Here is a 57226-nt window from a genome sequence, read left to right as displayed (position 1 = left end):
TAGCCCTGGCCCCAATACCGGGCGGCCAGCCGCCAGCCGATTTCGACACAGGGGGAAAAAGGCAGGGCGGCATCAGGCATGTGCAGGCCGACAAACCCCAGAAAGTCACCGCTTTGCTGACGCTCAAGCGCCCAGAACCCCCAGCCGTGCTCGTTGATCAGGGCCTCGCACTGGTCAGCCAGACGATCGCTCTGGCTCTGACTGAGGCGGTGAGGGAAATAGGCCATGACCTCCGGGTCCGCATTGAGGGCGGCAAACGGAGCCCGGTCCTCGGGGCGCCACTGCCGCAATTTCAGCCGGGCAGTTTCCAGCATCAGGGGGCGTCGGTTGTGGGGGGTGTCGGGCACGGCGTTTTCCTGGGTCGGGGCAGAGTCAGCCTCGATAGATACCGCAGTGCACGTTCACTGGCAAGCGTCCAGGCGCCGCTGACGGCACCAGTCGATGCCAAAGCTGAGCAGGCTGAACAGAAGAATGCCGGCGGCATCGGCAGCCAGGTCCATCGCATCCAGGGTGCGGTTGGGAAACAAGGCCTGGCTGAGCTCTTCGATGACGGCAAACAGGGCCACGGCCAGCGTGCCGGCGTAGACCCGGATGCGCGCAACGGTCAGCACCTTCAGCTCCAGCGTCAGATTCAGCAGCAGCGCCAGCAGGCCGTAGAGCAGAAAATGGCAGGCCTTGTCGCCGTAGGGCCACTGCTGGACCAGATAAAAGAACAGCGGGCTGTCGCCCCGGTCGGCCAGATAGATGATCCACAGGATAAAGATGAACAGCGCCGCCGTCAGGGCGCAAACCACTCGATACATCGCTTTCGTTCCGTCATGGGAGGTCGTTGAGTGCGGTCAGCCGGGCGCTGACCGGTGCAGGAACCAGTATGGCGACGGGACGTGTCCTTCCCTGTGAGCAACTGTGACGAATTGTGGGTGATCACGGGGTGTGGATAACGTTTGCACCTAAAGGATAACCAAAAATGCTTGCGCCGGGTCTCGCAGTTCTCCATAGCTAGATTGGTGAACGTCATAAGACGTTCTTATCCAAGCAAAAAGCTAAGGAGTTTATGAGATGTACTACAAACGACTGACGGATGAAGCCCAACTGACCGCGTTCAAGGAGGGCTTTGAGAAGGCCTCTGGCAACTCGGTGTCGATGGACTATCTCTACGGCGCCGGGGTGTTTGGTCTGTATCGCAAGGGCACGATGATCGGCGGTTTTGTGCTCAACAACGGTCCGCAGTTGCGTTACGCTGCCATGTTAGGGCCCCACTGTGCGCAACTGCCGTTCAGCCTGTCGGATGTGGTGGAGATCACCTGCTATTTCCTGACCGAGCGGACACCCTTCCATTGTTCCCTGGCGGGGCTGATCATTGCCCTTGAATGCTGGCGGTCCGGGCAGAGCTATATTCTGGCCGGAACCCGTATCGAAAAGGTCTTCCAGACCCACAGCCGGGTCATTCCCAACGTTTTCCATCAGGGCCTGGTGGATACCCCCAATGGCCGTCAACACTGGTGGTTCTACTGGGCGGAGCGCAAGCAGATGCCGATGACGGTGTTGCAGGAAATCGGTTTCCGTTACCTGCCACGTCGCAAGCGTGCACTGACGGCCTGATACGCCTGGCCCGACGTTAGCCGGGCACCGCTGATCGGTCCGCTGCGATTGTGGTGGCTGCGGTCAGCGGCTTGAGATCGTCGGGTGACCGGACAGGTGCGACCTCGAGGGTCACCCGAATCTGCGGCTGTAACAGGTGCTGGAATGGATCGGTATGGGTCAGCTGTGGATCCAGCCAGGTATCAAAATCCTCGGGCCGCAACATCAGCGGCACACTCTGCGGGTGAATATGAGCGAACCGGGGGTGAGCGGGTAAGGTGATGATGGTGAAGGACGCTACCCGCTGGCCATCAAACTCCCAGATTTCATAGAGGCCCGCAAACGCAATGGCTCCCTCACTGGCGCGGATGTTATAGCACTGCTTGTGGCCCACAGGCCCGGTCCATTCGTGAAAGCCGCTGGCCGGTACAATCGCGCGCTGGTTGGCGAAGCGTTCCTTCCAGAGTGGGCTGCTGCCCAGCCTGTCGGCACGGGCATTGAACGTACTGTACCTGGGGGATGGCCGGAAACCGGTGGTGCCAGGGTGGGGTTCGATCAGCAGCGACCACAGGGCGCTATCAAGGGTGCGTCCCATACCTGCGTCATAGACAATCGAACCCAGGCTCCCCGGCGCGACGTTAAGTCGGGTTTGCGGGTACAGATCGACACCAAGCACATCCATCAGGTGGCGTACATCGGCGTCGTCGATGATGTTATAGCGTCCACACACGTGCGGCCTCCGCCAGGTGGCTCTCCGGAATCCTGAACACTTGAACCATAATCCCGAAGACCGGAGTTCGCCAGTGGCTACTGACGACGCTGGTAAACCACGCCGGCCTGAATCACATACGCGAGCTCGGCCAGGGCTGAGACGTCGCTGGTCGGATCGCCTTCCACCAGCACTAGATCGGCGGCGCTGCCAGGCTGAATGCGGCCGGAATTGCTGTCGCCGAGCAGGGTGCCAGGCGCGGAGGTTGCCATGCGCAGGAGGTCCGGGGCAGCCAGACCGTAGGACTGCAGTAACTGCAATTCGCGAATAAGGGAGGCGCCGGGTGTGAGCCCGGGAATGCCGGTATCGGTGCCGGCAATCTGTGGAATACCTGCCTGATACAGCCGTTTCAGGTTCTCGGTCAGGTTGGCGTTGAAGCCGGACAGCCGGGCGAGATAGTCCTGGGAAAAGGTGGTGGACTGATAGTCCGCGCTGGCGCGGTGCCAGTCGTCGGCCCAAGCGGCCAGTAACCCGGGTGAGGCCAGCTGTCGCTCCAGGCCGGTGAGGGCGGGCTGTTTGTTCAGGCCCCGCTGGAACCACTCCCAGATCTGGGCGGTGGTGACCACGGCCACCCCTGAGGCTTTCAGCTCGGCCAGGTCACTGTCACTCAGCAGATCGACATACGGCGTGTGCATCAGCACATCGGCCCCGGCCCGTGCCGCCATCACCGCATCCTGCGCGCTGCCAATGTGAACGTACACCGGTTTGCCTGCGGCATGGGCGTGTTTGACAACAGCGGCCACATCCGCCTCTGTCAGTCTGGGCGAGTCCCAGGGTATGGCGCCGTCCAGCACCAGTTTGACGTGATGACCGGGGCCGTTCACCAGGGCCTCGATAGCCCCTGCACTGGTATCTGCGGACGCAATAGCCAGCACCTGTTCGTCGATCACCAGCCCGGTCATGGGCCAGGGTACAAATTCCTGGTACATGGGGATCGGATGGCCATCGAGAGCGGTGATCATGCGGGTGGACGGGTAGACCCTCGGGGAGGGTGCCAGTGCCTGATCCAGCGCCGCCAGCGCATTGGGTGAGCCTTCGACGACGGCGGTGATGCCGCTGTAGAGGAAGGCTTCGCGCTGGCTCGCTACCGAGACCATGGCAAGACCGTCCATCGCCCAGGGGGGACGGCCATCCGACGCCCCCAGATGAACGTGAAAGTCGGTGAGACCCGGAAGCAGGACCCGCTGTCTGCCTTCCAGGGTCGCCCCGTAATGGTCAGGTATGGAATCGCCAGTACCGTAGATAGCGGTAATGCGACCGTGGCGGATGTCGACCGCATCGACCGACTTGAGATCGCCACTGTCGGGGTCGTACAGACGAACGGAGGTGATTCGCAAGTTGGTGCCGTTGTGAGGCCAGGGCGTCAGCAGGCCCGCGGGCTCATTGATGGTCGCGCGGACCTGGAACAAACCAAAGGTGCCCGCGACGGCCAGAACGAACAGAATAACAACAATATAGCGTGCCGGTTTGATCATGAAATTTCCTTCCCTGGATCAGTTTTCGGTGCCGGAGTGAAAGGTGGTCAATTTGTCGGGATTGACCACGGAGTAAATGCTTAGCACGCGCTGGCCGTCGCTCTCAAGGGCGATCACCGCGCTGACTTTGTCCGAGATGGCGATGATGATCCCCTGCTGGCCGTTGACCATGCCCATGGATACCCGGGCCTGTCCCTGCCACTGACGGACCAGCCCCATCGCCAGGCGGGAAGCTGCACGGACACCGCAGACTACGCGGGTGGCGGCCACAGCCTTACCCCCGCCATCGGATATCCAGCGAATATCCTCTGCCAGCAGGGCGCTGAAGGCTTCGGAGTCCTGTTGCATCAAGGCCTCGGTGAAACGCGCGACCACTCGGTTATGATCCTGGGGGGCGACGGCAAAACGGGGTCGCCCGTCCCGCACCCGCTGGCGGGCACGACTGACGACCTGACGGTTGGCCGCCTCGCTCCTGCCCAGTATCCGGGTCATCTCGGCGTAGGAATAATCAAAGACTTCGCGCAGCAGGAACGCTGCCCGTTCTTCCGGTGACAGCCGCTCCAGTGTCAGCAGGAAGCCCATGGAAAGGTCTGCCGCCAGTGCCATCGTCTCCTCCGCTGTCCGGGACTCGGTGGCGGCTACGGGTTCCGGCAGCCAGGGGCCGTAGTACTCTTCCCGCCGGCTGCGGAGGTAGCGCAGCCGGTCGATGCCGAGGCGGGTGACTACCGTGACCAGCCAGGCCTCGGGATCGTCAAGGTTGTCGCTACGATCGCGGCTGTATTTCAGCCAGGCATCCTGCACCACATCTTCGGCATCCATTCGACAGCCAAGCATTCGATAGGCCAATCCAAACAGCCGCGGCCTGGCTTTGGTAAACAATTCCGCCTTGGTATTCACAACCACTCCCCGGGTCTTTTCTTGCTGGTGTTATCTGAAGGACGACCGGCACCGGATAACTGTGACAGATTTTCCTTGTTGGTCACCTTTTCGCTGTGTCCCAGATCCCACGGATAGGCTTCGATAACGGCCTGGAGCGGCAAGGGACCGTCAGGCTGGAAAGCCGTGCCCTGCGCAGAAGACGCTGGGCACGATAGGGCGCGGGTGCATGCCAGAATGTAGATGCCGAGGGCATGGGTGAGCCGTTATAGGGATGGGGTCACTTTGACGAGGCCACAAAGTGCGGGTTGAGCACGTCCTCTTTGCCGTAGCGCAAGGGCTTGCCGTCGAGGGTGTCGACCTTGCCGCCGGCGGCCAGCAGGATGGCATGGGCGGCGCCGGTGTCCCACTCGCAGGTCGGGCCCAGACGCGGGTAGATGTCGGCATGGCCCTCGGCGATGCGGCAGAACTTCAGCGAACTGCCGGCCTGAACCAGCTGGTGTTCCCCCAGGGTATCGATGAACTGGCGGGTTTCCGGGTTGAGATGGCTCTTGCTCGCCACCACCCGTTTTGAGTCTCTGGGCACTGCCACCCGGATGCGGTGAATATGGCCGGTGCGATCCCGTTTCCAGGCGCCTTCACCTTTGGCGCCCCAGAAGGCCTCTTTCAGCGCCGGTGCTGTGACAACGCCCAACACCGGTTCACCGTCCTCGATCAGTGCAATGTTGACGGTGAACTCTCCGCTGCGGCTGGTGAACTCCTTGGTGCCGTCAACGGGATCGACCAGCCAGAACCGGTGCCAGTGCTGACGCGTCGACCAGGGTTCGCTGGCTGCCTCCTCAGACAGGATGGGTATGTCACGGCTGATCCGGCGCAGACCATCGACGATGATCTGGTGGGAGGCGAGATCCGCAACCGTAACCGGCGAGTTGTCGGCCTTGTAGTCCACCTTGAAGTCGGTCAGGTAGATGTTGAATACCTTCTCGCTGGCGGCATCGGCGATGGCCAGGACTTCGGGAAGGAGATCGCGGTAATGCATGGGGCACATCCTATTCCGGAGGTTATGACACGTGATTCAGTGCTTTGAGTTTAGCGGATTTTCCGGGATTGTGAGCTCACCAGAACCTCTGGCTGGCAGAGCAGCCGCCCGGAAGGGCGGCCACCCGTTCCGGTGCCAGACGGCTCATGGTGTCGCGCCAGTACCTGGGTTACGGGGCGCTGCTATGGCGTCTGAGCGGATGTTCAGCCCGTGTACCAGAAAGCTGTCATCCGTTTGCGCCAGCGTGACCAGTACCAGGGCATCCCCTTCGCGAAAGTGCCCCAGCAGCGTGAATTGCAGCAGATCGTAGGCGCCGCCATCGACAGCCACCTGGGCGTCGGCGCCGATGTACTGCAGCTGCTCAAACGACTGCAGTTCGCCAAGCTGGCTGAGACGGCGGAAGACCCGCTGGCCTTCGTCGGAGCTGAAACTGGCCTTCAGCGACGGCGTCAGCAAGGGCTCCAGGGCATCGAAGTCCCACCCCACAATGACCGGCAAGTGGGCGTCAAAATAGGGTTGCGCGATGTCGGTATTGCGGGAGGCGTTGATGCCGTACCAGACGACCGTGCCAATAGCAGCAACGGTCAGGGCGAGGATCAGGTAACCGGCAGTCTTGAGCAGTTTGTTTGTCATGAGAATTCCGCGTGGTGGCCTCAGCAGAAGGCCTGGATGCCGGTCTGCCCGCGGCCAAGGATCAGGGCGTGGACATCATGGGTGCCTTCATAGGTATTGACGGCTTCGAGGTTCATGGCATGGCGGATGACATGATATTCGTCGCAAATGCCGTTGCCGCCGTGCATATCCCGGGCAACCCGTGCAATATCGAGGGCCTTGCCGCAGTTGTTGCGTTTGAGCAGCGAGACTGCATCCGGGGAGGCGTTACCCGCATCCATCAGCCGACCCAGTTGCAGTGTGGCCTGCAGCCCCAGGGTCACTTCTGTCTGCATGTCCACCAGCTTCTTCTGGATCAGCTGGTTGGCGGCCAGAGGGCGGTTGAATTGTTGCCGCTCCAGAGTGTAGCGCCGCGCCGCATGCCAGCAGAATTCGGCCGCGCCCAGAGCTCCCCAACAGATGCCGTAGCGGGCTTTGGTCAGGCAGTTGAGCGGACCCTTCAGACCCTCAACCTCAAGCCGGTTGGCGTCGGGTACGAACACCTCGTCCATGAAAATGGAGCCGGTCACCGACGCCCGCAGGGAAAACTTGCCGTCGATCTTCGGGGTGTCCAGGCCTTCGGCTTCGTCGCGTTCAATCACAAAGCCGCTGACAACGCCGTCCAGTTTGGCCCACACCACCAGTACGTCGGCGATGGGGGAATTGGTAATCCAGGTCTTGGCGCCACTGAGCCGGTAGCCGCCGTCCACCTTGCGGGCACGGGTTTCCATGCCGCCAGGGTCGGAGCCGTGGTTGGGTTCGGTGAGCCCGAAACAGCCGACCAGCTCGCCGGAGGCCAGCCCGGGCAGCAGTCGCTGTTTCAGTGCTTCCTTGCCATAGGCGTGGATCGGATGGATCACCAGTGAGGACTGAACGCTCAACGCCGAGCGATAGGCGGAATCCACCCGTTCCACTTCACGGGCAATCAGCCCGTAGCAGACGTGGCTCAGACCGGGGCCGCCGTATTGTTCGGGCAGGGTGGCCCCGAGCATACCCTGGCTGCCCATGGCGGTGAGAAGTTCCCGGTCAAACTGTTCATGCCGATTGGCTTCGACTATGCCGGGCATGAGGCGGTCGTCACAGAAGGCGCGAACGTTATCACGGACCTGACGCTCGGTCTGGTCCAGCTGGTTGTTCAGTTGTAGCAGATCATCCCAGAGGGCAGACGTCATCGTTGTTCTCCTGATTCAGATTGTTGGTTGCCTCGCTGCCGAGCAATATACGCACGGCAGTACAGGCGTCATCCAGCTCTTTTTCCAACGGTTCCCGGCCACAGATGATGTCGCTGTAGAGGCAGGATTCCGCCAGCCGCACCATGAAATAGGACAGGCTGCTGATCGCCATAGGCGGGTTGATGGTGCCACGCTTCCGCTGGTCTTCAAGCACCCGGGTGTTGGCTTCAACGGTACGGGTGTGAACGATGGAGTGGGCCGACGTCAGCATGCGCAGGGCATATTCTGAGTCCTGGTGGATAAAGCGCCGCAGGGGTTCCGAGTGCAACAGCACCGAGTTGATGTGGCGGTACACCCCGACCACAAAGTCGACCCCTTCGCCCGGGGTATTGGCCAGGGCCTCTTCGCGCAGGGTGTCGTACAGTGACCAGAGTACATCGCCCAGTAACTGGTCGCGGTTGCCGACCCAACGGAAAAGGGTCGCACGGCCAATCCTGAGTTCGCTGGCCAGCGACGCCAGATGGATGCGCTCGCCTTTGAGCCAGTGCCGGCGTGCCTGGCGCAGGACGTCGGCAGGTGTTGCCTTGGGGGAAAGGTTGTTGTCGGTCACTGCCACCTCGAAATGCCCGGGACGACCATTCTAAACCCAATGCCCGGGGTGTTCCACGCGGGGAACTGACTGTTCCTGAAAGGGAAGCACTGCTCAGGGGCGTTATCGATTTGTGAACTTTGCGTTATAGAGTGTTTTACCCGCCGTTAGCACCCCGTGAATGCCCCGGCGCATGCTGGTTGACGAAGCCTGCAAGGGGTTTGCGGGTCGTGTTTACGGAGAATTGACCATGAAAAAATATACTCAATACTGGATGGGTGCACTGGTGATGCCGCTGGCCATGAGCGTGGGCCTGGCTCAGGCTGGCGACATGGCCGACGATGGCAAGATGATGGATGAATCCGCCACGATGGCGGAATCGCAGGGCATGGCTGCTGAAGGCATGGGCGGGGATATGACGGGTGACATGGCCGACGACATGGGCCATGGTATGGAAGAGCCAATGAACGACACCATGGCTGAGCCGATGATGGCCGACGACAAGATGATGGACGCCAAGACCATGGATGAGTCCGGCGGCATGTAGTCACGCCGGTTGGGCGCTGGCGGAGAATGCCGTCTCCGGCCGCCCCGGCTACCGCCGGAGTGCCGGAGACGCTTTGGGATGTGGGAGCTGATGACAAGAACGGTACTGATCATTGAGGACAACCCCGGCATCGCCCAGTTGGTGCGGATGCACGTGGAGGATCTGGGGATGACCGCGATCCACTGCGACCGGGGCGACAGCGGCCTGGAACGTTATCGTCAGGGCGGCATCGACCTGGTGGTGCTTGATCTAATGCTGCCGGGACTGGACGGCCTGGCGGTCTGCCGGGAAATCCGCAGTGGCCCGGGCTATGTGCCGGTGCTGATGCTGACCGCCAAAACCACCGAGCTGGACCGGGTGCTGGGTCTGGAAATGGGCGCAGACGATTATCTCACCAAGCCGTTCAGCGTGGCTGAACTGACGGCGCGCATCAAGGCGCTGTTCCGGCGAGTTGATGCCATGGGCAGCGCCGGGCAGGACCCGGGAGACGACGCGGTGATTCACTGCAATGGCCTCACCATCGATCCTGGCCGGCGCAAGGTCAGTACTGGCGGCCAGGACGTGGACCTGACGGCACGGGAGTTCGACCTGCTGATGCATTTCGCCAGCCATCCCGGGCGGGTATTCAGCCGTACCCAGCTACTGGATGCCGTCTGGGGTTATAACCACGAAGGCTACGAACACACCGTCAATACCCACATTAACCGCCTGCGCAACAAGATCGAAAGCGATCCCGCCACACCACAGTACATCCAGACGGTCTGGGGTGTTGGATACCGGTTCGGGGACTGACCCATGGTGAAAACCCTCTACACCCGCCTCGCCCTTGGCCTGTTTTTGCTGTTGGTTGCCATTGGCTTGCTTTATTCCTTCATCAGCCTGTATTCGTTGCGGGAGTTCAACGCCTCGGTGAATCAGGAGCTGTATCGGGATCTGGCGGAGAAACTGGTGCAGGATCGCAACCTGGTGGATGAAGGCCGGTTGGATGAGGCTGCCCTGAAGCAGCTGTTCAATCTCTACATGACCATCAATCCGAGCATTGAAATCTACCTGCTGGATACCTCCGGCCGGATTCTGGCGTACTCCGCCGATCCGGATAAGATCAAGCGCAACTCGGTATCGCTGGAACCGATCCGCCGCCTGCTAGGAGATATGACGGCCTACCCGGTGCTGGGTGATGATCCCCGTAGCCATGAACGGCAGAAAATCTTCTCGGTGACCCCGGTTCCCTCGGCGCAGAGCCCGGAAGGGTACCTCTACGTGGTGCTGCGGGGGGAGGAATTCGACAATGCCGAGATGCTGGCGCGGGACGGCCGTTTTATTGAAATGAGTGCCTGGGCGGTGGCCTTCAGCCTGGTTGGCGGCATGCTGGCCGGGTTGTGGCTGTTCCGGCAGCTGACCCGGCGGCTGAGCCAGCTGACCGAGTTGGTGGAACAGTTTGAAACCACCGATATGGCGCACCATCCCCGCCAGACCTGGCAACAACAACGCCCGGTGGTACGGGACGAAATCGATTTCCTTGGCATGGCCTTCGACCGCATGGCTGAGCGCATCGCCAGTCAGATCGACCAGCTGCAGGAGAAAGACGCCCTGCGCCGGCGTCTGGTGGCCCAGGTTTCCCATGATCTGCGTACGCCGCTGGCATCGATGCAGGGCTATGTAGAAAGCCTGAAAATGAAGCGGGCCAGCCTCAGTGACGAGGAACAGCAACAGTTCCTCGATATTGCCCTGGCGGAATGCCGTCGGCTCAGCCAACTGGTGGATGAGTTGTTTGAGCTGGCAGCGCTGGAGGCTCAGGAGAAGAAACCCCGACCGGAGCCCTTCCCGCTGGCGGAACTGATCCATGACGTGGCGCAGAAACACACGCCCAAAGCGGCAGGCCGCGACATCACCCTGCGGGTGGAGGGCTCGCCGGCACTGCCGCCGGCTTATGGTGACCTGGGCATGACCGAGCGGGTGCTGGACAACCTGATCGGCAACGCCATTGCTTACAGCCCGGCGGGCGCTGACGTGGTGTTATCGATGACGCCGCAGGACGATGGCCTGCAGATCCGGGTTCAGGACACCGGGCCGGGCATTCCCGAGGCCGACCTGCCTCATATCTTCGATGCCTTTTACCGCGGTGCCTCGGGCAATGCCGGTGGTCATGCTGGTCTGGGCCTGGCCATTGCCAAACGCATCATGACCCTGCAAAACGGGCACATCCGTGTGGCCAACCGGGATCCGGCCGGCACCGAGTTTACCGTCTGGTTGCCAATTGCCAGTTGAGCGCATCCAGCGCCCGGCCATCGGCGTATTGTTATGGAATTGTGAGAAATTGCTCATCACCCTGTGAAATGACCGCGCCATGCTGGAGTCTGAAGACAACAGACCTGGCCCTGTCGGGGCCCAGAGGTAACAGCGGGGCTTTTGAGGCTTCAGCGAGTTAAGAGAGGTAAATGAAATGAGACGCTATGCAGTCAGTTCCGTATTCATGCTGAGTCTGGTCATCCTTGGTTGGGGGCTGGGCGGCGGCGAGTCCATGGCTGAACCTTCGCGCTATGCGCCGGATCAACCGAACCTGGAAGTGGCGACCTTTGCCGGCGGCTGTTTCTGGTGCGTGGAAGCCGGGTACGAGAAAATTCCGGGGGTGGTGGAAGCCGTCTCGGGCTACACTGGCGGCCACCTTGCCAACCCCACCTATCCGCAGGTGGGTACCGGCAATACCGGCCACACCGAGGCCGTTCAGGTCTACTACGACCCGACCATCATCACCTATGAGGGCCTGTTGCAGGGGCTCTGGCGGATGATGAATCCCACCGATGCCAACGGACAGTTCGTCGACCGCGGGCTGCAGTACCGCCCGGGAATTTTCTATCACAACGCGGAACAGCAGCGTCTGGCGGAGGCCGCCAAACAGGCGCTGCAGGCGTCCGGTCGCTACGACAAACCGGTGGTGATCGAGATTACCCCGTTTGAGGTCTTCTACGACGCCGAGGACTATCATCAGGATTACTACAAGAAGAACCCGATCCGCTACAACTTCTATACCTTCAACTCCGGCCGCTACCAGTTTGTTGACGAGGTGTGGGGAGAGGATCGCTACATCGATTTCAGTCAGTTCCAGCCGGCACCGGCGGCGGGCGCGATGGGCTTCGACCCGGCCGCTTTCGTCAAACCTGACGATGACGTACTGAAACAGCGCCTGACGCCGCTGCAGTATGACGTGACTCAGGACGATGGCACCGAACGTGCGTTCAGCAACACTTACTGGGATGAAAAGCGCGCCGGTCTGTATGTGGACGTGGTTTCTGGCGAACCGCTGTTCTCCTCCGACGACAAGTACAAGTCCGGTACCGGCTGGCCCAGCTTCACTCGCCCGATCAACCCGGATGCGGTGTTGGAGCGGGAGGATCGCAGCCTGTTCATGACCCGGGTCGAAATCCGCAGCAAGTATGCCGACTCTCACCTTGGCCATGTGTTCGAGGATGGTCCGGCGCCCACTGGCCTGCGTTACTGCATGAACTCTGCGGCCCTGCGCTTTATCCCCCGTGAGCGTATGGAAGCGGAAGGTTATGGTGCCTATCTGGATCGGGTGACCGCGAAGGCCACGGAAATGTAAGCCGAGACAAGGCGAAGACAGGGGCCCGCACCGTTGGCCGACGGTGCGGGCTTTTTTGTGTCCGGCGAGAGGGGCGGGGTAATCACCGCGTCGTTGCTGATGCTTCCGGGCAAGCCCGTTGGATTATAAAGTGCTGACATTTCGTAAGAAATGTGCGAAAAACCGTAAGAATTACCCGGTACCTTGGTGCCTGACGTCGGTTGGCAGAGGACCCCATTGCCAACCGATCAATTCTCTCTGGGGTTAAGGAAAAGCAAATACTATGAATTGGTATCTGGAAGTCATGAAGAAGTATGCGGTGTTTACGGGACGCGCGCAGCGTGCGGAATACTGGATGTTCTTCCTGTTCAACTTCATCATCGCCTTCGCCCTTGGCTTTATCGAGGGCCTAGTCGGCAGCCCGGGTATACTTGGCTTGCTTTATAGCCTGGCCGTGTTGATCCCCGGCATTGCGGTCTCTGTGCGACGGCTGCACGATACGGATCGTAGTGGCTGGTGGCTGCTGATCGGCTTTATCCCGCTGATTGGCGCGATTGTATTGCTGGTGTTTCTGGTCCAGGACAGCAAGCCAGGTGAGAACCAGTTCGGCGCTAACCCTAAAGGCGTCTGATCTGGCCATTCAGCAGCGGACTTGTATCCGCTGCTGAATGTTGCCATTGTTCAAATCAACCCCGTTCCGAGCGGTGTGGCAGGCCCATGAAATCCATACTGATGGTTGCGTTTATTGCCGGCCTGACGGTGACCTGCGGTGCACTGTACCTGGCCTGGCAGCACAATCCGCAATGCGAATACCACTGTGAGGGCGTGATTCACTGGAGCAATCTGCTGCCCCTCGGGCTGAGCTGGTTTGCGGTTACATTTGCCGGGCTGCTGGTGGTCGCGCTGCCTCTGTGGCTGGCGGGAAAGCGACGGCAATGACGGTCTAACCACCGGGGGAGCCTGCATATGCATAAGAGCCACGGCGATCTCACCATTTCGCTGCCACCCTGGCTGGCGGATTACCAGAAGGGCTACGCCAACTCGGTGTCGGTCCACGACCAGATGACATTTGTGATTGGAGCCTCCCGGCGTAATGTGATCGAACAGACCGGTGGGCCGTTTGCTGCAGGGGTATTCGAGGTCGCAACCGGCCGGTTGGTCGCGCTGGGCGTGAACCTGGTGGAGCAGCAGAGCCTGTCGGTGTTGCACGGAGAAATCCTCGCCCTCATGTTAGCCCAGCGGGCGTTGTCCAGTTACGACCTGAATGCGGCCCAAGGTGCGCCCTATGGGCTGGTGACATCGGCAGAACCCTGCGCCATGTGCCTGGCGGCCATTCCCTGGTCGGGGGTGTCACGGGTGGTGGCCGGCGCCACCGACGCAGATGTGCGGGCGATTGGGTTTGATGAGGGTCAGAAGCCTGCCGACTGGCGTGCGGTGCTGGAACGGGCGGGTATCCAGGCAGTGGCTGAAGTCTGCCGGCAGGAGGCGGCGTCTGTTCTGCAGGCGTATCAGGCCAGTGGTGGCGTGATCTATAACGGTGGTCACAGCCACAAATCCGCCAACGGCGTCTGCGGATCGAAGTGATGCTGCAGCTGCGCCTGCAACAGTTCTGCCGTGGCCAAGGCATCGGTCAGAGCATGATGAGGCGGGTAGTGAGGCAGGTGATAGCGGCTGCGGCTGTCATTGAGGCGGATCGATAGCGGCTTGTCACCGCGTAACTTACGCCACCAGTTTGGGTGTCGGTTAGGGTGAAGATGGGCCTCGATCGCCATGGTGTCGATCACCGGAAAGCGGATGCCTTCGTCCAGTCGGTACTTCAGCGCCACATCCAGAAATGGCCGTTCGATGGCCCGGTAGTGAACCACCACAACCTTTCCCGCCAGTGCGGTCAGCAATTCCTCAACAATCTCGCCAAGATCCGGCGCATCGCCGATGTCCGTGTGGGTAATGCCGTGAACGGCCACTGACTGTCCGTGTAAGGGCAAGACCGGCCGCACGACCCAGTGACGGGCGCTGGCCCCCTGAATGCGGTGATAGTCAAAGTGCACCAGACCAATGCTGACGATGGAGTGCCTGTTTGGGTCCAGCCCGGTGGTTTCAAAGTCCATCGCCACCATCGGGACTTCGGCAATCGGGGTGTTGCCGTTCGGACAGCCGGCCTCGAAGAACGCCTTCAGGCGCGGATCCCGGGCATTCGCTGCACATAGGGCCAGCTGTTCCGGCCAGTCGGCCGTGGCCTGGGTCATATCAGCTCCGCCGCTCATTAGACCGTGGGCGTCCCGATCCGGCCTGGTAGCGGAAGCGGAGGAATTTCTGGGCGCTGCTGACCACCTGGAAGGCGTCTTTGAGGTGGTTACGCTCGAAGGTCGACAGGTCTTCCGGCCTGACGTTATTGTCGGGCTCGCGGCCATCCTCGATGGCCAGGGCCTGGTGGCGGATGCGGACAATGGCAATGAATTCGAGGGCATCCCGGAGGTTCTCGACACCGCCCTCGGGCAACAACCGTGTTGCACCGATATCCCGCAGTCGCTCGAAGGAGTTCTGCGCGGTGGAGCCTACCGCCAGGGCATGAATACGGATCAGGTCCGACAGCGGTGCGGTGCCCCGTCGCTTGAGGTTGAAGGTGTTGTTCTGCTTGCCGTCCTGTTCCATGACGAAGGTGCGGAAGAAGCCCAGCGGCGGTGTCCGGTTGAGGGCATTGCGGGCAAGGAAGGCCAGGAAACGGGGGCTGTCGCCGGCCTTGCTGGCGATCAGGGATTTCAGCGCCTCGGCCATCCCGGTGTCACCATAAATACCATCCAGATCAAAGAAAATGTTGCTGTTGAGCAGGGCCTCGGCCTTGGGGTTTTCGATCCAGTCGCTGAAGTACGCCTTCCAAACCCGCAGCGGCTGCCGCCACTTTGGATTGGTGGCCATGATGTCACCGGTGCAGTAACTGTAGCCGCAGTCGGCAAGGCCATCACTGACAAACTTGGCGAGGGCGAGGAAATAGTCGTCGTGCTGCGCAGGGTCAAAACTGTCGTCGAGGATCATGGCGTTGTCCTGGTCGGTCACCACCAGTTGTTCATCCCGGGCCATGGAGCCCAGTGCCATGAAACAGTAAGGCACCGGGGGTGGCCCCAGCGTCTCTTCGCCAAGCTCGAGCAGGCGCTGGGTGAAGGAGCGACCGATGCCTGCCATGGCACTGCCGATAATGTGCGAGTTGGCGTCCTCGTTGACCATGCGGACAAAGCTGGCGTGGACGTCCTTGCTGACTTTTTTCAGACCCTTGACGGAGTTCTGGTGGTAGATGTTGCTGACCAGGTAGAGGCTGTTCTGGGATTCGTACTTGATCACATCGCTCAGGGATATCACTCCCCGGGGCTCCCCTTTGTCCACCACCGGTAAGTGATGGACGTTGTTGTGGAGCATGCTGAGCATGGCCTCAAAGATAAACTCGTCGGCTCGAATCGTGATCAGCTCGTTCGACATGATGTCCTGGATCGGGGTTTCCGAGGGCAGTGCGTCCACCAGCGCACGGGTGCGCAGGTCACGGTCCGTGACTATGCCCGCCATTACCGCTGGTGACTGGCTCTCGTCCATCAGCAGCAGGGATGACACCCCCTGTTCGGTCATGATCCGGGCGGCCTCCTGCAGGCGCACGGTGGTGGGTGCGGTCACCGCCGGCCGACCGATCAACCGGCTGACCTTGGCGGTCATCAGATCGTTGCCCTGTTCGCGGTTCGAAATGGCGGAACGCAGTCGGGTGCGGTCCTCGATCTCCACGTAATCGGCGAAGTTGTCGTCGCTTTCCCACAGGGTCTGGAATACCGCCGCGGGAATCAGATAGAGCAGACTGTCTTCCAGGGCATTGGCGGGAAAGCGTACGGTCTTGTTCATCATCAGCCCGAACTGGCCGAAGAACTCGCCTTCCTCGAGGCGATTGTAGAGTTCCCCGGAGCGGCGGTAGATCTCCACTGCGCCGCTGCGCAGGTAATACAGATACGTGCTGGGGTCGCCAAAGCGGCAGATGGCTGTGCCGGCGCGGACATAGGATACTTCGACGTTGCTGGCGATCAGCTCCAGCAGCGATTCCGGCAGTTCATCGAACGGTGGGTGCTGGCTCAGATGGTTGCGGATCTCGATCAGCTCGGCCTGCATGCCTTGCTCCGGTTAAATCGTGCATGGAAATGATTGAACGTACCGGCAATATAGCAGTTCAGGCGCAGGTCGAGGACTGCTCGGAGCTGATCCGGACCTGATTGCGCCCATTCTGCTTGGCCTGGTAGAGCGCCTGGTCGGCCTGTTTCAGCAGGTCGTCGAGATTTTCATGGGCGCCGGCGAGGTGCCCGCCAATACTGACCGAGACCGGCAGGCCCAGAGCCTTGCCCTGGCTCTCAATATTGACCCGGATACGCTGGGCGGTGTGCTCAAGGGTTTGCAGATCACAGGGTGAGAGAAGCACCACAAATTCATCGCCGCCCCAGCGTCCGGCTATGTCGTAGGGACGCAGGCAGGCCTTCAGCCAGTGTGCCACGTCGCAGAGGATGGCATCCCCGGTCTGGTGGCCGCGCTCGTCGTTAATGGCTTTGAACTGGTCAACATCAAGCCAGAGGATGCCAAAGCCACTGTTTTGCCGGCGGGCACGTTCCAGTTCGGTAGCCAGGGCCTCATCCAGCGCACGGCGGTTGCCCAGGCCTGTGAGGGCATCGACCCGGGCCAGGCGGTGCAACTCATCGGTACGTTGGGACACCTGCTCCTGAAGGTTCTCGGTAGACGACCTGAGGGTGCTGGCCATGTCTTCAAAATGGGCACTGAGCTGGCCGATTTCATTATCCGGTTTGGGCAGTTCGTGCAGGGCGAAATTGCCTTCCCGGATCTGATTGACCGCTTGCTCCAGCGCCACGACCGGTTTCAGGACCCAGCGCCTGACCAGACCGTGAAACAGCACCAGAGTCAGCAGCAGGGTGATCAGAAATACCGCCACCAGGGGCCAGAAGAAACTGGGCGGTATCAGGGTGTCCAGGTCGAGCAGGGTGATTTCAAACCAGCCGATGGCTGGCAGGTAGGCAACACCCGCAAGGTGACGGCGACCATCAATGGTCACGAAACTGCTGGCGATGGCGCCTTCTTCGCCGCCGCGGTTTTTCAGCATCTGCAGCATGCCGAGCATCTTCTGCTTGTCGTCTTCGGCCTCGAACAGCAGGTCGATCGTGTTCTTCTGACCTTCCGGCTTGATGATGCTGGCAAAATCGATGTAATTGCGGTCCCGATAGAGCTGGATGGCGCCATTGAAATCAACAAACAGGGTGGTGATGCCGTCCTTGCCGACATCGACGATATCACGAAGAAAAGCGTCCAGATCCAGGCCGGTGCCCACCATGCCAAGCACATCGCGGCCGTTGCCGCGAATCAGCACATCAATCCACAGTTTGGTAACCCCCAGCTCGGTATCCGGATTGACGTTGAGGTGGAAATCGCGGCCCTCTTCAATGAGCCGGAAAAACCAGGCGTCTTCGGCTTTGGCCGGGTCGAGCTGATAACGGAACTGGTCGCCGTCGAACTCGTTGTCGGCGTTGTTGAAGTAGTAATGGAGGTTCTTTCTCAGGGCGACAAAATAGTTGTTGTCGCGGAAATTGTTGCGGAAGCTTTCCATCTGGCGGATGGCGGTTGCCTGCAGGACCGGGTCATCCGGGTTGTCTGCCCATTGCTGGATCGCCAGCGAATCGGCCATCTGGCGGGCCAGCCCGATTTCCCGTTCCAGGGATTGCAGCAGGCGGGCACTGTCGTAACGGACCTGGATCTCGGCCACTTCCTGGCCCCAGCGCTCCATGATGTCCCGGGACAGTTCCCGGTACGCCAGCCAGGATGCCAGCGCCGCAATAAGGGTCAGCATGGATGCCAGCGTGAGAATCCGGGTGTTGAGGCTCAAAGTGAGAATCCGTTCACATTAGTTAGGTTTTGCATGATAGCCCAGCGTCACTGAAATTTACCAGATGTGGGCATACCTTGAGAAATTGTCGTCGGCAGGGCGTGATAGATCGAGGTAGGGAAGGAGCGGGTCATGGGGATAGTTCCCCATGACCCGGCTTGGTATGGATAAGGGAGTGAAAGTTACTGGGCCAGGGACTGGAAAATGGTGCCGCCACCGCAGGCATCACCGTTTTCATAGTCTTCAGTCACCACGTTGGCGATCCAGTTATCCAGCAACTCCAGTGCCTCAGCGTGCGCCAGGCTGCGCCCAATCGGCGGCATCATCCGTTGCGGGTCATTGTCGCTGCCCACCCGGCAGGACACGATCGAGGCATCGGGATCACCCGGCACGATCACGTGCTGGCGCCCGCAGGAGCCGCCGCCGGTCGCCGTTGGTTTCTTGCAGATGCCGTAGCTGGCGTTGACCGGACGGAAGTGATCCAGATAGAAGCCGGTGTTGGAGGCGGCACCACGGTCGTTATGACAGTGCTGACAGTTGACTTCGAGGTAGGCGCGTGTGCGTTGCTCGATATCCGCTGCTGAGCCGGCCTCCTCACCACCATCCCCGGGAACGTTCCAGTGGGGCAGACGCTCAACGTTGGTGGCAATACCCCGGCCGTCGATCGTGAGAGTCGGCATGCCGGTGATCAGCCCCTGGTCCTGCCAGTACTGCAGCTGGTTGAGCTGGGGGAAACCGCCTTGCCCCTGAGTACCCATGAAGCTGGACTCCGGCGAATAGGGCCGGTTGAGGTTGCGGGGTTTGGGGCCAATCGGAGCACTGCCGGAAGCAACATCGTCGTTGCTGTGGCAGGTGATGCACTGGTTGGCGTTAGGGATGGCGTAATGGTCTGTGGAGCCACTGAGCAGGCGGCCGGAGTTGCTGTCCTGGTAGTGCCAGCTTACGGCCCGGGTGCCACCGCCCATGGCCAGGTTGGCCACCAGATTGCCACTGGCATCGGTCTCCCAGATGTAGGTCAGTCCGTCCCAGAACGGCTTGCCGCTTTCGCCGACCCGGCGGATCAGCAGACGGGTTTCTACCAGTTCTTCGGTGCCCTGGCTTTCATCGGTAAAGGTGAAGGTTTTGGCAATCACGGTGCCGTTGGGGAAATGCAGCGCACCGTTGAGGTTGCCGCCATTCTGACCGTCGTAATAGATCGCGCGGGTGCCAGGGGGAATGAAGGCCACCCGATACTTGGTGGAGTAGTCCGAGAACAGCTTGCTGTTCAGCACAAACGGTACCCCGCCTTCGTTGGGGGTGCTGCGCGGATCCTGGGCATCGGCGAACAGGTTGTACTGGTCCAGACGCGGGCAGTTGACCTCAAGGGCACGACGGTTGACGCTGCCCGGGCTGACGTTGCGCTCGCACAGGCGGTTGATGTACTCCTCGGAGGGGGCCGGGTCGATGTCGCCACTAGGCTCATAGGGCGGAATCACCACCCGCGGCAGGGCGGCCAGGGTTTGACCAAAGCGCGCCTGGCAGTCATGAACCGACGCATCAGTGTCGGCCATGGCACCACTGGCACCTTCAAGAATTGACTGGATGCCCTCCGGGCTGAGGATGCTGGGATCCTGTTCGGCGGCGGCCAGCACCAGTTCCAGACCCTGGGTGCCGTGGAAGTTCATGTAAGGCTGGCTCTCTGCGCCCAGATCGTTGCTGTGGAAACAGGAGCCCCACTGGGGCAGCTTGCGCTCGGCCATGGCATTGAACTTGTAGGCGTTGTAATGACAGGCCGGGTTGGGGTGAGCATTGGTGTGGATCGGTTTGCCGTTCTCGTCCATCGGCACCGGCTCGCCATTGGCATCCAGTGGGTAACCGCAGTCGGCGTCGAGGTCATCCAGCAGACCGTCCCAGACAATGTGCGCACCTTTGCCGGGATTGCTGGCATTCTTGATGCCGATCAGCGTTGGCAGCACGGTTTCCACCTGGCCATCGAGGACCGCTTCAAGGTCTGGTGGCGGCAGGTCGTAGCCGGAATTGCGCATAATGTTGTTATGGATGTGAAGACCCTCGGTGTAAGGGTCGAGCTTCTTGTCAGAGGTCTTGTCCTTGCCGTCGATCAGCTCATAGCTGGTATAGATCACCGCTGCGGTACTGTGATCCTCGAAGACGTTGTTGAAGATCTCGATGTTGTCATAACCCAGGGTGATGAAACCGGTGCCGCGGGGCACCGCTGACACCAGCCCGCTGTGGGCAAAGTTGTAGGTGTTGTTGTTGCTGGCGATGTTATTGAGCATCACCGAGGTGTCACCGTACTGGGTAATGTTCTCCAGATCGTAGATCAGGAAGCCGCCGGTGTTGCACTCGGCCACGTTGTTGTCGTACTCACCACCCTGGACATTCTCGATCTCAAAGCCCATGACGTTGTAGACCGCGCGGCTGTTGCGGATGATGGCGGTGTTGGTCTGGCCAACGTAGATGCCGGCATCGGAGGCGCCTACGGATTCGGAGTTTTCCACCAGAATGTTTTCTGACTCGACCGGGTAGATGCCGTATCGGCCACTGGCGGAACTGGGCACGTAGTCCACGGCCGGGTCGCCCTCGTTAAAGGGGGGCGCGGTACAGGCGACATGCAGACGTTCACCGTAGTTGTCGGCGGTGATTGGGGTGCCGCCGCCGGACCAGATGGCGCGCACATCCCGCAAGGTCCCCCACTTCACACCCTTGAGCTTGAAGGCGTCGCCCGGGGAGTCGAGTATGGTCAGGCCCTCGACGGTAATGCCGCGGACATTAAGTGCTTCCAGGCCTGTGACGTTGACGCTATTGCGGAACGAGAGAACGGTCTCGTCCTTGCCGCATCCCTCGATGCGGATGTTCTCGGTGGCCTGGAGCAGCAGGCCCTGGTCAAGCTCGAAAAAGCCACAGCCAAAGGACATGACGTCGCCGGGGCGCATCTGGATCATTGCGGCGACCATGTCGTTGGTTGCGCCGGTACCCGGATTGATGGTGAAAATCCGGCCATCGGAAAAGCGGTCGACAGGGCCCTTGGCGGTCTGGTCACCCGCGACCGCCTGGTTGTTGTCACGGTCGCTTGCGGCCGGGGCATCACTGCCACCGCCAGAACAGCCCGACAGCAGGGCGGTGGTCAGAGCCACCGCCAGACCCGTCGAAGTGAGATTCTGTTTCATAGAGTGTCTCTCTTATTATTGTGTGGTGTTTGTTGAGTGAGTGGGCGCCAGCCCGGGTTGCCGGAGCCTGGCTGCAGGCTCCGGCGGGTTGGATGGTCAGCTGGCATCAGCGTGCGGCCCGTTCGGCCCGTTCCCACATACGCAAGTACGCTTCGGCAGAGGTGAACAGCTGATTCACCGCCTCGTTCACCTGTTCGCGGGAGCTCTCGCTGAAGCGCATCATGTCTTCGATCTGGTCCGGATACAGCCCGTAATGGGCGACGCCGCGGCCATCGTAGAGTGTGAATTCACGGTCGCCGGTACGTTGGGCCTCAAACACCACACGGCCATCCACTGAGGTGAACGGATACAGTTCATCCGCCTGCTCCGGGCTACCCGGGTTGCCGGCCAGGGCGGCAATGCCGTTGACATCCGAGGCCATGGCGGCGCCACCGAAGGGGCCTACCTTGAAGAGATCGTCGCGGGGCCGTCCGCCGTCTCTCAGCAGTTGCTGAACCCAGTGATCGCGGGTGCTGGCGAAGGAGCTGTTGATTCCGCCCTGGGCGGCGATCTGGTCACGCAAACGCTCGGTGCCACCCCAGCCACCATGGCTATTGATGACCGGGTAACCCTGGTCGGCGGTCAGCTGGAGGATGCGGGCGGCGGCCTTGCGGCTGATATGATCGGTTTCGATCATCATGCCCCGGCGCATCAGTTCCTGGATCAGGAATTCGCCGATATCACTCAGACCCCGCCGGTTGCACAGGTCGTCAGTGCCGGCCCTCGGGTCATAGTCGGCGAACTCTTCCGGGCTTTCCGGGAAACGGTCGCCCAGATAGTCGAGCTGGAACAGCAACTGTTCCATCAGCCCCAGAGGGCCCAGTGGCGCCGGATTCTGGTCGGGCTCCAGACCGGTGTATTCCTCGGCGCCTTCGGGGCACGTCTCGAACTCGACAGGGTGACCGGTTTCCGCCAGATTACCGGCATACAGTACCGGACCAATCCCCACGCCTTCGCTCAGGTCCGGGAGGTGGCCGCCGAAGGCGTTATCGAATTTGTGCACCGGGAACAGGTTGCGTACCCCCATGCCATAGAGGCGGTCCAGGCGCTCGGTGATCTGCTCCCGGGTACACTCGGCCACACCCTGGAATTCGCCGCAGTTGAATACCTTGGACGTTTCCACGCCAAGCACAACCGCCAGCTTGCCATCGGCAATGACCTCGCGGGCCTGAGCCGGGCTGGTCACCAGACGGAACCAACCCCGTCCCGGTCCGCCATGCTGGGCGTCGATGTAATCCTGCATCTCGTGCATACGCTGGGCTTGCAGTTCCAGTGCGGGCATGGTGTCGCAGTCGTTCTGTTTCTGCGGATTGAGCTGGCACAGCACTTCGTTGTGAACGAGGTGGTTAACCAGGATCTTCATGCCCGCGAGGTGGGCGCGTTCAATCCAGCGGTAGTAGCTCTGGTGGTGTTGCAGGGAATTATTGCGGGGCCAGTAATTGAAGGTCGGCCAGCCTTCAGTCTCATGGGGGCCGAGGGTGCTGGTGACATGTTCGACAATGCCGGTCATGCCCTCGGGTCCGTGGTTGACGGCACAATCATCGAGGGCGTGATCAACACCGAACTTATGGAACGGGTCGCCGTAATTGACGCGGCCGCCGATGAACTCATAGGCGGTAATGTGACTGTGGGCATCCACAAAACCATAGACATCGTTATTGTCGATGCCGGGAATGCCGCGGAAGCGGTCGACTTCTTTCAGATAGATCGCCGGGGCCTTGCCGGGCACAGAGGCGCTGAGTTCCGCTTCCGGATAGCTGGGGCAGTCACTGGCCGGAATCAGCTGGAATTCGCTGATGTTTCCAGCGAGGGAAGGCGATGCCAGGCCAAGCCCCTGGTCAGACGCGGTCAGCAGCAGGCCGGTCACCAGCGAAGACAGCCGGAAACGATCACCCTCGGCTGGCAGCAATTCCCAGACCGCCAGATCGCTGGCTTCTGTGACCAGTCCCAAGGCCGGGTTGACGTTGACATCGCCGAGGCGATCACCGGTCAATTCAAGGCTTTCACCAAGATCCCGCACCACATCGCCGAGCGGGGAGATCGGGTCGAGGGCAAAGTTGGCCATATCGCCGAGTCCCGCCACCAGGTAGCTGAGCTCACCGATGAAGTTACCGGTATCGTCGAGAAATTCCCCGGCGGGGTCACTGATGCCCAGTAAGGCTTTGTTGCCTTGCTCACCGGGGGCTCGCTGGTAATCTGAGAGCAGCAGGTAACGCCCAAGCGCGGTGGCCTGGAAGTAAAAACCGGCGGCCTGAGCCGGGTCGGTGGTGACGGTGTACTGATCGCTTGCCGGCGAGTTTCCGAGGAAGTAGTCACCCTGCTGGAGCTGATAGCAGCCGTTGGCAAACTGGTAACGATTAGGGGCTGCGGTGGCCTGGACGACGTCACCGGAGACAACACCTGTGGTGGTTTCCTGGGGGGTGCGCGCTGAAGGTGAATCGCCGGGACTGTCCGCGGTATTCGAATCGCCGCCGCCACAGCCACTGAGAACCACGGCACTGCTTAGCAGCCATGCCTTGAAACAGGGATGGAATGAGTGTGTCATTGCTGCCTCTTTTTGTTTTTGTCGGGCTTGGTAAGCCGAAGGCTTACCTTGTTAAAACGTGAGAACGTGTCACGAGGTTCCATTTTTTAATACGTGACATGTTGTAGCATATTGCTTTGATGTGAACTGCGTCACAAAAGGCCAATTTCTGAACCTTGGCCATGACTCATTGTTCGCGGTCTGATGTAGGGAGAACCGCTTTGAAAACAAGAACCTTGGTATTAGGGGGCATACGATCCGGCAAGACAGCGCTGGCGGAACGTCTGGCCGGTGCGGAGGGCAGCGGGGTGGTTTACGTGGCCACGGCCACCGCCGGAGATGCGGAAATGGCAGCCCGTATCCGCCGCCACCAGGGCTTGCGCCCCGCCGGTTGGGGGTTGCAGGAAGAGCCCCTGCAGCTGGCCGGGGTGTTAGCGGTGGAGGGGGGCAAGGAGGGACCGCCCTGCCTGCTGATCGATTGCATGAGCCTGTGGCTGAGCAATCTGCTGCATGCCGGTGATGATGTACTGACAGCACAGAAGTCGGCGTTTCTGGATGCTGTTGCCGGTTATACCGGGGCGTTGGTCATCGTCAGCAACGAAGTGGGCCTGGGGACGATTGGTATGGACCCACTCACCCGTCGCTTCTGCGATGAGCTGGGCTGGCTCAACCAGGCTCTGGCCCAGCGCTGTGACCGGGTGTTGATGAGTGTGGCGGGCCTGCCTCTGACCCTGAAGGACTGAGGCAGGCGCCAGAATCAGAGCTGTGCCCTGATCTTCTGGGCAATGGCTTCCAGTAACGCTGGATCTGCCATGTTGGTGGCATGGGGTGTCGCCCGCAGCTGGCCGATGGACGTTGGCACAACGTGAAAGTGCACGTGGGGAACGGTTTGCCCGGCTCCGGCGCCATTAAGTTGCATCACCAGGCTGCCGGGTGCGTCAAGAGCAGCTTCAACCGCCCTGGCAATCTTTTGGGTGGTCTGGATACAGGCCGCCGCGCCTTCTGGTGAGAGGTCGTGCAAGGTAGTGGCCGGTTCCTTGGAAATGATCAGGGCGTGGCCATCCGCTTGGGGCATGATGTCCATAAAGGACAGGGTATGTTCATCTTCATACAGCTTGATGCAGGGCAGTTCACCCCGCAGGATTCGGGCGAAGATGTTGTTGGTGTCGTAGGACATGGCTAGGCTTCCTTGGCTACGGTGACAGGCGTGCCCGGGAAGTCTATGGCCAATTCCGTGCTCAGGTCCAGCTCCGCTTCATGAGCACCGTGCACGCCCGCACGGTCAGAATTGCACGGCAGCGAGGCCCGCGTGATTCAGCGGGTGTTATCGACTGACACCGGTTTGGCATGGTGAAAGATAAGCTGGTTAGCGTTTTCACGGGTGCCTAAGGCCTCCAGAGCACCTACTTCGGCCCCCTCAGGATTCAGGTGGTTAGCCGTGACTGTGCAAGCTGGTCAGGATGCCAAAATCCGACTGATCGACCCGAATGCGGCTGCGACAGGCGAACGGCACCGCTACCCCGGCGAAGGATTTTTGCAGGGGAATGCCCATAACATCCGCCAGGATCATGCGGATCACCCCACCGTGACAGACCACCAGGGCCCGTTGCCCGGCCAGGGTATCACGCCAGTGCTGCCAGCCTTCGACCACCCGTTGGTTGAACTCGGTGATGGTTTCCGCTCCGGGTGGGGTATTGGCGACCGGATCTTCCCAGAATCGGGACAGCTTCTCGCCTTCTTCAGCGATCACTTCCGCGGTGGTCTTGCCTTCCCAGGCACCGAAGTTCACTTCCCGCAGGCGGTCTTCCACATGCAGCGGGAGGTGACGCTGGGTGGCGACCTCGGTGGCGAACTCGACACAGCGGAGTAACGGCGAGGTCACAATGACATCCCAGTGGTCTTCCCCCCTGATCGCCGCACGCATCTGCTGCCAGCCCAGGGTGCTCAAGGGATCGTCCTGGCTACCGCGGAACCTGGGCCCGCCTTCCGGTTCGCCATGACGGATCAGGTCGATGATGGTGGTCTGGTGGCTCATCTCACGCCTCCTTATTACTAACGCCAGCGTCGGCAAAACTGGCCATGCCGTTGTGCAAGGCGCAGGCGGAACGCAACAGCGGCAGCGCTATGGCGGCCCCGCTGCCTTCCCCCAGACGCATGCCCAGGTCCAGTAACGGATGTGCCTCCAGAGCATCGAGTACCCGACGGTGTCCGGGTTCGCCGGAACGGTGGGAGAAATGCAGCCATTCGCGTACGACTGGCTGCTGGCGGACCGCGACCAGTGCCGCCACGGACACGATGAAACCATCCACCAGAACCGGAATGCCGCGGGCCGCACAGCCGAGGATAGCGCCGGTGAGGGCTGCGATCTCCAGTCCGCCAAGTGATGCCAGTACGGTCAGCGGTTCACGATTATCGCCATGCCGGACCAGGGCACGACCAATGACGTCGGCCTTGTGGCTGACCCCGTGGGCATCAAGACCGGTGCCCGGGCCGGCCAGCTCAGCAGGTGACGCTGCCAGCAGAGCGCAGGCCAGGGCGGCGGCACTGGTGGTGTTGCCGATGCCCATATCGCCACCGATAAACAGCTGGGCGCCGGCGTTGGCTGCCTGGTCGGCGACATTGTCGCCCGCACGCAGAGCCTCACAGACCTGGTGTTTGGTCATGGCGGGCTCAACGGCCAGGTTGGCCGTGCCAGGAGCAATCTGCAGGTTGTTGACGCCGTGCAGGTCGGGCACTGGGGTCACAGTACCCAGATTGACCACTTCAAGGGTGGCATCGAGATGGCTGGCCATCACACTGATGGCAGCGCCACCGTGGGTGAAGTTGGTAATCATCTGCGCGGTGACCTGCTGGGGAAAGGCCGAGATGCCTTCGGCGCAGACACCGTGGTCGCCGGCAAAGACGCCAATGTGGACCTGATCGACCGCAGGCTGATCGGTTCCCTGCTGGGCCGCCAGGCTAACCGCAACCTCCTCCAGCCGGCCCAGTGAGCCGGGGGGCTTGGTCAGCACCGCCTGACGCTCAAGGGCGCGTTGGCGATAATGCTCACTTGGGCAGGGAGGGGTATGGGTCCAGCTGGCAGGCAATGTCATGGTCGTATTCCGGGCAGGCAAAAGTGCTCACGATGGTGGTGCCTGGTCAAAACCCTGTCAAGGTCGAGTAGACTGGGCGCCAAATTGACAAGGGTGGATCCCGGCTTGGAAGGATTAGGGTATGCAGTTTTGGCGGCAACGGTGGCCTGCGGGCTGGCTGTCGCGTTTGACCGCTGGTTTGGCGAACCCCGGCGCTGGCATCCGCTGGTGGGCTTCGGCACGCTGGCCGGCGTGGTGGAGCGCCGTCTGAATCAGCCGACAGGGTCGGGCATTGCCCGCGGCGGGCTGGCCTTGCTGTTGGTGACGGCGCTCCCGATGACCGTCGCGCTGATGCTGCAGTGGCTGTTGCCCGAGCCCTGGCTCACCCTGGCGGGTGCGCTGGTGCTATGGCTGGCGATGTCGTTGCGGGGGCTGGCGGAGCACGGTGAAGCGGTCGCCGAGCCGCTGGCGGTGGGAGCGCTGGAGCGGGCGCGGGAGCAGGTGGGGCGGATTGTCAGTCGCCAGGCCTCGGCGCTCGATGACGCGGGCGTGGCAGCCGCGGCCAGCGAGTCGATGTTGGAGAACGGCGCGGATGCGGTCTTTGCCAGCCTATTCTGGTTTCTGCTGGCCGGGATCCCCGGCGTGGTACTGCATCGGCTGGTCAATACGCTTGATGCCATGTGGGGCTATCGCAACGACCGTTTTCTGAGCTTTGGCCGGACTGCGGCACGGCTTGATGACCTGATGAACTGGGTGCCTGCACGACTGACCGCGCTGACTTACGCTCTGCTGGGAAACACCACCACCGCCTGGCGCTGCTGGCGGAGCCAGGCTCCGGGGTGGGACAGCCCAAACGCCGGTCCGGTGATGGCGGCCGGAGCCGGAGCCCTGGGTGTGACCCTGGGTGGCCCTGCGCCCTATGCCGGGACAGTGAAGGTGCGGCCGATTCTGGGGCAGGGGCCCAAGCCGGACGCGACCACGGTACGCCGGGCCATTGATCTGGTCACACAGGGCGTGTGGCTGTGGTTGCTGGTGCTGGTGCTTACATCGTTGCTGGCACTACTGGCGGAGTGGGCTGTGACCGGAGGGGTGGCATGAGCGGGCAGTTACCACCGTTTCATGGCGGCCGCCTGAACGAAGCGGTGCGTCGCTGGGGTATTCCCCGCGACCAGTGGCTCGATCTTTCCACTGGCATCAACCCTGATGGCTGGCCGGTGCCGCCGGTTCCCCCCGCTGTGTGGCAGCGGCTACCTGAAGATGACGATGGCCTGGAAGAGCGGATACGGCACTGGGCGGGGGCGCCGGACAAGGCCTGCTGTGTTGCTGTGCCCGGCAGTCAGTGTGCGATCCAGACCCTGCCCCGGCTGCGGGGGCGTTGCCGGGTGGGGGTGCCTCAGCCGGGCTATCAGGAACACGGCCATGGCTGGCGTTCAGAGGGGCACGACCTGGTGGCCGTCAGCGCTGGGATGATCGCTGCCGGCGATGACTGGCTCGATGACCTGGATGTGCTGGTGTGGATCCAGCCCAATAACCCCAGTGGTCAGATTGTCACGCCCGAGCGTCTGCTGGACTGGCACCAACGGCTGGCCAAGCGCGGTGGCTGGTTGGTGGTGGACGAGGCTTTTGCCGAAGGCGTCGCGAATGTCAGCGTCGTCGCCCACACCGGAACACCGGGGTTGGTGGTGCTGAAATCCTTGGGCAAGTTCTACGGCCTGGCCGGCCTGCGGGCGGGAGCGGTGCTGACCGATTCCGCCATCGCTGCGGCCCTGCGCAACGCCATCGGACCCTGGGCCATGAATGGCCCTGCACGTTACCTGATGGCCCGGGTGTTGGCGGATGATGCCTGGCGGGCATCTACGGTGACAAGGCTTGCCAGCCAAAGCGAACGCTTACATACCCTGTTGATCCAGGCAGGGCTCCCCCCCGCTGGTGGAACCCTGCTGTTCCGTTATGTGGTGACTGACAGAGCGCCGGCCATTGCCGACGCACTGGCTGCTGGCGGCATCCTGGTGCGCCGGTTCGAACAGCCTGCGGCGCTGCGGTTTGGTCTGCCGGGCACAGAGGATGACTGGCAACGGCTAGGCGAGGCCCTAAGATCGTTGACCAATTAATCATCAGTTGGTAGCCTTGCCGCGCGTTTTCAGGTGTTCCCGGGTAAAGCCGCCCGGGAATGAAACGAGAAGCCGGTGACAATCCGGCACTGCCCCCGCAACGGTGATTGAGTCAAGGCTGATCGAATGCGCCACTGTACCGACGGTATGGGAAGGCGATCAGTCCAGAGCCCCGACAGGGCCCAGCTCATAAGTCCGGAGACCGGCCTGTTAACACACCATACGTTGCGGTGGGCAATGGCGGTGGGTGAACCCTGTCGGCCGTTTCCTGCGCCACGTATCTTCAGCCCACCTTTCTTTGTTTTTCCATCGCAGCACCACCAGATTCACCGTGCGGGTGCGCACGGGGTACCAGCGAGCTGTAGATTATGGGTATTTCCAAGACATTTCCGGCCGTCGTTCTGACGGGCTGTTCCTCTTCCCTGCTGTTGTTGTCAGTGCCGGCTATGGCCGAGCCTTCCGTGGCCACCTCTGAACTGGAAACCATTGTGGTGACGGGTACGGCTGGACCGTTGACCATTGGCGAGAGCCTGTCCTCGGTCACCGTGATCCGCGCCGAGGATATCCAGCAGCGGAATCCGGCCGAAATGCAGGATCTCCTCGTTGGCCAGCCGGGTATTGATGTGATCTCCAATGGCTCCTTCGGCAAGAACACCAGTGTGTATACCCGCGGTACCGGCAGTGATTCCACCATTTTCATGATCGACGGCGTACGCCTGCGTTCTGCCACCAGCGGCGGTGCGCCCTGGCAGTTTGTGCCGGTAGAGCTGATGGAACGGATTGAAATCGTTCGTGGCCCGCGTAGCTCCCTGTACGGCGCAGATGCGGTCGGCGGCGTGGTGCAGGCGTTTACCGTAGACCCGCAGCCAGGCCAGCGCGGCTGGATCGAGGCCGCCGGTGGCAACTTCAACACCCAGCGTTACAACGCTGGTGTGGCCCTCAGCAGTGGTAACACCCGGATGAGCCTGAACGGACTGTTCAAGGACTCGGACGGCGCGCCGATTGTTGAGGATGGTGATGACCGTGGCTACCGCAACGGTGCCGGGGTTGCCCGTCTGACCCACGAATTCGACAGCGGCGGCGAGGCGGCACTGGTGTTCCTGGAATCCACCGGCAACACTGAATTTGAAGGCGGCGAGACCGACTTTACCGTCCGCACCGCCGGTTTCCGTCTCGACACTCCGGTGAGTGATTACTGGCGCTCATCGGTGCAGTTCTCCGAGGCCCGTGATGAGCAGGATACGATCGCCAGTTTTGGCGCCTCCACCTTCAACACCCTCGCCCGTACCGGTCGCTGGGAGAACACCCTGACCATGGACGTTCATGAGTGGGTCATTGGGGCCGAGCTGCAGGATGAGTCAGTGGAGAGTACCACCACCTTTGACGAGCAGAGTCGTTCCAACAGCGCGCTGTTCAGCCAGCTGCGTTTGCATTTCGGACCGACGGACCTCCAACTGAGCCTGCGTGGCGATGACAACGAGGCCTACGGCAAGAACGAAACCGGCGGCATTGCCATCGGTCATTCCTTCGATTACGCCCACCGGGTACGGGCCAGTTATGGTACCGCTTTCCGAGCGCCGACCTTCAACGACCTTTATTACCCCACCGAGACCTACGCCAGTGGCAACTCCTACACCGGCAACCCGAACCTGAAGCCGGAAAAGTCCGATGCCTATGAAATTGGCGTCAGCGGCAGCTACAACCACTGGTTCTGGGATCTGGCTCTGTACCAGATGGACATCGAGAACCTGATCGAGCTCCATTTCGACGTGCCGACCCTGACCCTCTCACCGGCTAACGTTAGCGAGGCGCGTATTCGCGGTGCTGAACTGGCAGCGGGCCTGAATCTGGACCAGTGGCGTCTGGCAACGGCGCTGACCTATACCGATCCCCGCGACACCGAAACCGATAACCGTCTGCGCCGCCGCAGTGACCGAGCCTTGCGGGTGGATGTGGATCGGACCATCAACCAGTGGATTCTGGGAGCCACCTACCGCGCCCAGGGTGAGCGTTACGACGATGCTGCCAATACCAAGAAACTGGCCGGTTACGCCACCCTCGACCTGCGTGCCAGCTGGGCTTTTGCCCGCAACTGGTCGACCCGCCTGACCCTCGCCAATGTGTTTGACCGCGAGTACGCGACCGCACAGCGGTTCAGCGGCGCCAAGTACATTGCCGCCGGCCGTACCGGCATGCTCTCCGTCCGTTACGACTTCCAGTAAGTCATGGTGGGCCGAATCCGTGCCGGCGGGATAGCCGGCATCCTGCTCGGCTGGCTGGCGCTGGTGCCCCTGTGGGCCAGTGCGGCTACCGTGGTGGGTGTGGTATCTGAGCGCTCGGCTGCCGAACTGGCCGCCGGGGCCCACGCCTTTGTCGATCAGCACCCGGACCACAAGGTGATGTTGCGTACGCCGGTGCAGCTGGCATCGCTGACAGATCCCCAGCTGGAACAGTTGCTGGCCGGGGCGGATGCCTTGCTGCTGGCGGCGGTGTTCGGTGACCAGGTCGAGCGTCTGGAGCGCGGGGTGCGTGCTCGCATCGGCCAGCGACCGTTGCCGGTACTGGCGATCAACAGTGACCGGCGACTGGTGCGGTTGTCCTATCTGGATGAGCAGTGGCCGTTGGCGAACCTCGGCAAGGCGGAGCTGGATGCGGTGGTGGCCGCGCCGGAGGCCAACGTCGCAGCGCTGGACCATCTTCGCCAGCAACAGACCGGCTTTCCTGATCAGGCGCGGTGGTTGCAGGGGCGGGCCTATTATCAGGGGCGTACGCCAGAACATCTGGCCAACCTGATGGCCTGGATGCTGGTCCAGGCGGGCCAGCCGCTGGCCGTACCTGCACCCAGCCCCCGGGCTGCCATTCGTTACTACCGGAATGGCCAGACCACGGAGCTGGCGGATGCCCTCGGGCTGACCGACGGGCCGGTGGTGGCGTTGCTGGATCTCGACAGTGGCGACCGGCCCGGTGACCGGGCGTTGCTGGATCAGCTGTGCTGGCAGCTCGAACAACGGCATATCCAGTGTTTCGCCATCCTTGCCCGCTGGGGTGGTGCCAGCGCCCAGGCATTGGCTTCGTTGCCGAGTAGTGTGGGCAGCGCGTCCCTGGCCGGTCTGGTCAGTCTGCAGGATTTCGTGATTGGCGGTGGTGAGGGTCGGGAAACGGTGACCGAGGCCCTGGCCGGGTTGAACGTGCCGGTCATCAAGGGCCTGCGCCTGAGTGACCTTACTGAGAGCCAGTGGCGGTTGTCGGTGGATGGCCTGCCGGCAGACTCGGTGCATTACCAGTTGGCGATGCCGGAACTGCAGGGCGTCAGCCAGCCCATGGCGCTGGCGGTGGCGAGACCGCCGCTGATTGATGAACGCACCGGGGTTCGTCTGACCCTGACCACGCCCGTGCCGGAGCGGGTGTCCGCACTGGTGGAACGCCTGCACCGGTGGCAACGGCTTCAGGCGCAGGACAACGCTGATAAGCGGGTTGCCCTGATCTACTACAACCATCCCCCCGGCCGTCAGAACATCGGTGCCGACAGCCTTGATGTGCCGGCATCGTTGTGGGAAATGCTGCACTGGCTGCAGGCCGAAGGCTACCAGACCGGACCGCTGCCGGCATCCCCGCAGGCGCTGCTGGAGCTGATCCAGCAGCGGGGGATCAGTCTTCCGGACGATCCCCGTGCGCTGCGGGAGATGGCGCCGCAGGTGGCCTCCATGGATGCCAATAGCTACCAGGCCTATTTCCAGACACTGCCTGCCGTGGTTCAGGCGGAGATGGTCAGTGGTCCGGTGGGGTATCTGCACGAACGCCTGCATCAGGCGTTCGTCGCGGGTGAGCACGACATCGCGCTGGCGCTGCTGGATCGTGGTATCCGTGACCTGCGCCACCTGCTGGAAAACCTCAACCATCCGGCGCGGCCGCTGGCGGTGGAACGGCTGGATGACTACCACAGTCAGTGGCTTGAAAGGCTCAATGAAGGCGGAGGTCGTGCCGAGGTGGATGGCGCCCGCGATGACCTGCTGGCCAGCGGGTTTCCCGGCTTGTCCGGCTGGGGACCGGCTCCGGGCCGGTCGATGGTGGTGGACAACGACCTGATCTTCCCGGGACTGCGCTTTGGCAATGTCTTCCTTGGCCCCCAGCCCCCGCGCGGCTGGGAAGTGGACGAGGAACTGCTTCACGCCAATACCACGTTCCCGCCGACCCATCAGTATGTGGCGTTCTATTACTGGCTCCGGAGTCAGTTCGATGCCGATGCCCTGGTCTATGTGGGCCGCCATTCCACACGGGAGTTTCTGCCCCGGCGGCGGGCGGCGCTAACCGAGGATGATTATCCGGAACTGTTGAGTGGCAACCTGCCGCTGCTTTACCCCTATATCGTCGATGGTGTCGGTGAAGGTATTCAGGCCAAGCGCCGGGCGCTGGCGGTGATGATTAGCCATCTGACGCCACCACTGGCGGCGACCGAGCTTTACGATGAACTGCTGGAGATTCGTCAGCTGGTGGAGACTTACGAAGCCTCGGTGGCGCCCAACAGCCCCACCCGCCGTCGCGCGGTTGAATTGCTGCGCCAGAAGATCCGTCAGCTCAACCTGACCGAAACCATAGAGCAAACCATTGCCAGCGAGGCTGGACTGGCCGCAGACGCCGTATCGCTGGATACCATCTCCGAAGATCTGCTGGTCCATGAGGCCGGGCATTATGTCACCGATGTCCAGGAGCAGTTCATGCCCCTGGGCCTGCATGTGCTGGGCCGTGACTGGGATACTGACGCCATTGATACCATGCTGGCCTCAATGGCGGGTGAAACCGGTGTGGTGCCGGAGCATTGGCGAGCGCAGCTGACGGCGTCACCGGCGGCTGAGAAGGCGGCTTTGCTGGCAGGCCTGTCGGGTCGCTTCGTTGAGCCCGGTGAGGGCAATGACCCGTTGCGGACCCCGGCGGTGCTGCCTACCGGCCGAAACTTCCATGCCCTCTCCGGCGACCTGATCCCAACCCGGGTGGCCTGGAGCCTGGCTGAAGAACTGGCCACTGAGGCCCGTCGTCAGGATCGTGCCGAAGACGATGGCAGTGACGCGCTGGTGCTGTGGGCTTCCGACACCGTTCGCGATGAAGGGGTCATGGTGGCGTTTGGGTTGCAGCTGCTGGGGATCCGGCCGGTGTGGAATTCCCGCGGTATCGTTAAGGGGCTGGAACGCTTGCCCGTAGGGCCGGAACAGGCGTACAGCGAGCGCCGGGATGTGCTGTTTACAACCTCTGGCCTGTTCCGGGATCTTTACGGCAATCAACTGGAATGGCTGGATCAGGCGGTGCTGCTGGCGCTGGCCGGTTCCGCCGATACCATTGTGGCCCTGCACCCTGAGCTGGACGCGGCGCTGACAGCTGTGCTGTCCACCTTGCCGGAGGGGATGGCCGAGCGTGGTTCCGAGCCGCTGGCGGTGAACCGGGTTGCCGCCCGCTGGCTGGCCGATACCCGCCAGCTGCTGGCCTCCGGCGTCAGTGCCGCTGAAGCCGGTGGGCTGGCCTCGTTGCGAGTCTTTGGTACCGCCCCCGGAGCCTATGGCGCTGGCGTCAACCGACTGGCCACCCGGACCGGGGCCTGGAACAGTCGCGATGAGCTGGCGGATGCCTACCGCCGGCGTATGGGGCACGCCTATGGCAGCCGTCGCCAGGGGGAAGCAGAACACCGGATGTTCGACCTGCTGCTGGCGCGTGTGGACCGCACCTACCTGGGCCGGGCCAGTCATCTCTATGGCCTGATCGACAATGACGATGGTTTTGATTACCAGGGCGGACTGTCCAACGCCGTCGAACGGGTGCGTGGTCAGCCGCCGGAGAACCGGGTCTTGCAGTATGCCAATCCGGACAACCCCAGGGTTCAGAGCCTGCAGCGGGCGTTGCTGCAGGAATTGCAGTCCCGCAACCTCAATCCCCAGTGGATCCGGCCGCTGATGGATCATGATTACGCGGGTGCCCGTACCATGGGTAGCGACTTCCTCGACAACCTGTGGGGCTGGCAGATCACCAGTCCTCAGGTGGTGAAGTCGTGGGTGTGGGATGAGGTCAACCAAGTGTATTTTCAGGATCGTCACAACATTGGGCTGGATGATTTCCTGTCGGAGGGCAACAATGTCCACGTCAAGACACACATGCAGGCAACGGCGCTGCTGGCCGCGAAGCGAGGCTACTGGGAAACCAGCTGGCTGACCCTGGAGCCGCTGGTGGAGGATTTTGCCCAGAACGTGATCGATCACGGCCTGCCCGGCGACGGCCATACCCGGCCCGATCACCCGCTGATGGACTGGGTGTCCGGGCAACTGGACCCGGCCCAGCGGGAAGCGTTTGATAATGCCCGCAAGGGCGGTGCGCCACTGGACAGTCTGCCTCTGCAGTCTCGTCTCTGCCGCCAGACAGGAATCCAATTGGAACTATGCCAAAACTGATCAAACAGGGGCTGACCGCGTTGCTGCTGGCGGTGCTGCCGGTCCTGCCTGCTCATGCCGGGGTCTGTGCAACGGATGATACCGGCCAGCAGGTGTGCCTGCCGGCGCCAGCCCAGCGTATTGCCGGGTTGTCGCCGGGCGCCTCGGAACTGTTGTGGTCCGCCGGTGCCGGTGACCAGGTGGTGGCGGTGGTGGCCTGGAGCGACTATCCCCCGGAAGCGAAAACGGTGGCCTCGGTGGGCAGCCATACCCGCCTTGATCTGGAAAAGCTGATCTCGCTGCAGCCGGATCTGGTGATTGCCTGGGTGACCGGCAACCCTCAGGAACAGATACAGACCATCCGTAATCTGGGGTTGCCGGTGTTTTCCATCGAACCCCGGGACTTTGAGGATGTGTCGTCGGTGATCGAGCGCCTTGCGACCCTCGCCGGGACCGAAGCCGAGGGCTGGGCCGAGGCTGAGCGCTTCCGGACCGGCATGGCGGAGCTGGCGGCACGTTACAGTGATCGAGCCCCGGTGCCGGTGTTCTATCAGGTCTGGGACGAGCCGTTGATGACAGTGAACAACCAGCACCTGATCGGCAAGGTGATCGCCCTGTGTGGCGGTTATAACGTGTTTGGTGAGTTGCCACGGCTGGTGCCGCGAATCAGTGATGAAGCGGTGCTGGAAGCCAATCCGGAGGCGATTCTGGCCGGTGGCATGGGGGAGGAAAACCGGGCTTGGCTGGATCGCTGGCAGAACTACAGCAGCCTTGATGCCACCCGTGTTGGGAATCTGTTTTTTGTACCGCCGTCGCTGATCCAGCGACCTACCCCGAGGATGTTGCAGGGCAGTGAACTGTTCTGCCAGAAACTGGAGATTGCCCGTGGCCGGCGCTGAGGGTGGGTTGTCCCGGTTGCGGAGGGGCGGTTGATGGGCCGTTACTGGCTACCATTGATGCTGCTGGCACTGGCGGCTTTGGCCGCCTTTCTGTTGTCGGTGACCGTGGGCAGTGCCTCGGTCGGGGTGGCGGACGTGTGGGCGGTGTTGACCGGCGAAGGCACCCAATTGCAACGGACCCTGATTCTGGAACTGCGGGTACCGCGGACGCTGGCGGCGCTGGCCACGGGTGGCCTGCTGGCGGTGGCCGGTGCGTTGATGCAGGTGCTGCTGCGCAATCCGCTGGCGGATCCCTACGTGCTGGGATTGTCTGGCGGGGCCGCTGTTGGCGCTCTGCTGGCCATGCTGGCCGGGGTCGGTGGTCTGATGGTTTCCGGTTCAGCCTTTGCCGGCGCGATGGTCGCGACCCTTCTGGTGTTTGGGCTGGCCCATGGTACTGGCAGCTGGACGCCATCGCGGTTGTTGCTGACCGGCGTGGTGGTGGCGGCTGGCTGGGGTGCGGTGATTACCCTGATGCTGGCGATCAGTCCCGCGGAGCGGCTTCCGGGCATGCTGTATTGGTTGATGGGCGACTTGTCCTACGCCGGTACCCCATCGCTGGCGCTGGTGCTGCTGGCGCTGGCGTGTCTGCTGGTGGTGCCGCTGGGCCGAAGCCTCAATGTACTGGCCCGGGGGCCGCTGCAGGCAGCGGCCCTTGGCGTGGCCGTGCGTCCGCTGGAATGGACGGTGTACGTGGTGGCCAGCCTGCTGACGGCGGTGGCAGTGACCACGGCGGGCAGTATCGGTTTTGTCGGGCTGGTGGTGCCGCACATGCTGCGGCTGGTGCTGGGCAACGACCAGCGCCTGATCCTGCCCGCCTGTGCCCTGGCCGGTGGCATCCTGCTGATGCTTGCAGATACCCTGGCGCGAACCATCATTGCCCCTGAACAGTTGCCGGTCGGGGTGATTACCGCCCTGCTCGGTGTACCCACCTTCCTGTTGCTGCTGTACCGGAGCCGCTGATGAGCCAGCTGCGAACCGCGGACCTGATCATTGATGTCCCCGACCGCGCCGATGGCCGGGCGCTGAGCCTGCAGGTCGAGCCCGGCCAGATCTGGGGCGTACTGGGCCCGAACGGCGCAGGCAAGACCACCCTGATGCATACCCTGGCGGGCCTGCGTGCGCCCCGCAGCGGCGCCGTGTTGCTGGATGACCAGCCGCTGGCGGAGCAGAAACGTCGGACCATTGCCCGCCATCTGGGGCTGGTGTTCCAGGAGCGTCAGGACGGCTTTCCGGCCACCGTACTGGAAACGGCGCTGATCGGACGCCACCCGTTCCTGTCGAGCTGGCAGATGGAGTCCGCCGACGACCTCAAACTGGCACAGCAGGCGCTCAGCCGGCTTGATGTGGCGCACCTGGCCAGTCGTCTGGTCAGTACCCTGTCTGGCGGTGAGCGTCAGCGGGTGGCCATCGCCACCGTGCTGACCCAGTCTCCGGCCATCTGGCTGGCGGATGAGCCCACCAACCATCTCGACCTGCATCACCAGATTGCCGTCATGGAGCTGCTGACCGAAGAGGCCGGTCATGGCAAGGCTGTGTTCATGTGCCTGCACGATCTGAATCTCGCGGCCCGCTGGTGCAGTCATGTACTGTTGCTTTACCCCGACGGCGAAGCCTGCTGGGGACCCGTTGAGCGAATGCTGGTCCCGGATGCGCTGGAGCGTCTCTATGGCCAGCGTCTGGCTACCACTGAACTGGATGGCGCGCCGGTGTTTGTGCCGGTGCGCTGAGGAGATCCTGTGACTGACATCATTACCGGCCAGGCGCCGGCGGCCCTGATCACGGCCCCTGGCTCCGGCCAGGGAAAATCCATCGTCACCGCGGCGCTGGCTCGTCTGCACCGTAATGCCGGGCGCAAGGTGCGGGTATTCAAGCATGGCCCGGATTACCTGGACCCGATGGTGCTTGAGGTGGCCTCGGGGCAACCTGTGTATCAGCTGCATCCGTGGATGACCGGTGAGGCCGAATGCCACTGGCGTCTGGCTGAGGCTGCCCGGGACGCGGACCTGGTGCTGGTGGAAGGTGCTATGGGACTGTTTGATGGCGATCCGTCCAGCGCCGACCTGGCCGCGCTGGCCGGGTTGCCGGTGTTGCCGGTGATTGATGCCCGCGGCATGGCGCAGACTTTTGGCGCGGTCGCCCTCGGGCTGGCCAGCTTTCGCCCGGATGTGAAGATCGGGCAGGTGATTGCCAATCGCATCGGCAGTCCCCGCCACGGTGAGATGCTGGCGGCGAGCCTGCCTGACGGTATTGAGCTGCTGGGGGCAATTCCCCGTGACGAGGCCATGGCGATCCCTGATCGGCACCTCGGGCTGGTGCAGGCGTCTGAACTGGCGCATCTCGACCAGCAGCTGGACGCCGCCGCGGCGGTGCTGGCCAAGGCCGGGCTGGATCGTTTGCCCGCCACCGTAACCCTGACCGCAGAACACCCTGCGCCGCCGACCCGGCTGCTGGACGGTGTTCGCATTGGCATTGCCCGGGATGCGGCCTTTGCTTTCATCTACCGCGCTAATGTCGACCTGCTGGAAGCCCAGGGCGCAACCCTGACCTATTTCTCCCCGCTGAGCGACGCTCAGCTGCCGGAGGTCGACGCGCTCTGGCTCCCCGGCGGTTACCCGGAGCTGCATGCCGCTACCCTGGCGGCCAATACGTCCATGATGGCCTCGATCCGCGCGTTCCATCACGCCGGTAAGCCGATCCTGGCGGAATGTGGCGGGCTGATGGCTTGCGCCAGCGAACTGGTCGACAGGGACGGTCAGCCTCACCCGATGCTGGGCCTGCTGGCAGGGCGGGCGATCATGGAAGGCCGTCTGCAGGGCCTAGGGCTACAAAGTCTGAGGGCGGATGAGGGCGAGCTGCGAGGCCACACCTACCACCACTCCCGTCTGGAAACTGAGCTGCCGCCGCTGGCCTGTACCCGCAAGCTGGCGGGCACCGAGGCGGAGCCGGTGTTCCATGCCGGTAGCCTCACCGCCACCTATTTCCACGGCTATTTCCCCTCGGCACCGGCACTGGTAGCAGCGCTGTTCCGCGGGCAGCCGTTAACAGCCTACTAACGTTCCCCACTTTCCTATATTTCAAACGAGGACACTGTCATGCGCGAGAACGCCAAAGACCCTGAACGCCACGCCCGCCGTATGGCGGCCAAGCAGAAAGTCATGCAGGAGCGCATTGCACGTGCCCAGAGTGAAAAGGGCGTGCTGCTGGTGCTGACCGGCCCCGGCAAGGGCAAGAGCAGTTCCGGCTTCGGTATGGTGGCGAGGGCCCTGGGGCATGGCATGAAAGTCGGCGTGGTGCAGTTCATCAAGGGCAAGTTCACCACCGGCGAAGATACCTTCTTCCGCAACCTGCCCAATGTGGATTACCACGTTATGGGCGATGGCTACACCTGGGACACTCAGGATCGCCAGAAGGATGTAGCGGCGGCGGAAGCGGCCTGGGAGATTGCCAGCAAAATGCTGAAAGACCCCAGTTACGACATGGTACTGCTGGACGAACTCAATATCGCCCTGCGTTACGAGTACCTGGAGCTCGACCGGGTACTGGACGACCTGTTCAACCGTCCGGAGATGCAGCACGTGACCGTGACCGGTCGCTACGCACCGAAGGAACTGATCGAACTGGCCGATACCGTGACTGAAATGAAAGTGGTCAAGCACGCCTTCAAGGACCAGGGCATCAAGGCCCAGAAGGGCGTGGAACTCTAATCCCATGACCACCTTAATGATCCAGGGCACCACCTCGGATGCCGGCAAGAGCACGGTAGTGGCAGCGTTGTGCCGCTGGCTGCATCGTCAGGGGGTGTCGGTGGCGCCGTTCAAGCCCCAGAACATGGCCCTCAACAGCGCGGTAACCGTGGACGGCGGCGAGATTGGCCGCTCCACCGCTCTTCAGGCGCTGGCCTGTGGGCTGGAGCCCCACAGCGACATGAACCCGGTGTTGCTCAAGCCACAAACCGATTGCGGCGCCCAGGTGATCCTGCGGGGACAGGTCTACGGCAACATGAACGCGGTGGATTATCACGCCTACAAGGCCGAGGCCCGGCAGTCGGTGCGGGAGGCCTGGCAGGCCCTGAGCTCCCGTTACGATGTGATCATTGCCGAAGGTGCCGGCAGCCCGGCGGAAATCAACCTGCGGGCCAACGACATCGCGAACATGGGCTTTGCCGAGATGGTGGACTGCCCGGTGCTGCTGGTGGGTGACATCGACCGGGGTGGGGTCTTTGCCCAGCTGGTGGGCACCCTGGAACTGATCTCCGAGTCGGAACGTAGCCGCACCCGGGGCTTTATCATCAACCGTTTCCGCGGAGACATCGCGTTACTGGAACCGGGGCTGGACTGGCTCAGCGAGCGCACCGGCAGGCCAGTGAACGGCGTGTTGCCGTACCTCCATGGCCTGGTGCTCGATGCTGAGGACAGCGTCGGTACCTCCAGCGAGCATCAGACCGGGGCCCTGAAAGTGGTGGTGCCGGTACTGCCGCGGATCAGCAACCACAACGATTTCGATCCCCTGCGGCTGCATCCCGGGGTTAAGCTGATGTTCGTTGGCCCCGAACAGACACCCCCTGCGGCGGATGTCATCATCCTGCCCGGCAGCAAGCACACCCGGGGCGATCTGGACTGGCTGCGGACCAACGGCTGGGATGAGGTCATCGAGCGCCACCTGCGCTACGGCGGCCATGTATTCGGTATCTGCGGCGGTTTCCAGATGCTGGGTCATACCGTCAGTGACCCTGATGGCCTGGAAGGGGTGCCCGGTGACAGCGCCGGTCTTGGCTGGCTCGACATCGACACCCGCATGGTAACGGGCAAGCAGCTGACCCGGGTGAACGGCACCCTGAACACCCCCGGGCAAGGTAAACCCTGCACGGTGGCAGGTTACGAAATCCATAACGGTGTCACCACCGGTTCAGGTCTTGAGCGGCCCCTGGTTGATCTGGGGGGGAACGTGGATGGCGCGATCAGTACGGATGGCCAGGTGATGGGCACCTACCTCCACGGTGTGTTCGACGACCCGGCTGCCTGTTCTGCGTTGTTGAGCCACTGGGGACTAAGTGATGACGGGCGCGCGGTCGATTATGCCCGTCACCGGGAACAGCAACTGGACCGGCTGGCGGACGCCGTCGAGGCATGCCTGGATACTGACTGGCTGAAGGCGTTGTTGGGCATCCAATGATTGTCTGATTGGTGAAGCTACTGGCCCGAGGGTTTGATGGGCGGTAAGGCTGCAACCAGCTCTTCCAACTCGTGGCTAATCGCCACCAATTCCCTTAGCAGTTGCGGGTTGACCTCTAGGTGCCCTTCGTACTCGGCGAGGTTGCGGGCGGAGTGGCATTTGTCGAGTACGCGCCACTTGGCATTGGCCAGCCCCAGGGTGTGCTGCAGACACTGGAATACAATGTAGCGACTCTCCGAACGATAGCCGTGCCAGCGCAGGGCCGCGAGGGAAAGGGCGTGGGCCGCGCCATAGGCGAGGGAGAACCGACTCTCTTCGGACAGCCCCTCAATACCGGCGTCCTTCAGCTTGGTCCGGGCCGCCCGCAGCATACCGGCGAATTCACTGGTATCGGCTGGCTCGGGTTTCAGTTTTCGAATCTTGACCAGGTTGTCCAGGGCTTCCATGCGTCTCGGTCTCAGGGCTCAAACGTCAAGTTGATCCGGGGCTGTTCCAATACCCGGGTAATAAAGCTCTGGCCTTCGGCCAGGCGTTTGGCGAAGTCCGCCGGGGAGTATAGCGTGGGGTTAATGGTGCGTTGAAGCTGTGTTTCCACCGGGGCCAACAGTTCCATGATATCGCTGTAGCTGAGATCGTCACCCACCAGCATCAGGTCAACGTCGCTGGCCGCGTGGGCTTCCCCTTTTGCGACCGAACCGTAGATGAAGGCCTGCTCCAGTTGCGGCGCGAGTGGGCTGAGGGCCGCCCGGATCAGATCGGCGATCCCGAAGGTTTTCTGGACCAGTTGTGAGAGTTCCTGGAACACGGGATTGTCAGCGTTGGCCTGGTAATGGTGCTGATTGCCTTGGCGGGTCACAGTCACCAATCCGGCATCGGTGAGCTTGACCAGCTCCCGGCTGACGGCGCCTCGCCCGACCTGGGCCATTCGTACCAGCTCATTGAGGTACAGGCTCTGGTCCGGATGGCCATACAGTAGGGCCAGCAGGCGTTGTTGTGTCTTGGTGAAGAGTGCGTCGGCGATACTGGTGGCTGGCATGATTGGATAGCTCCCCAAATAAAGGCCCAATGTGGGTACTATAGGCCCTTATATGGGGATTTTAAACCCTGATCTGGGGACTTTGAGGCCCAAATTGGGGCTTTTTACTGTGCCGCCAGACCCAGTAGCAGCACCAGTTCCGCGATCACCACGCTGGCACCCAGGGCGTCCCCGGTATAGCCACCGAGCTGTCGTTTCAGCAGCTGCCCCCAGAGCAGGGCCGTGCCGGAAACGGCCACGGTGGCCCACAACAGGATCAGCCCCGACCACCAGCTGGCCGCGAGCGCCACGATCACGGTGAAGGCAGTGGCCACCAGCAGGCGGTCGGCGGAGAAGGATTCCGCCACCGGTTTGCTCTTGCTCTTGTCCGGGTCGGATACGTAGCTGAGGTAGCGCATCAGCAGCAGTGGGGTCAGGCGGGCCACGCAGGGCGCCAGCAGCAGGGCCAGCGCCGTTGACGGCACTTCCAGCAGCAGAGAGGCCTTCAGCCCCAGCGCCATCACCAGCGCGACGGTACCGTAGGTGCCGATGCGGCTGTCTTTCATGATCCGCAGTTTGTCCTTGACCGTCAGTCCGCCGCCAAGGGCATCGGTGCAGTCGGCCAGGCCATCCTCGTGGAAGGCCCCGGTGAGCCACAGGTGAAACGCGACGACCAGACCAACGCTGACCAGCGGGCTCCAGAACAGTGCGACGACAAGGTAAAGGCCGGCATACAGGGCGCCAAGGAGCAGGCCGACCAGAGGAAAGTAGAGGCTGCTCTGGTTCATCAGCTGTGGGCTGTAATCGATGCGAACCAGCATCGGGATGCGGCTCAGAAAGCCCAGAGCCAGCCAGAAGGCCTGCCATTCCCGGCTCAGGAAGTCTTTACGGTTGTTCAAAGGATCGCCCCCAACAGAATGTTGAGGGCATTCTAAAGGGAATTCACCGCGGAATCAGTGTCCGGATGACGCAGGCAGTAACAGTTGTACGCACAGCCCGGGCTGGCCATCGTCACGGTCGGTCAGGGCAAGAGAGCCGCCATGCAGCTCGGCAATACGGCGGGCAATGGCAAGCCCGAGTCCGGCCCCGGACCCCTGGCGTTGGTCCAGGCGCACAAAACGTCCCGCAGCCCGTTCCCGGGCTTCAGCAGGAATGCCGGCTCCCTCGTCACAGATAGTGATGCGATAGCCTTCACCCGTGGCCTTAAGCTGGGTGGTGACAATGGTGTCGGACGGGCTGTACTGGATGGCGTTGGCCAGTATTGATCGCACCATGGTGCTGATCAGGGCGGTGTTGCACAGAATGGTGGCCTGACGGGTGTCATCCTCGTACTCCGGTTCGATGCCTTTCTTCAACGCCAGCGGGGCCACATCCGCTATGCACTGGACAAGAATGTCGGACAGGTTGTGGTGGTCAGGATTGAAATCGAGCCCGCTGTCGACCCGGCTGAGCAGCAGCATCTGATCCACCAGGTGTGACATGCGATCGACTGCCTGAATCAGACCGTCGTATTGGCCTGGGTTGTCATCGCAGACTTTTTCCAGGTTCAGGCGCAACGCGGCCAGGGGCGTTCTGAGCTCATGGGCGGCGTCGGCGGAGAATCGGCGTTCCCGTTCCAGGGCTTCATCCAGCCGTTGCAGCAGGCCGTTGATCGCCAGTACCAGACCGCGGACCTCCTTGGGGGCCACCTGGTCGTCGAGCGGGTGGATGGCTTGTGGTGCCATATCCCGCACTGGTGCTTCCAGCCGGCGCAGGGGAATAAAGCCCCAGTGAATGGCGATGGCAATGGCAATACCCAGCAGCGGCAGCACCATCAGCAATGGCAGGGTATTGCCCATCGCCAGCTGCCGGCTCAGTTCGCCCCGGACATCTTCCCGTTGCGCGGTCTGGATCCACAGGCCGGTGACCGGGTCCTGCAGATTGTAGGTGCGCCAGGAATACCCCTGTTGCTCTACCCAGCGATACCCCGGTGTGGGGTCAAAACGCTGGCCGCGCAGGTGGGTGCTGAGCAGCAGTTCCCCGCCAGATGACCAGATCTGGAAGGCAATTTTCTTTTCATAGCGGTGGCCGGCTCCTCCCGGCAGAATCTCGTCGCCCTCTTCCTCCTCTTCATCGATACGCTCCGGAAGTTTCAGGGTCTCACTCAGGGTTTGAGTGAGAGCCTGCAAGGACTGGGTGAGGTTCAGGTGACGGACCAGGCCCTGGACGATTCGGGTGCTTTGGGCCAGCTCGGCATCGAACACTTCCTCAAGCTGGTGGTTACTCTGCAGATAGCTGAAAAATCCGGCCAGGGTTGCGGTGGACAAAACCGTAACGGTAACCAGCAGGGTAATGGTACGGGTGAGGGAGGGTGAACGGCGTTTCGACATCAGTGCTGGCCCACCTGGCCGGCTTCGCGACTGTCCAGCAGATAACCGACCCCGCGAACCGTACGGATGACAGACTTGCCGATGCGCTTGCGCAGGTGGTGAATGTGTACTTCCAGGGCATTGCTCTCGGCGCCGTGATCCCAGCCGTAGAGCTGTTCTTCGAGCCGGCGCCGGGTGGCGACCTGATCCGGATGGCGCATCAGGTAGTGCAGGATCTGGAATTCACTTCGGGGCAGCGTCAGGGGTTCATCACCCATCTGTAACTGGCAGTGCTCTGGATCAATGGTCAATACACCAACCCGGATGCCAGTCTCGGCCTGGCCGCTGGCCCGGCGAGTCACCGCCCGAATCCGGGCCTTCAGCTCTGCCATGGCGAAGGGTTTGGTCAGGTAGTCGTCGGCGCCGGAATCGAGCCCCTGCAGCTTTTCGGTCAGTTCGGCACGCGCGGTCAGGATGATGATAGGTGTGGTGATGTTCTGCTTGCGGGCGTGCTTGAGAATATCAAGACCATCCACCCGGGGCAGGGTGAGGTCGAGAATGATCAGGTCGAAATATTCATCGCCGATCGCGCCCAGCGCCTGCTGACCGTCATCCAGCCAGTCCACGGTGTTGTTATCGTCGCGGAGCATGCTGAGCATGGTATTGGCCAGCAGGTGATCGTCTTCAACAAGCAGAATGCGCATGGGGATGTCCTTGGCAGCGAGCAGCGTGGATGTTGTAGGGCAAAGCCTGCCACAGAAACCTTAACCCCGACTTAAGAATTCTGCACTTGGTAATTAAGTTCCGATTAAGGCTGCTTGCCTAACCTGATCCTGAATCAAGTCAGGAGAAGTTGGCGATGTTTGAGCCTGTTGTATTGTCCACGTCATGCGCACCGGCGTCCGGAAACGTCTTTCCCAGCCTGAGCTGTGCGGGTCGGATGTTGTGTGAGGTCGAGCCCGGGTCACCGGTGGCGGAGGCCGTCGCCGACTTTATCCAGCGCCGCTTTCTGCAGGCCTACGATGCCCTGCCAACGCTGCGCATTCCCCGCCTGCTGGCCCTGACCACCCGTCAGGGCTCGCTGCTGGCCGCCGTGGGGGTGCGTAATGCCGCGGTGGAACCGTTGTTCCTGGAAGATTATCTCGATGCGCCGGTTGAGCAGCTGATTCCGGCCGCTGCGGCTCCTGAACGCTGCCGGGTTGCCGAAATCGCCCATCTGGCCGGGGTTGAGGCGGGTGTTTCCCGCTTCCTGTTTCCGGCCCTGACCGTCTGGTTAAAGGGCCAGGGGTACCAGTGGGTCGCCTTTACGGGCACCGACCAGTTGCGTAACAGCTTCCAGCGTCTGGGCATCGATATTCATGCCGTGGCCGCTGCGAACCCGGAGCGCCTGGCGGATGGTGGAACTGGTTGGGGCCGCTACTACGACAATCACCCCATGGTAATGGTCGCCAATGTTGACGACAGCTACCGGACCATCAGGGCTGCGGGCCTGATGGCCAGGATTCATCCCTGTGGCCAGTCATCGCAGGTGGAGGAGGGGCGTTATGGCCACATTGCCTGACATTCTGGCCCGCCATGCAACCACTCAGCCCGACGCGGTTGCCCTGCAAACGCCTGACCGGAGCATGAGCTATAGCGAGCTGTGGGATGCGGCCAACGGGCTGGCCCAAGCGCTGCGTGATTCCGGTTTTACCCGTTTCGGGCTGGTCGGTGACAACACCCTGGCCTGGGTACTGGCTGATCTCGCCTGTCGTCTGGCCGGCGTGGTGTGCGTGCCGGTGCCGGGCTTTTTCTCCCGCGCCCAGGTCGATCACCTGGTTGCCCGCGCTGGCCTGGAGGCGTTGTTGCTCCCGCAGGCCTGCGCCGAGGCCCGTTACCGGCTGGACGAGCAGGTCGCATTGCAACCGCTGCCCGCCACCCCGGGCGCGCTGGCGATGCCAGCCGGCACCGGCAAGATCACCTTTACCTCGGGCAGCACCGGTACCCCCAAGGGCGTCTGCCTTTCGCATCAACAGCTCGACGCCACGGTTGCGGCACTGGCGGAGCGCCTGCAAGGGGTCAATCTGCGCCGTCATCTGTGTGTGTTACCCCTGGCCACCCTGCTGGAGAACATCGCCGGCGTCTACCTGCCACTGACACTGGGCGCCACCGTGATGGTGTGGCCCCTGGCCGAGCTGGGATTCAGCGGCAGCAGTGGACTGGAACTGGCACGACTGGTCGAGGCACTCAATACCACCCGCCCGGACTCCCTGATTCTGGTACCTGAGCTGGCCACTGCCCTGGTCAGTGCCGTCGAGCTGGGGCTGTTGGACGCAGGCAGCTTCCGTTTCCTGGCGGTCGGCGGAGCCCGGGTGTCGCCGACCCTGTTGCAACGGGCGAGAGCCTTGGGGCTGCCTCTGTACGAAGGCTACGGGCTGTCGGAATGCGGCTCGGTGGTGGCACTGAATGTACCCGGCTGCGAGCGCGCCGGCACCGTCGGCAAGCCATTGGGGCATGTCGGTATTACGGTCAGCGAGGACGGTGAAATTCTTGTCAGCGGCAATACCTTCCTGGGTTACCTGGGCGACCGGGCAGCCACGTCGCCGCAGCTGGCCACCGGTGATCTGGGGAATTTCGATGCCGATGGTTTCCTGCAGGTCAGTGGCCGCCGCAAGAACCTGCTGATTACCAGCTATGGCCGCAACATCAGCCCGGAGTGGCTGGAAAGCGAGCTCCAGCAACGCCTTGGCATTCGTCAGGCGCTGGTGTTCGGTGACGGTGAGCCCAACCCGTCGGCACTGCTGGTGGTGACGGATGCCCGTCAACCTGCACAACTGCAGGAGGCGGTCCGGCAGCTCAATCGCACCCTGCCGGATTACGCCCGTCTGCACACGATCTATCTGCGCCGTGCGCCCTTTACCCAGGCGGAAGGTTATCTGACCGCCAATGGCCGGCCGGTGCGGGCAAAACTGATGAATGACCTTTCCCGGCTGCTGGCGAGCGCTGACTTTGCCGCCTTGTCTGAACGCCCGCGCCAGTCGCCGGCTGCCTGTCTGGAAACACCTGTTAACTGATCATAGCGAGGAACCTACCCATGGCCTTTTTTGACATCCTGCAGAACGAAACCGCCGAAGCCCGGCGCCATGTCACCGAAGCGCCGGTGATGAGTGCGATCCCCGAAGGACGGTTTGACCTGGCCAGCTACACCTACTTCCTGTCCCAGGCCTACCATCACGTCAAGCAGACCTCGCCGCTGATGATGGCCTGTGGTGCCCGCCTCCCTGAGCGTCTGGAGTTTGTGCGCAAGGCGCTGGTGGAGTACATCGAGGAAGAGTACGGCCACCACGAATGGATCCTCAACGATCTCGCCGCCTGTGGCGAAGACAAGGATACGGTGCGGCACGGCGAGGCGGACCTGCCGATCCGCCTGATGGTGTCTTACCTGTACGATCTGATTAACCGTGGCAACCCGATTGGGCTGTTTGGCATGGTCCAGGTGCTGGAAGGCACCAGTATTGACCTGGCGACCCCCATGGGTAAGGACATCCAGAAGAACCTGGGCCTGCCGAACAAGGCTTTCAGTTACCTGTACTCCCACGGCGAGCTGGATCAGGACCATTTCGAGTTTTTCCGCAGCCTGATGGATCAGGTCACCGACCCAGAGGACCAGCGCGCCATCATCGATACCGCCAAGGTCTGTTACCGGCTCTATGGCGACATGCTGCACGCGATCCCGCTGCCCGCAGCCGCCGGGGAGGTCAGTCATGAAGCTGCATAACCGAACCTTCCTGTTGCTGGGCGGTACCGGTGGTATCGGCAAGGCCCTGGTGGAGCCGCTGACCGAAGCCGGGGCGCGGGTGGTGGTGGCCAGCCGGGCCCCGGAAAAATTCACCGACAGCCGTGCCAATGTGGTGCGCCTGGATCTGGCGGCGGATGACCTGCCGGATCAGTTGGCGGCCATTACCAGCCTGTACCCGGAAATTGACGGGGTGATCCACTGTGCCGGTCAGAACCAGTTTTCGGCGATCGACCAGCTCGAGCCGACGGCCCTGGATGATCTGCTCAAGGTGAACCTGCGCAGCGCCCTGCTGGTGGCGCGGCATTTTGTGCCCCGCTTCAGCGCCCTGGGCCGGGGGGCGCTGGTGTTCGTGGGCTCCACCTTCGGCAGTATCGGTTTCCCGGGGTACAGCGCCTATTGCGCCAGCAAGTTTGGCCTGCGTGGATTCACCGAAGCACTGCGACGGGAACTGGCGGATACCCCGCTCCAGGTACTCTATGTTGCCCCCCGTGCGACCCGTACCGATATGAACCCGGAACTGGTCAACGCCCTGAACGAGGCCCTGGGCAACCAGATGGATGATCCAGAACAGGTGGCCGCACAGATCATCGCCGCCATGGAAAGCGACCAGCGCCGGCGCTATCTGGGCTGGCCGGAGCGCTTCTTTGTGGTGTTGAACAGCCTGCTGCCGCGGCTGGTGGACAAGGCCATGTTGAAACAGTTGCCGGTGATCCGGCGCTTTCTGTCAGGAGTATCGCAATGAGAAGGTTATGGCTGATGGTGACGCTTTCGCTTCTGGCCGTGCAGGCCTGGAGTGCCAGCTTCGACGAACAGTTGCTGGGCGTTCAGCAACGCTGGGCGCAGATCCAGTATCAACTGGCGGACGACGATAAAGAGAGGGCCTTCGAGGCCCTGGCGGTGGACGCTGAAGCCCTGGTGTCGGCGAACCCGCAGCGGCCTGAAGCGTGGATCTGGCAGGGCATTGTCCTGAGTACCTACGCCGGTGCCAAAGGTGGCCTGGGCGCGCTGTCGCTGGTGAAGCAGGCGCGGGCGTCATTGGAGTCCGCATTGGCGCTGGATGAGACGGCCCTCGACGGTTCCGCTCATACTTCCCTCGGCAGCCTGTACTACCAGGTGCCTGGCTGGCCGCTGTCGTTCGGCAACGACGAAGAGGCCAAGCGACATTTGCGGGAGGCCCTGCGCATCAGCCCCGATGACATTGATGCGAATTTCTTCTATGCCGACTTCCTGCTGGATCAGGGAGAGCCGGAGCGTGCCAGGGTGTATCTCGAGAAAGCGCTGGAGGCACCGGCTCGGCCGAACCGGCCGCTGGCCGACGAAGGCCGCCGGCACGAAATACAGCTCCGCCTGGCCGGCCTGCACTGAACCCGGACAACATTGCCACGGCTGGCCTGAAGTCGGGGTCAGCAGCCTTGCTCCGGCGACCCGGAGGGGAATTACCGTTATCATAACGGCAGCGGGTGAGCCCGCTTTCCTTTCTTCGATGGTTGGTCAGGGCAATGCCATGGGAATGACCCTCAACATCCTGTCCCCTGCCCAGTGGCTTGGCACCGGGGCGCTGTTCCTGGTCGTTCTTGTCCTGGCGCTGCGACAGGCCAACTGGCAGCAGCTGAAGGCCGATCAGGCGATCCAGCATACCCTGTTTGGTGCCGCGGTGGCGCTGGCCGTGCTCTGGCAGATCCGGGCCGGGTTGTCGCCCGGGCTGACCATCCACATCTTTGCGATGACCGCAGTGACCCTGTTGCTGGGCTGGCCCCTGGCGGTGATGGCGGGCTTGCTGGCTCTGTTGATGGTCGTGGTGACCGGACGTGAGCCCTGGCAGCTATTCGCTGCCAACGGGCTGATCACGGTGATGGTGCCGGCGCTGGTCAGTCACGCCATTATGGGGTGGGAACGGCGACGGGGTTTCCGTAATTTCTTTGCCTATATTTTCTTCTGCGGGTTCTTCGGTGCGGCGATCTCTGTGGCGGTCGCCGGCTGTTCCATGGTGCTGATGCTCTGGATCTCGGGCGCCTACACCTGGGAGGATCTGGTCCACGAGTACCTGCGTTACCTGCCGTTGATCATGCTGCCGGAGGCATTCGTCAATGGCACGGTGGTGACCGGTTTCATGGTATTCCACCCGGAACGGCTACTGACGCTCGATCCGCACCGTTATCGCTAACCCTAACCCTGGAGCATCGCTCGTTGCCGTTGCAGCGGCGCTTCGCTCCAGTCTGCCAGCCATAGGTTGAAGGGCGCCGCTGCCATCGGGCGGGCCAGGCCGTAACCCTGGATCAGCTCGCAGCCTATATCCCTGAGCAGGCGGGCGTGGGCGTTGGTTTCCACACCCTCGGCCAGCACCGGTCGATCAAAGCGTTTGGCAAGAAACACCACACTTTCAACGATGGCCCGGTCGTTACTGTTATCCAGCAAGTTGCGGACAAAGCTCTGGTCGATCTTGATCAGGTCGATCGGTAGTGAACGGAAATAGGCCAACGACGAATAGCCGGTACCGAAATCATCCAGTGCCACTTCAAACCCCATGGCGCGGCAGGCTTCAATGACATTGCCTGCCTGGCGGGTGTCATCAAGGGCGGTGGACTCCAGCACTTCCAGGGTGATGTTGCGGGAGGGCAGCCCCGGATGAATGGCCAGTTCGTTGGCGAGAAACTCGGGAAAGTCCGGGGTCATCAGGTGGTGGGCGCTGATGTTGATGCTGACCTTGAGATCCTGGCCGGCCTGATACCACTCACTGCATTGGCGACAGGCCTCCCGGACCACCCATCGACCCAGGGGGATTTCCAGATCGCTGCCGGTCACCACCGGCAGGAACTCTGCCGGAGACAAGAGCCCCCGTTGAGGGTGCTGCCAGCGAATCAGTGCTTCGGCCCCAATGATCTGGCCGCTGGTCATATTGAGTTGCGGCTGATAGTGCAGGACGAACTCATGGTTGCTCAGGGCACAGTGCAGCTCCCTGAGCAGTTCACGGCGTTTCTCCCGGTAGCGCTGCAGGCTGGGGTCAAAGCTGTGACAGGCATTGCCACCGCGGTCCTTGGCCAGATGCATGGCCTGGCCGGCATGGCGGAGCAGCTGGTGAGGCTCGCTGGCGTCGGCGGGGTAATGGGCGATGCCCATGCTGGCACTGAGACGAACACTGGCCGGGCCGACGGCAATGGCTTCGTGGAGCAAGGTGAGCAGGCGCTGGCCGATGTTGTCATGATGACATTCCGGCAGTAACAACAGAAATTCATCGCCGGTCAGGCGGGCGACGGTGTCGTTTTCCCGCACGGCAGTTTTCAGCCGTCGGCCAACTTCGGTCAGCACCTGATCGCCAGCGCTGTGGCCGAAACGACTGTTGATCAGGCGGAACTGGTCGAGATCGATATGGATCAGCGTCAGCTTTTGTCCGTGACTGTCGGCTTGGGTAATGTTTCGCTGCAGACGTTTGATCAGCAGCTGCAGGTTGGGCAACCCGGTCAGTTCGTCGTAGTTACTGACCCGGTTGAGCTGTTCGGCATGATTCTTCAGCTCGGTAATGTCGGAGAATACGGCGACATGGTGCCATTGCGCGGGACCGTCGAGCTGGACCTTGTTGATCGACAGGAGCTCGGTGAACAGTTCGCCGTTCTTGCGGCGATTGGTGATTTCCCCACGCCAGAATTGGTTCTGCTGGATTGAGTCCCACATGTTCTGATAGAACGCCGGAGTGTGAACTGCCGAGCTGAGCAGATTCGGTGACTGTCCGATGGCTTCGTCCCGGCTGTATCCGGTGATGCGGCTGAACGCTGGATTGACGTCGATGATGCGATTGTCCTGATCGGTGATCATGATCGCGTCGTGGCTGCGCTCAAAGACACTGGCGGATATGCGCAGTTGCTGACGTGACTGCATCAGTCGGGTAATGTCGTTGAGAATGGCGACGAACCCCGCGTAGCCCGATTCCACGGGATCCAGCGGGCTGCAGTTGATATGGAACCACAACGGGTCAGCGCAGTGGTTGGCCACCATGACCTCGCCGACAAAGCCGGTAGCTTGGCGGAAGCCGTCATCGATCGCCTCGCGGGTCAGGGGCTTGTTGGGGGTTTGCAGCAAATCCTGCAGGGCGCTGCCCACAATCTCAGCTCCGGCCAGACCAAGGGCATCAACAAACCCCTGGTTAACCCACTGGATCAGCCCTTCGGTGTCGGTCACCAGAACGGCATTGCTGCTGTAGCTGGCCAGCGCGGCGAGACTGGCGGCGACGGGCACGATAGGGGGGGCGGAAGGCGTCGGTGGCTGCATGGCTTATCATTTCAGGCAAATTAAGGTGGCGTCATTCTATCGGCGAGCGGATAAAAAATAACCTCGTGATTTCCACTAACGTGGGCGTCGTTGACAGACATCAATCGCCGTCCTCTGGTCTGCCAGGATTGCCGTCAGCGGGTGGGCCAGTAACGTTGCATTTCAACAAACAGGAACGAGGCGCTCCAGGTGATCAGGGTAAGGCCGGTCAGCGCTTCAATGCCGGTGAGATAACGGATGGCGCCGAAGGGTTCGATGTCTCCGAACCCAAGGGTGGTGAACGCGGTGAAGGAGTAGTAGGCGCAGTCCAGCAGTGAGCCGCTGAAATTGCCGCTCAGGTAGCCCCAGCCCTCGCTGTGGTTCATCAGGTAATAGGCGAGCGCGAACACCCAGACCTGCACGGTGTTGGCAATCAGGGTTCCGAGGACCGCCAGCAGGATGCGGGGCCGATGCAGGCGCTGACCAAAGCGGGACATCATCTCACTCAGCTGGCGCAGGAATTCGTAGTGCAGGCCCACCACCAGCAGGACGACTACAATGTTGACCAATATAATCTGGGGCACGGGTCAGTTCCGGGTTTCAGATGGCATCAGTGTACCTTATAGTCTGTAGCCTATAGAACGCTATAACGATATAACCCGCCGCTTGGACGCCTATAATTATGACAAAGACGCGTAAACGGTTGCTGCCCATCCTGATCCTGGCCATTGGCGTGGCCGGCTTTCTGCTGCTCAAAGCAACCCGCCCCGAACCCCAGACCATTGCAGCGCAGGAGCGAAGCTGGCGGGTTGATACTCTCACGGTGACGTTAGGGGCCCATCGCCCGGAGCTGGCGCTTTATGGCCAGGTTCAGGCACCGGAAATGATGACCCTGGCAGCGCCGGTTGCCGCGCGGGTGGCCGAGCGGCCGGTGCAGGAGGGGCAGTGGGTGGCCGAAGGCGAGCTTCTGGTGGCGCTGGAAGGGGCTGACCTGCAACCACTGCTGGCGCAGGCCGAGGCCGATGTGGCGGACCTCCGGGCCCAGCTCAGCTCGGAGGATATCCGCTACCGTAACGATCTGCAGGCGGTGAAGAGCGAGCAGGAAATCGTCGCCAATGCCGAACGTCAGTTTGAGCGCACCCGGACCCTGGTCGACCGTAACCTGGCGTCTGCCGATCAGCTCGAAGGGGCTGTCGACATGCTGGCCCGGGCCCGGCTGACCCTGGCGGCGCGACAGCGAGCCCTGGACGAGCACGGCGCGCGGCGGCAGAGCTTGCAGGCGCGGCTGGCCAGAGCGGAAGCGAGTCTTGAGGCGACCCGACTGGATCTTCGCCGCAGTGAAGTGATGGCGCCGTTTGATGGCGTGGTCACCCGGGTCGTTGTTGCGCCGGGTAATCAGGTGGGCAAGTACCAGTCGTTGTTGTCGGTATACCCGGTCGATGGCCTGGAGCTGCGGGCCCAGGTTCCCAACGCCTATCGTGAGGAGCTGGCCCAGGCTCTGCGTCAGGGCGAACAGCCATTGGCCCGGGGCTCTCTGGGTGGTCAGGAATTCGTCATGCGGCGTTTTGCCGGCGAGAGTGACCCTGCCGGTACCGAGGCCATATTCCAGTTGACCGGTGACGCTGGTGCCTTAAGGCCCGGGGCCATGGTGCCGGTGGTGTTGCAGCGGCCGGAAGTGGACAACGTACTGGCGGTGCCCTACAGCGCGATCTATGGCAACAGCGGAGTCTATGTGGTGTCGGCGGATCAGCGCATGCGCCGGCTGACCATAGCGCAGCGAGGTGAAGTGCTGCGGGATAACGGTGAACGCTGGGCGCTGATTGCCGGGCCGGAACTGGTTGACGGTCAGCAACTGATCGTGACGCACCTGCCCAATGCCATTGAAGGCCTCAAGGTCGAAGTGGTGGAGGCGGGGGATGCGTAAACGCCAGGGCCTGATCGGTTTCTTTGTCCATCATCGGGTTGCAGCCAACCTGGTGATGCTGGTGATGCTGTTCGGTGGTTTTCTGGCGTTGAACCGCATGAATATCCAGTTTTTCCCCACCTTCGCACTGGACCGTGCCTCGGTACAGGTGGTGTGGAGTGGCGCGTCGGCTGAAGATGTGGAGCAGGGGCTGACGGTACCCCTGGAGCAGCGCCTGCGGAATATCGACGGTCTGAAAACCATGACCTCAACTTCCGCCCAGGGTGTGTCCAGAATCTCCCTGGAGTTTATCGAAGGCACCGATCCAATCCTGGCCCTTGATGATGTCCGCCAACAGGTGGATGAGTTCGATAACCTGCCACTGGATGCGGAGGAACCGCTGGTGTCCCGGGTGGAGCGCTATGAGCCAGTGGCGCGATTGCTGGTCTATGGCGACCTGCAACAGGATGAGCTGCGGATGCTGGCCTACCAGTTCGAGAACGAACTGCTGCAGGGGGGCATCGACCGGGTTTCCATCAATGGTCTGCCGGAACAGCAGATCAGTATCGAAGTGCCGGTCGAACGGCTGGATTCGCTGCAGCTGTCGCTGGACCAGATTGCCGAACGGGTGCGCTCTGTCTCCCGGGATCTGCCGGCGGGGTTGTTGGGACAACAGGATGCCACCCGGGAATTGCGGGCCGTTGAGCAGCGCCGCAGCCCTCAGGCGTTTGCCTCCATTCCGCTGGTCAGCAGTGACAAGGTGAGGATTACCCTCGGGGATGTGGCAGTGATCCGCCAGGAATCCCGCGCCCGCCAGATTGCACTGAGTCGTGATGGCTATCCTGCCATCGAACTGCAGCTCAGCCGGTCGGAAAACGGTCATTCCCTGCGCGCCGCCGAGGCGCTGGAAGCCTGGCTGGAGAAGACCCTGCCGAGCCTGCCGCCCACGGTGCATCTGGAAGTCTACGACGAGAACTGGCAGCTGATTGACGAGCGTATCGGGTTGCTGGTCAACAACGGTCTTGGCGGTCTGGTGCTGGTGGTTCTGCTGCTGTACCTGTTTTTGCCCGGGCGGGTCGCCTGGTGGGTGGCACTGGGTATACCTACCGCGTTCCTCGCAGCGCTGGCGGTGCTGTGGGGGATTGGTGGCTCGATCAACATGATCTCGCTGTTTGCCCTGATCATGGCCCTCGGGGTCATCGTCGATGATGCCATTGTGGTGGGTGAGGATGCCGATGCCCATTTCCGTATGGGCGAAGCCTCGATGCATGCCTCTGAGGGGGCGGCCAAACGCATGGTCTGGCCGGTGCTGGCGTCGTCGCTGACGACCGTGGCCGCGTTTATGCCGCTGCTGGTGATCGGCGGTATCATCGGCAACATCCTCAGGGATATTCCCGTCGTCATGATCTGTGTGCTGGCGGCCTCGCTGCTTGAGTGCTTCATTGTGCTGCCGGCGCATCTGCGTCACGCCTTTGTCAGCAAGCCCGAGAGCCGTCCCGCTAACCCGGTGGCGCGCTTCCGTAATCGCTTTGAAGCCGGCTTTGACCGTTTCCGTGAGGGCTGGTTTCGTCGCCTGTCGCTGACCACCCTGCGTCATCGCGGCATTACCCTCAGTGCGGCGTTGGCGCTGAGTCTGGTGACTGCGGGACTGCTGGCCGGGGGCCGGCTGGAGTTCAACTTCTTCCCGACCCCGGAGCCGTCGGTGTTCTACGCCAACGTCAGTTTCGTGGCCGGTACCCACGAAGACACGGTGGCGGACTTTATCGAAGAGATGGAGCGGGCCCTGAACGAGGCCGAGGAGGCCCTCGGGGGTGACCTGATCCTTCATGCTGTCACCAACTATGGTCGTACCCTGGTGCCGGACGGGCCATCACGCACCGGAGATGAAGTGGGGGCGATCATGGTGGAATTAGTGGCGCCTGATCAGCGTTCGGTCCGCAATCCGGAATTTCTGGCTGCCTGGCGGGATCGGCTGGCGCTGCCGCCGGGTCTGGAAAACCTGGTCATCGACGAGCGCCGCGGCGGACCACCGGGCAAGGACATCAGCATCCGTCTCAGTGGTACTGACGCCCTCAGTTTGCGCCAGGCGGCGGACGAGCTCACTCAGGCCATCGGTTCTCTGCCTGGCGTGCTGGATACCACGGACAACATGCCCTGGGGGCGAGAGCAGCTGATCTACGGGGTAAACGCCTTTGGCGATGCCTTGGGGCTGACGACCGAAAGTCTGGGGGGGCAGTTACGGGCCGCCTTTGATGGTCGCATTGTCCAGGTCTACCAGGATGGCCGCGATGAGATCGAAGTCCGGGTCCAGCTGC

The 57226-nt window shown here is 62.1% G+C and carries 51 protein-coding genes and 1 riboswitch (2 of these 52 running past the window's edge); of the genes, 27 read left to right on the top strand and 24 right to left on the bottom strand.

The genetic code is table 11. From position 1 onward, the window contains the following. Positions 1 to 314: the 5' portion of a GNAT family N-acetyltransferase gene (locus tag BLV11_RS10140; protein ID WP_091813264.1), read on the bottom strand. Its footprint begins 259 nt before the window's first position; 314 of the gene's 573 nt are visible here — the first part of the coding sequence; its start codon is at positions 312 to 314; its stop codon lies off the left edge, out of view. Between the two features lie 87 nt (positions 315 to 401). Then, positions 402 to 803, bottom strand: coding sequence for a VanZ family protein (locus tag BLV11_RS10135; RefSeq protein ID WP_091813191.1), 402 nt, complete (start codon positions 801 to 803; stop codon positions 402 to 404). A 256-nt stretch (positions 804 to 1059) separates the two neighbouring features. Between BLV11_RS10135 and BLV11_RS10130 the strand changes: the two genes are divergently transcribed. Next, complete coding sequence (locus BLV11_RS10130) at positions 1060 to 1602, top strand: hypothetical protein (protein WP_091813189.1); 543 nt, start codon at positions 1060 to 1062, stop codon at positions 1600 to 1602. Between the two features lie 16 nt (positions 1603 to 1618). Here BLV11_RS10130 and BLV11_RS10125 read toward each other — a convergent pair whose 3' ends face one another. The 7 genes from BLV11_RS10125 to BLV11_RS10095 form a co-directional block, all read right to left on the bottom strand. Beyond that, the gene (locus BLV11_RS10125) at positions 1619 to 2311 is read right to left on the bottom strand and encodes an SOS response-associated peptidase (protein ID WP_091813187.1); all 693 of its coding nucleotides are present in this window, start codon (positions 2309 to 2311) and stop codon (positions 1619 to 1621) included. 77 nt (positions 2312 to 2388) lie between these two features. Beyond that, on the bottom strand, positions 2389 to 3825 hold the full coding sequence (locus BLV11_RS10120; RefSeq protein ID WP_091813185.1) for an amidohydrolase family protein: 1437 nt from the start codon (positions 3823 to 3825) through the stop codon (positions 2389 to 2391). Positions 3826 to 3843: 18 nt separating this feature from the next. Beyond that, a complete protein-coding gene (gene sigJ, locus BLV11_RS10115; protein WP_091813183.1) occupies positions 3844 to 4722 on the bottom strand; it encodes an RNA polymerase sigma factor SigJ in 879 nt (292 codons plus the stop codon). A 259-nt stretch (positions 4723 to 4981) separates the two neighbouring features. Beyond that, a complete protein-coding gene (cysQ, locus tag BLV11_RS10110; RefSeq protein ID WP_091813181.1) occupies positions 4982 to 5740 on the bottom strand; it encodes a 3'(2'),5'-bisphosphate nucleotidase CysQ in 759 nt (252 codons plus the stop codon). 144 nt (positions 5741 to 5884) lie between these two features. Then, entirely contained in the window at positions 5885 to 6373 is a 489-nt protein-coding gene (locus tag BLV11_RS10105) for a hypothetical protein (protein ID WP_091813179.1), read from the bottom strand. 20 nt (positions 6374 to 6393) lie between these two features. After that, positions 6394 to 7563: an acyl-CoA dehydrogenase gene (locus tag BLV11_RS10100; RefSeq protein ID WP_091813177.1), complete on the bottom strand. Its 1170-nt coding sequence runs from the start codon at positions 7561 to 7563 to the stop codon at positions 6394 to 6396. Beyond that, positions 7541 to 8173, bottom strand: a complete 633-nt coding sequence (locus BLV11_RS10095) for a QsdR family transcriptional regulator (RefSeq protein WP_091813261.1) — start codon at positions 8171 to 8173, stop codon at positions 7541 to 7543. The genes BLV11_RS10100 and BLV11_RS10095 overlap by 23 nt, the downstream gene beginning before the upstream one ends. A 229-nt stretch (positions 8174 to 8402) precedes the next feature. Here BLV11_RS10095 and BLV11_RS10090 point away from each other — a divergent pair, with 229 nt between their 5' ends. The 7 genes from BLV11_RS10090 (at position 8403) to BLV11_RS10060 (ending at position 13863) form a co-directional block, all read left to right on the top strand. Further along, positions 8403 to 8699: a hypothetical protein gene (locus tag BLV11_RS10090; RefSeq protein WP_139173225.1), complete on the top strand. Its 297-nt coding sequence runs from the start codon at positions 8403 to 8405 to the stop codon at positions 8697 to 8699. A 90-nt stretch (positions 8700 to 8789) separates the two neighbouring features. Continuing rightward, the gene (locus tag BLV11_RS10085; RefSeq protein WP_091813258.1) at positions 8790 to 9491 is read left to right on the top strand and encodes a response regulator transcription factor; all 702 of its coding nucleotides are present in this window, start codon (positions 8790 to 8792) and stop codon (positions 9489 to 9491) included. Positions 9492 to 9494: 3 nt separating this feature from the next. Further along, positions 9495 to 10967 (top strand): sensor histidine kinase, encoded by a 1473-nt coding sequence (locus BLV11_RS10080; RefSeq protein WP_091813174.1) that lies wholly within the window; start codon positions 9495 to 9497, stop codon positions 10965 to 10967. Between the two features lie 175 nt (positions 10968 to 11142). Next, positions 11143 to 12300 (top strand): peptide-methionine (R)-S-oxide reductase MsrB, encoded by a 1158-nt coding sequence (gene msrB, locus BLV11_RS10075; RefSeq protein WP_091813172.1) that lies wholly within the window; start codon positions 11143 to 11145, stop codon positions 12298 to 12300. Between the two features lie 262 nt (positions 12301 to 12562). Further along, complete coding sequence (locus BLV11_RS10070; RefSeq protein WP_091813170.1) at positions 12563 to 12910, top strand: DUF805 domain-containing protein; 348 nt, start codon at positions 12563 to 12565, stop codon at positions 12908 to 12910. 86 nt (positions 12911 to 12996) lie between these two features. Then, positions 12997 to 13218 carry a hypothetical protein gene (locus BLV11_RS10065; RefSeq protein WP_139173224.1) on the top strand — a complete coding sequence of 74 codons (222 nt, stop codon included), beginning with the start codon at positions 12997 to 12999 and terminating at the stop codon, positions 13216 to 13218. Between the two features lie 27 nt (positions 13219 to 13245). Continuing rightward, positions 13246 to 13863 (top strand): nucleoside deaminase, encoded by a 618-nt coding sequence (locus BLV11_RS10060; RefSeq protein WP_091813165.1) that lies wholly within the window; start codon positions 13246 to 13248, stop codon positions 13861 to 13863. Here the strand turns inward: BLV11_RS10060 and BLV11_RS10055 are convergent. From BLV11_RS10055 to BLV11_RS10035, 5 genes are all read right to left on the bottom strand, one after another. Beyond that, positions 13821 to 14525 carry a 3'-5' exonuclease gene (locus BLV11_RS10055; RefSeq protein WP_245725984.1) on the bottom strand — a complete coding sequence of 235 codons (705 nt, stop codon included), beginning with the start codon at positions 14523 to 14525 and terminating at the stop codon, positions 13821 to 13823. The two genes, BLV11_RS10060 and BLV11_RS10055, sit on opposite strands and share 43 nt — an antisense overlap. Before the next feature lies 1 nt (position 14526). Beyond that, entirely contained in the window at positions 14527 to 16419 is a 1893-nt protein-coding gene (locus BLV11_RS10050) for a putative nucleotidyltransferase substrate binding domain-containing protein (protein ID WP_091813161.1), read from the bottom strand. Between the two features lie 58 nt (positions 16420 to 16477). Next, positions 16478 to 18190: a diguanylate cyclase domain-containing protein gene (locus BLV11_RS10045; protein WP_091813159.1), complete on the bottom strand. Its 1713-nt coding sequence runs from the start codon at positions 18188 to 18190 to the stop codon at positions 16478 to 16480. Positions 18191 to 18372: 182 nt separating this feature from the next. After that, entirely contained in the window at positions 18373 to 21357 is a 2985-nt protein-coding gene (locus BLV11_RS10040; RefSeq protein ID WP_091813156.1) for a parallel beta-helix domain-containing protein, read from the bottom strand. 106 nt (positions 21358 to 21463) lie between these two features. Continuing rightward, positions 21464 to 23941 carry an amidohydrolase family protein gene (locus BLV11_RS10035; protein WP_091813154.1) on the bottom strand — a complete coding sequence of 826 codons (2478 nt, stop codon included), beginning with the start codon at positions 23939 to 23941 and terminating at the stop codon, positions 21464 to 21466. A gap of 161 nt (positions 23942 to 24102) precedes the next feature. On the opposite strand from BLV11_RS10035, the gene cobU reads away from it, so the two are divergent. Then, positions 24103 to 24663: a bifunctional adenosylcobinamide kinase/adenosylcobinamide-phosphate guanylyltransferase gene (gene cobU / locus BLV11_RS10030; RefSeq protein WP_091813151.1), complete on the top strand. Its 561-nt coding sequence runs from the start codon at positions 24103 to 24105 to the stop codon at positions 24661 to 24663. A gap of 14 nt (positions 24664 to 24677) precedes the next feature. Here the strand turns inward: cobU and BLV11_RS10025 are convergent, their stop codons facing one another. The 3 genes from BLV11_RS10025 to cobT all read right to left on the bottom strand — a co-directional run bounded on the left by BLV11_RS10025 (position 24678) and on the right by cobT (position 27012). Then, complete coding sequence (locus tag BLV11_RS10025; protein ID WP_091813148.1) at positions 24678 to 25097, bottom strand: HIT family protein; 420 nt, start codon at positions 25095 to 25097, stop codon at positions 24678 to 24680. Between the two features lie 255 nt (positions 25098 to 25352). After that, positions 25353 to 25955 (bottom strand): histidine phosphatase family protein, encoded by a 603-nt coding sequence (locus tag BLV11_RS10020; RefSeq protein WP_091813146.1) that lies wholly within the window; start codon positions 25953 to 25955, stop codon positions 25353 to 25355. 1 nt (position 25956) lies between these two features. Then, complete coding sequence (cobT, locus tag BLV11_RS10015; protein ID WP_091813144.1) at positions 25957 to 27012, bottom strand: nicotinate-nucleotide--dimethylbenzimidazole phosphoribosyltransferase; 1056 nt, start codon at positions 27010 to 27012, stop codon at positions 25957 to 25959. 129 nt (positions 27013 to 27141) lie between these two features. Between cobT and cbiB the strand changes: the two genes are divergently transcribed. The 10 genes from cbiB (at position 27142) to BLV11_RS09965 (ending at position 41625) form a co-directional block, all read left to right on the top strand. Further along, the gene (gene cbiB, locus BLV11_RS10010; RefSeq protein WP_245725983.1) at positions 27142 to 28089 is read left to right on the top strand and encodes an adenosylcobinamide-phosphate synthase CbiB; all 948 of its coding nucleotides are present in this window, start codon (positions 27142 to 27144) and stop codon (positions 28087 to 28089) included. Next, positions 28086 to 29102 carry a threonine-phosphate decarboxylase CobD gene (gene cobD, locus BLV11_RS10005; protein ID WP_091813139.1) on the top strand — a complete coding sequence of 339 codons (1017 nt, stop codon included), beginning with the start codon at positions 28086 to 28088 and terminating at the stop codon, positions 29100 to 29102. Before cbiB ends, cobD begins: the two co-directional genes overlap by 4 nt. A gap of 14 nt (positions 29103 to 29116) precedes the next feature. Beyond that, positions 29117 to 29327, top strand: a riboswitch (cobalamin riboswitch). A gap of 143 nt (positions 29328 to 29470) precedes the next feature. Continuing rightward, positions 29471 to 31324 (top strand): TonB-dependent receptor domain-containing protein, encoded by a 1854-nt coding sequence (locus BLV11_RS10000; protein ID WP_091813137.1) that lies wholly within the window; start codon positions 29471 to 29473, stop codon positions 31322 to 31324. A 3-nt stretch (positions 31325 to 31327) separates the two neighbouring features. Further along, entirely contained in the window at positions 31328 to 35533 is a 4206-nt protein-coding gene (locus BLV11_RS09995; protein WP_091813135.1) for a cobaltochelatase subunit CobN, read from the top strand. Beyond that, on the top strand, positions 35521 to 36411 hold the full coding sequence (locus BLV11_RS09990; protein ID WP_091813132.1) for a cobalamin-binding protein: 891 nt from the start codon (positions 35521 to 35523) through the stop codon (positions 36409 to 36411). Before BLV11_RS09995 ends, BLV11_RS09990 begins: the two co-directional genes overlap by 13 nt. A gap of 33 nt (positions 36412 to 36444) precedes the next feature. Further along, positions 36445 to 37413 (top strand): FecCD family ABC transporter permease, encoded by a 969-nt coding sequence (locus tag BLV11_RS09985; RefSeq protein ID WP_091813130.1) that lies wholly within the window; start codon positions 36445 to 36447, stop codon positions 37411 to 37413. Next, positions 37413 to 38180, top strand: coding sequence for an ABC transporter ATP-binding protein (locus tag BLV11_RS09980; protein ID WP_091813127.1), 768 nt, complete (start codon positions 37413 to 37415; stop codon positions 38178 to 38180). Before BLV11_RS09985 ends, BLV11_RS09980 begins: the two co-directional genes overlap by 1 nt. An 18-nt stretch (positions 38181 to 38198) precedes the next feature. After that, positions 38199 to 39506 carry a cobyrinic acid a,c-diamide synthase CobB gene (locus BLV11_RS09975; protein ID WP_091813255.1) on the top strand — a complete coding sequence of 436 codons (1308 nt, stop codon included), beginning with the start codon at positions 38199 to 38201 and terminating at the stop codon, positions 39504 to 39506. Between the two features lie 39 nt (positions 39507 to 39545). Continuing rightward, positions 39546 to 40157 carry a cob(I)yrinic acid a,c-diamide adenosyltransferase gene (gene cobO / locus BLV11_RS09970; protein ID WP_091813125.1) on the top strand — a complete coding sequence of 204 codons (612 nt, stop codon included), beginning with the start codon at positions 39546 to 39548 and terminating at the stop codon, positions 40155 to 40157. Positions 40158 to 40161: 4 nt separating this feature from the next. Beyond that, positions 40162 to 41625 carry a cobyric acid synthase gene (locus tag BLV11_RS09965; RefSeq protein ID WP_091813123.1) on the top strand — a complete coding sequence of 488 codons (1464 nt, stop codon included), beginning with the start codon at positions 40162 to 40164 and terminating at the stop codon, positions 41623 to 41625. 17 nt (positions 41626 to 41642) lie between these two features. Here the strand turns inward: BLV11_RS09965 and BLV11_RS09960 are convergent, their stop codons facing one another. From BLV11_RS09960 to BLV11_RS09940, 5 genes are all read right to left on the bottom strand, one after another. Continuing rightward, complete coding sequence (locus tag BLV11_RS09960) at positions 41643 to 42071, bottom strand: hypothetical protein (RefSeq protein WP_091813121.1); 429 nt, start codon at positions 42069 to 42071, stop codon at positions 41643 to 41645. 11 nt (positions 42072 to 42082) lie between these two features. After that, positions 42083 to 42661, bottom strand: coding sequence for a MarR family transcriptional regulator (locus tag BLV11_RS09955; RefSeq protein WP_091813118.1), 579 nt, complete (start codon positions 42659 to 42661; stop codon positions 42083 to 42085). Between the two features lie 104 nt (positions 42662 to 42765). Continuing rightward, entirely contained in the window at positions 42766 to 43539 is a 774-nt protein-coding gene (gene cobS, locus BLV11_RS09950) for an adenosylcobinamide-GDP ribazoletransferase (RefSeq protein WP_091813115.1), read from the bottom strand. A gap of 54 nt (positions 43540 to 43593) precedes the next feature. Continuing rightward, a complete protein-coding gene (locus tag BLV11_RS09945; RefSeq protein ID WP_091813113.1) occupies positions 43594 to 45009 on the bottom strand; it encodes an ATP-binding protein in 1416 nt (471 codons plus the stop codon). After that, positions 45009 to 45692: a response regulator gene (locus BLV11_RS09940; RefSeq protein WP_091813111.1), complete on the bottom strand. Its 684-nt coding sequence runs from the start codon at positions 45690 to 45692 to the stop codon at positions 45009 to 45011. The genes BLV11_RS09945 and BLV11_RS09940 overlap by 1 nt, the downstream gene beginning before the upstream one ends. A gap of 155 nt (positions 45693 to 45847) precedes the next feature. On the opposite strand from BLV11_RS09940, the gene BLV11_RS09935 reads away from it, so the two are divergent. The 6 genes from BLV11_RS09935 to BLV11_RS09915 all read left to right on the top strand — a co-directional run bounded on the left by BLV11_RS09935 (position 45848) and on the right by BLV11_RS09915 (position 50930). After that, positions 45848 to 46549, top strand: coding sequence for a thermostable hemolysin (locus BLV11_RS09935; RefSeq protein WP_091813109.1), 702 nt, complete (start codon positions 45848 to 45850; stop codon positions 46547 to 46549). Then, entirely contained in the window at positions 46533 to 48041 is a 1509-nt protein-coding gene (locus BLV11_RS09930; protein WP_175528324.1) for an AMP-binding protein, read from the top strand. Before BLV11_RS09935 ends, BLV11_RS09930 begins: the two co-directional genes overlap by 17 nt. Positions 48042 to 48061: 20 nt before the next feature. Further along, positions 48062 to 48745 (top strand): iron-containing redox enzyme family protein, encoded by a 684-nt coding sequence (locus BLV11_RS18500; protein WP_175528323.1) that lies wholly within the window; start codon positions 48062 to 48064, stop codon positions 48743 to 48745. After that, complete coding sequence (locus BLV11_RS09925; protein WP_091813107.1) at positions 48732 to 49508, top strand: SDR family oxidoreductase; 777 nt, start codon at positions 48732 to 48734, stop codon at positions 49506 to 49508. Before BLV11_RS18500 ends, BLV11_RS09925 begins: the two co-directional genes overlap by 14 nt. After that, positions 49505 to 50131: a tetratricopeptide repeat protein gene (locus BLV11_RS09920; RefSeq protein WP_091813105.1), complete on the top strand. Its 627-nt coding sequence runs from the start codon at positions 49505 to 49507 to the stop codon at positions 50129 to 50131. The genes BLV11_RS09925 and BLV11_RS09920 overlap by 4 nt, the downstream gene beginning before the upstream one ends. 139 nt (positions 50132 to 50270) lie before the next feature. Next, positions 50271 to 50930 (top strand): energy-coupling factor ABC transporter permease, encoded by a 660-nt coding sequence (locus BLV11_RS09915; RefSeq protein WP_091813252.1) that lies wholly within the window; start codon positions 50271 to 50273, stop codon positions 50928 to 50930. A gap of 2 nt (positions 50931 to 50932) precedes the next feature. Here the strand turns inward: BLV11_RS09915 and BLV11_RS09910 are convergent, their stop codons facing one another. Both BLV11_RS09910 and BLV11_RS09905 read right to left on the bottom strand, forming a co-directional pair. Further along, complete coding sequence (locus BLV11_RS09910; RefSeq protein WP_091813103.1) at positions 50933 to 53029, bottom strand: putative bifunctional diguanylate cyclase/phosphodiesterase; 2097 nt, start codon at positions 53027 to 53029, stop codon at positions 50933 to 50935. Between the two features lie 134 nt (positions 53030 to 53163). Beyond that, entirely contained in the window at positions 53164 to 53592 is a 429-nt protein-coding gene (locus BLV11_RS09905; protein ID WP_245725982.1) for a potassium channel family protein, read from the bottom strand. A gap of 98 nt (positions 53593 to 53690) precedes the next feature. On the opposite strand from BLV11_RS09905, the gene BLV11_RS09900 reads away from it, so the two are divergent. Both BLV11_RS09900 and BLV11_RS09895 read left to right on the top strand, forming a co-directional pair. Further along, on the top strand, positions 53691 to 54932 hold the full coding sequence (locus BLV11_RS09900) for an efflux RND transporter periplasmic adaptor subunit (protein ID WP_091813101.1): 1242 nt from the start codon (positions 53691 to 53693) through the stop codon (positions 54930 to 54932). After that, positions 54925 to 57226, top strand: partial view of an efflux RND transporter permease subunit gene (locus BLV11_RS09895; protein WP_091813099.1) — the 5' portion only. Its footprint extends 845 nt past the window's final position; 2302 of the gene's 3147 nt are visible here — the first part of the coding sequence; the start codon lies at positions 54925 to 54927; its stop codon lies beyond the right edge, outside the window. The genes BLV11_RS09900 and BLV11_RS09895 overlap by 8 nt, the downstream gene beginning before the upstream one ends.

Source organism: Marinobacter mobilis, assembly GCF_900106945.1.
GTDB classification, from domain to species: Bacteria; Pseudomonadota; Gammaproteobacteria; order Pseudomonadales; family Oleiphilaceae; genus Marinobacter; species Marinobacter mobilis.
The sequence above is the reverse complement of the archived record's forward strand: the minus strand, read 5'-3'. Positions and strand labels throughout refer to the sequence as shown.

What these genes read in the sequence shown, in the direction of transcription:
- BLV11_RS10040 (WP_091813156.1), bottom strand. Translation starts at nt 21,357, where the DNA reads ATGAAACAGAATCTCACTTCGACGGGTCTGGCGGTGGCTCTGACCACC.
- BLV11_RS10055 (WP_245725984.1), bottom strand. Translation starts at nt 14,525, where the DNA reads ATGACCCAGGCCACGGCCGACTGGCCGGAACAGCTGGCCCTATGTGCA.
- BLV11_RS09900 (WP_091813101.1), top strand. Translation starts at nt 53,691, where the DNA reads ATGACAAAGACGCGTAAACGGTTGCTGCCCATCCTGATCCTGGCCATT.
- BLV11_RS09935 (WP_091813109.1), top strand. Translation starts at nt 45,848, where the DNA reads ATGTTTGAGCCTGTTGTATTGTCCACGTCATGCGCACCGGCGTCCGGA.
- BLV11_RS10090 (WP_139173225.1), top strand. Translation starts at nt 8,403, where the DNA reads ATGAAAAAATATACTCAATACTGGATGGGTGCACTGGTGATGCCGCTG.
- BLV11_RS09980 (WP_091813127.1), top strand. Translation starts at nt 37,413, where the DNA reads ATGAGCCAGCTGCGAACCGCGGACCTGATCATTGATGTCCCCGACCGC.
- BLV11_RS09955 (WP_091813118.1), bottom strand. Translation starts at nt 42,661, where the DNA reads ATGCCAGCCACCAGTATCGCCGACGCACTCTTCACCAAGACACAACAA.
- BLV11_RS10085 (WP_091813258.1), top strand. Translation starts at nt 8,790, where the DNA reads ATGACAAGAACGGTACTGATCATTGAGGACAACCCCGGCATCGCCCAG.
- cobU (WP_091813151.1), top strand. Translation starts at nt 24,103, where the DNA reads ATGACTCATTGTTCGCGGTCTGATGTAGGGAGAACCGCTTTGAAAACA.
- BLV11_RS10105 (WP_091813179.1), bottom strand. Translation starts at nt 6,373, where the DNA reads ATGACAAACAAACTGCTCAAGACTGCCGGTTACCTGATCCTCGCCCTG.
- BLV11_RS10080 (WP_091813174.1), top strand. Translation starts at nt 9,495, where the DNA reads ATGGTGAAAACCCTCTACACCCGCCTCGCCCTTGGCCTGTTTTTGCTG.
- BLV11_RS09940 (WP_091813111.1), bottom strand. Translation starts at nt 45,692, where the DNA reads ATGCGCATTCTGCTTGTTGAAGACGATCACCTGCTGGCCAATACCATG.
- BLV11_RS09965 (WP_091813123.1), top strand. Translation starts at nt 40,162, where the DNA reads ATGACCACCTTAATGATCCAGGGCACCACCTCGGATGCCGGCAAGAGC.
- BLV11_RS10050 (WP_091813161.1), bottom strand. Translation starts at nt 16,419, where the DNA reads ATGCAGGCCGAGCTGATCGAGATCCGCAACCATCTGAGCCAGCACCCA.
- BLV11_RS09990 (WP_091813132.1), top strand. Translation starts at nt 35,521, where the DNA reads ATGCCAAAACTGATCAAACAGGGGCTGACCGCGTTGCTGCTGGCGGTG.
- BLV11_RS10070 (WP_091813170.1), top strand. Translation starts at nt 12,563, where the DNA reads ATGAATTGGTATCTGGAAGTCATGAAGAAGTATGCGGTGTTTACGGGA.
- BLV11_RS10130 (WP_091813189.1), top strand. Translation starts at nt 1,060, where the DNA reads ATGTACTACAAACGACTGACGGATGAAGCCCAACTGACCGCGTTCAAG.
- BLV11_RS09920 (WP_091813105.1), top strand. Translation starts at nt 49,505, where the DNA reads ATGAGAAGGTTATGGCTGATGGTGACGCTTTCGCTTCTGGCCGTGCAG.
- BLV11_RS09915 (WP_091813252.1), top strand. Translation starts at nt 50,271, where the DNA reads ATGGGAATGACCCTCAACATCCTGTCCCCTGCCCAGTGGCTTGGCACC.
- BLV11_RS10020 (WP_091813146.1), bottom strand. Translation starts at nt 25,955, where the DNA reads ATGAGCCACCAGACCACCATCATCGACCTGATCCGTCATGGCGAACCG.
- cobT (WP_091813144.1), bottom strand. Translation starts at nt 27,012, where the DNA reads ATGACATTGCCTGCCAGCTGGACCCATACCCCTCCCTGCCCAAGTGAG.
- BLV11_RS09925 (WP_091813107.1), top strand. Translation starts at nt 48,732, where the DNA reads ATGAAGCTGCATAACCGAACCTTCCTGTTGCTGGGCGGTACCGGTGGT.
- BLV11_RS10065 (WP_139173224.1), top strand. Translation starts at nt 12,997, where the DNA reads ATGAAATCCATACTGATGGTTGCGTTTATTGCCGGCCTGACGGTGACC.
- BLV11_RS10000 (WP_091813137.1), top strand. Translation starts at nt 29,471, where the DNA reads ATGGGTATTTCCAAGACATTTCCGGCCGTCGTTCTGACGGGCTGTTCC.
- BLV11_RS09910 (WP_091813103.1), bottom strand. Translation starts at nt 53,029, where the DNA reads ATGCAGCCACCGACGCCTTCCGCCCCCCCTATCGTGCCCGTCGCCGCC.
- BLV11_RS09995 (WP_091813135.1), top strand. Translation starts at nt 31,328, where the DNA reads ATGGTGGGCCGAATCCGTGCCGGCGGGATAGCCGGCATCCTGCTCGGC.
- BLV11_RS10135 (WP_091813191.1), bottom strand. Translation starts at nt 803, where the DNA reads ATGTATCGAGTGGTTTGCGCCCTGACGGCGGCGCTGTTCATCTTTATC.
- cysQ (WP_091813181.1), bottom strand. Translation starts at nt 5,740, where the DNA reads ATGCATTACCGCGATCTCCTTCCCGAAGTCCTGGCCATCGCCGATGCC.
- BLV11_RS09930 (WP_175528324.1), top strand. Translation starts at nt 46,533, where the DNA reads ATGGCCACATTGCCTGACATTCTGGCCCGCCATGCAACCACTCAGCCC.
- BLV11_RS09960 (WP_091813121.1), bottom strand. Translation starts at nt 42,071, where the DNA reads ATGGAAGCCCTGGACAACCTGGTCAAGATTCGAAAACTGAAACCCGAG.
- msrB (WP_091813172.1), top strand. Translation starts at nt 11,143, where the DNA reads ATGAGACGCTATGCAGTCAGTTCCGTATTCATGCTGAGTCTGGTCATC.
- BLV11_RS10025 (WP_091813148.1), bottom strand. Translation starts at nt 25,097, where the DNA reads ATGTCCTACGACACCAACAACATCTTCGCCCGAATCCTGCGGGGTGAA.
- BLV11_RS18500 (WP_175528323.1), top strand. Translation starts at nt 48,062, where the DNA reads ATGGCCTTTTTTGACATCCTGCAGAACGAAACCGCCGAAGCCCGGCGC.
- BLV11_RS10120 (WP_091813185.1), bottom strand. Translation starts at nt 3,825, where the DNA reads ATGATCAAACCGGCACGCTATATTGTTGTTATTCTGTTCGTTCTGGCC.
- cobD (WP_091813139.1), top strand. Translation starts at nt 28,086, where the DNA reads ATGAGCGGGCAGTTACCACCGTTTCATGGCGGCCGCCTGAACGAAGCG.
- BLV11_RS09945 (WP_091813113.1), bottom strand. Translation starts at nt 45,009, where the DNA reads ATGTCGAAACGCCGTTCACCCTCCCTCACCCGTACCATTACCCTGCTG.
- BLV11_RS10060 (WP_091813165.1), top strand. Translation starts at nt 13,246, where the DNA reads ATGCATAAGAGCCACGGCGATCTCACCATTTCGCTGCCACCCTGGCTG.
- cobO (WP_091813125.1), top strand. Translation starts at nt 39,546, where the DNA reads ATGCGCGAGAACGCCAAAGACCCTGAACGCCACGCCCGCCGTATGGCG.
- BLV11_RS09985 (WP_091813130.1), top strand. Translation starts at nt 36,445, where the DNA reads ATGGGCCGTTACTGGCTACCATTGATGCTGCTGGCACTGGCGGCTTTG.
- BLV11_RS10035 (WP_091813154.1), bottom strand. Translation starts at nt 23,941, where the DNA reads ATGACACACTCATTCCATCCCTGTTTCAAGGCATGGCTGCTAAGCAGT.
- BLV11_RS10100 (WP_091813177.1), bottom strand. Translation starts at nt 7,563, where the DNA reads ATGACGTCTGCCCTCTGGGATGATCTGCTACAACTGAACAACCAGCTG.